This is a genomic window from Enterococcus sp. BWT-B8, assembly GCF_020567625.1.
Taxonomy (GTDB): domain Bacteria; phylum Bacillota; class Bacilli; order Lactobacillales; family Enterococcaceae; genus Enterococcus_L.
Window position 1 is genome coordinate 57,672 of the sequence record NZ_JAJDJV010000005.1, and the last position, 57,671, is coordinate 115,342.

The 57,671-nt window shown below is 36.4% G+C and carries 33 protein-coding genes, 2 pseudogenes and 1 CRISPR repeat array (1 of these 36 only partly in view); of the genes and pseudogenes, 10 read left to right on the forward strand and 25 right to left on the reverse strand.

Annotated elements, in window-relative coordinates:
- The 4 genes from LI951_RS06640 to LI951_RS06655 form a co-directional block, all read right to left on the reverse strand.
- A protein-coding gene (locus LI951_RS06640) for an RNA polymerase sigma factor (protein WP_202067171.1) crosses the window boundary here: on the reverse strand, positions 1–470 show its 5' portion. It extends 31 nt beyond the left edge of the window; the window shows 470 of its 501 coding nt (coding positions 1–470); the start codon lies at positions 468–470; the stop codon falls past the left edge of the window.
- 611 nt (positions 471–1,081) lie between these two features.
- Positions 1,082–1,834 (reverse strand): class I SAM-dependent methyltransferase, encoded by a 753-nt coding sequence (locus tag LI951_RS06645; protein WP_229441646.1) that lies wholly within the window; start codon positions 1,832–1,834, stop codon positions 1,082–1,084.
- 2 nt (positions 1,835–1,836) lie between these two features.
- Positions 1,837–2,181, reverse strand: a complete 345-nt coding sequence (locus LI951_RS06650; RefSeq protein ID WP_229441647.1) for a cupin domain-containing protein — start codon at positions 2,179–2,181, stop codon at positions 1,837–1,839.
- A gap of 17 nt (positions 2,182–2,198) precedes the next feature.
- The gene (locus LI951_RS06655) at positions 2,199–2,513 is read right to left on the reverse strand and encodes a cupin domain-containing protein (RefSeq protein WP_202067174.1); all 315 of its coding nucleotides are present in this window, start codon (positions 2,511–2,513) and stop codon (positions 2,199–2,201) included.
- 136 nt (positions 2,514–2,649) lie between these two features.
- Between LI951_RS06655 and LI951_RS06660 the strand changes: the two genes are divergently transcribed.
- Positions 2,650–3,318 carry a Crp/Fnr family transcriptional regulator gene (locus LI951_RS06660; RefSeq protein ID WP_202067175.1) on the forward strand — a complete coding sequence of 223 codons (669 nt, stop codon included), beginning with the start codon at positions 2,650–2,652 and terminating at the stop codon, positions 3,316–3,318.
- Between the two features lie 93 nt (positions 3,319–3,411).
- Here LI951_RS06660 and LI951_RS06665 read toward each other — a convergent pair whose 3' ends face one another.
- Both LI951_RS06665 and LI951_RS06670 read right to left on the reverse strand, forming a co-directional pair.
- Positions 3,412–4,506 carry a hypothetical protein gene (locus LI951_RS06665; RefSeq protein ID WP_202067176.1) on the reverse strand — a complete coding sequence of 365 codons (1,095 nt, stop codon included), beginning with the start codon at positions 4,504–4,506 and terminating at the stop codon, positions 3,412–3,414.
- A 537-nt stretch (positions 4,507–5,043) separates the two neighbouring features.
- Positions 5,044–6,360 (reverse strand): 6-phospho-beta-glucosidase, encoded by a 1,317-nt coding sequence (locus LI951_RS06670; protein WP_229441648.1) that lies wholly within the window; start codon positions 6,358–6,360, stop codon positions 5,044–5,046.
- A gap of 294 nt (positions 6,361–6,654) precedes the next feature.
- Here LI951_RS06670 and LI951_RS06675 point away from each other — a divergent pair, with 294 nt between their 5' ends.
- From LI951_RS06675 to LI951_RS06685, 3 genes and pseudogenes are all read left to right on the forward strand, one after another.
- Positions 6,655–7,407 (forward strand): MurR/RpiR family transcriptional regulator, encoded by a 753-nt coding sequence (locus LI951_RS06675; RefSeq protein WP_202067178.1) that lies wholly within the window; start codon positions 6,655–6,657, stop codon positions 7,405–7,407.
- 526 nt (positions 7,408–7,933) lie between these two features.
- Positions 7,934–8,089, forward strand: a pseudogene (locus LI951_RS06680) (PTS sugar transporter subunit IIC); the annotation flags it as partial.
- 918 nt (positions 8,090–9,007) lie between these two features.
- Positions 9,008–10,240 (forward strand): annotated as a pseudogene (locus tag LI951_RS06685) (PTS sugar transporter subunit IIC); the annotation flags it as partial.
- A 388-nt stretch (positions 10,241–10,628) separates the two neighbouring features.
- Here the strand turns inward: LI951_RS06685 and LI951_RS06690 are convergent.
- The 9 genes from LI951_RS06690 to LI951_RS06730 form a co-directional block, all read right to left on the reverse strand.
- Entirely contained in the window at positions 10,629–11,768 is a 1,140-nt protein-coding gene (locus LI951_RS06690; protein ID WP_229441649.1) for a peptidoglycan-binding protein, read from the reverse strand.
- Positions 11,769–12,074: 306 nt separating this feature from the next.
- The gene (locus LI951_RS06695) at positions 12,075–13,916 is read right to left on the reverse strand and encodes an ABC transporter ATP-binding protein (protein WP_229441650.1); all 1,842 of its coding nucleotides are present in this window, start codon (positions 13,914–13,916) and stop codon (positions 12,075–12,077) included.
- Positions 13,917–13,931: 15 nt separating this feature from the next.
- A complete protein-coding gene (locus tag LI951_RS06700; protein ID WP_229441651.1) occupies positions 13,932–16,313 on the reverse strand; it encodes an ABC transporter ATP-binding protein in 2,382 nt (793 codons plus the stop codon).
- A 2-nt stretch (positions 16,314–16,315) separates the two neighbouring features.
- Positions 16,316–16,759, reverse strand: a complete 444-nt coding sequence (locus LI951_RS06705; protein ID WP_229441652.1) for a MarR family winged helix-turn-helix transcriptional regulator — start codon at positions 16,757–16,759, stop codon at positions 16,316–16,318.
- 1,159 nt (positions 16,760–17,918) lie between these two features.
- Positions 17,919–18,905, reverse strand: a complete 987-nt coding sequence (locus LI951_RS06710) for an NAD(P)-dependent oxidoreductase (protein ID WP_229441653.1) — start codon at positions 18,903–18,905, stop codon at positions 17,919–17,921.
- A gap of 225 nt (positions 18,906–19,130) precedes the next feature.
- On the reverse strand, positions 19,131–20,510 hold the full coding sequence (locus tag LI951_RS06715; RefSeq protein ID WP_229441654.1) for an alpha/beta hydrolase family protein: 1,380 nt from the start codon (positions 20,508–20,510) through the stop codon (positions 19,131–19,133).
- Between the two features lie 247 nt (positions 20,511–20,757).
- Positions 20,758–21,318 (reverse strand): hypothetical protein, encoded by a 561-nt coding sequence (locus LI951_RS06720; protein WP_202067185.1) that lies wholly within the window; start codon positions 21,316–21,318, stop codon positions 20,758–20,760.
- 783 nt (positions 21,319–22,101) lie between these two features.
- Positions 22,102–22,266, reverse strand: a complete 165-nt coding sequence (locus LI951_RS06725) for a hypothetical protein (RefSeq protein WP_229441655.1) — start codon at positions 22,264–22,266, stop codon at positions 22,102–22,104.
- Positions 22,267–22,450: 184 nt separating this feature from the next.
- Positions 22,451–23,170, reverse strand: coding sequence for a MerR family transcriptional regulator (locus LI951_RS06730; protein WP_229441656.1), 720 nt, complete (start codon positions 23,168–23,170; stop codon positions 22,451–22,453).
- 79 nt (positions 23,171–23,249) lie between these two features.
- On the opposite strand from LI951_RS06730, the gene LI951_RS06735 reads away from it, so the two are divergent.
- Entirely contained in the window at positions 23,250–23,978 is a 729-nt protein-coding gene (locus tag LI951_RS06735; protein WP_229441657.1) for a glucosamine-6-phosphate deaminase, read from the forward strand.
- A gap of 640 nt (positions 23,979–24,618) precedes the next feature.
- Here LI951_RS06735 and LI951_RS06740 read toward each other — a convergent pair.
- From LI951_RS06740 to LI951_RS06755, 4 genes are read right to left on the reverse strand one after another with little or no spacing between them, the layout of a single operon-like run.
- Positions 24,619–25,314: a thioesterase II family protein gene (locus LI951_RS06740; protein ID WP_202067189.1), complete on the reverse strand. Its 696-nt coding sequence runs from the start codon at positions 25,312–25,314 to the stop codon at positions 24,619–24,621.
- Positions 25,311–30,974, reverse strand: a complete 5,664-nt coding sequence (locus LI951_RS06745; RefSeq protein ID WP_229441658.1) for a non-ribosomal peptide synthetase — start codon at positions 30,972–30,974, stop codon at positions 25,311–25,313. Before LI951_RS06745 ends, LI951_RS06740 begins: the two co-directional genes overlap by 4 nt.
- On the reverse strand, positions 30,974–38,575 hold the full coding sequence (locus LI951_RS06750) for a non-ribosomal peptide synthetase (protein ID WP_229441659.1): 7,602 nt from the start codon (positions 38,573–38,575) through the stop codon (positions 30,974–30,976). Before LI951_RS06750 ends, LI951_RS06745 begins: the two co-directional genes overlap by 1 nt.
- Positions 38,568–47,990: a non-ribosomal peptide synthetase gene (locus tag LI951_RS06755; RefSeq protein WP_229441660.1), complete on the reverse strand. Its 9,423-nt coding sequence runs from the start codon at positions 47,988–47,990 to the stop codon at positions 38,568–38,570. The genes LI951_RS06750 and LI951_RS06755 overlap by 8 nt, the downstream gene beginning before the upstream one ends.
- A 265-nt stretch (positions 47,991–48,255) precedes the next feature.
- Between LI951_RS06755 and LI951_RS06760 the strand changes: the two genes are divergently transcribed.
- The gene (locus LI951_RS06760) at positions 48,256–49,002 is read left to right on the forward strand and encodes a 4'-phosphopantetheinyl transferase family protein (protein ID WP_229441661.1); all 747 of its coding nucleotides are present in this window, start codon (positions 48,256–48,258) and stop codon (positions 49,000–49,002) included.
- A gap of 56 nt (positions 49,003–49,058) precedes the next feature.
- On the opposite strand, the gene LI951_RS06765 is transcribed toward LI951_RS06760, so the two are convergent.
- The 5 genes from LI951_RS06765 to LI951_RS06785 form a co-directional block, all read right to left on the reverse strand.
- Positions 49,059–50,297, reverse strand: coding sequence for an MFS transporter (locus LI951_RS06765; protein ID WP_202067194.1), 1,239 nt, complete (start codon positions 50,295–50,297; stop codon positions 49,059–49,061).
- Between the two features lie 460 nt (positions 50,298–50,757).
- Positions 50,758–50,961 carry a hypothetical protein gene (locus LI951_RS06770; protein ID WP_202067195.1) on the reverse strand — a complete coding sequence of 68 codons (204 nt, stop codon included), beginning with the start codon at positions 50,959–50,961 and terminating at the stop codon, positions 50,758–50,760.
- A gap of 25 nt (positions 50,962–50,986) precedes the next feature.
- A complete protein-coding gene (locus LI951_RS06775) occupies positions 50,987–51,214 on the reverse strand; it encodes a hypothetical protein (protein WP_202067196.1) in 228 nt (75 codons plus the stop codon).
- Between the two features lie 25 nt (positions 51,215–51,239).
- A complete protein-coding gene (locus LI951_RS06780) occupies positions 51,240–51,926 on the reverse strand; it encodes an ABC transporter permease (RefSeq protein WP_202067197.1) in 687 nt (228 codons plus the stop codon).
- Positions 51,923–52,657, reverse strand: a complete 735-nt coding sequence (locus tag LI951_RS06785; RefSeq protein ID WP_229441662.1) for an ABC transporter ATP-binding protein — start codon at positions 52,655–52,657, stop codon at positions 51,923–51,925. Before LI951_RS06785 ends, LI951_RS06780 begins: the two co-directional genes overlap by 4 nt.
- 218 nt (positions 52,658–52,875) lie before the next feature.
- On the opposite strand from LI951_RS06785, the gene LI951_RS06790 reads away from it, so the two are divergent.
- A complete protein-coding gene (locus tag LI951_RS06790) occupies positions 52,876–53,463 on the forward strand; it encodes a TetR/AcrR family transcriptional regulator (protein ID WP_202067198.1) in 588 nt (195 codons plus the stop codon).
- Between the two features lie 931 nt (positions 53,464–54,394).
- Here the strand turns inward: LI951_RS06790 and LI951_RS06795 are convergent.
- Positions 54,395–54,889, reverse strand: a complete 495-nt coding sequence (locus LI951_RS06795; RefSeq protein WP_229441663.1) for a hypothetical protein — start codon at positions 54,887–54,889, stop codon at positions 54,395–54,397.
- Between LI951_RS06795 and LI951_RS15385 the strand changes: the two genes are divergently transcribed.
- From LI951_RS15385 to LI951_RS06805, 3 genes are read left to right on the forward strand one after another with little or no spacing between them, the layout of a single operon-like run.
- Positions 54,849–55,097 carry a carbohydrate ABC transporter permease gene (locus LI951_RS15385; protein WP_420705922.1) on the forward strand — a complete coding sequence of 83 codons (249 nt, stop codon included), beginning with the start codon at positions 54,849–54,851 and terminating at the stop codon, positions 55,095–55,097. The two genes, LI951_RS06795 and LI951_RS15385, sit on opposite strands and share 41 nt — an antisense overlap.
- Positions 55,098–55,105: 8 nt before the next feature.
- Complete coding sequence (locus LI951_RS06800) at positions 55,106–55,933, forward strand: carbohydrate ABC transporter permease (protein WP_202067203.1); 828 nt, start codon at positions 55,106–55,108, stop codon at positions 55,931–55,933.
- 52 nt (positions 55,934–55,985) lie between these two features.
- Positions 55,986–56,651, forward strand: coding sequence for an MgtC/SapB family protein (locus tag LI951_RS06805; RefSeq protein ID WP_229441664.1), 666 nt, complete (start codon positions 55,986–55,988; stop codon positions 56,649–56,651).
- Positions 56,652–56,765: 114 nt separating this feature from the next.
- Positions 56,766–57,263: direct repeats of the CRISPR family, unit length 36 nt; unit sequence GTTTTGGAGACATTCAAAACAGCATAGCTCTAAAAC.
- Positions 57,264–57,671: the final 408 nt, after the last annotated feature.

Genomic DNA, 57,671 nt, shown 5'->3' on the forward strand with positions numbered 1-57,671 from the left:
CGCAATGCATCTCTTGCTCGAGATAATCTGGTCTTAACCGCAGATTCCGACAGCTCCAGCAACTGGCTGATTTCTCTGACAGAATAGCCTTCAAAATAAAACAAATGAATCACCGTTCGTTGATCTTCACCTAAAGAAAGACATGCCTCTAAAAGATTCTCAACATTTTCATCCTGAGAAATCGTCTTTTGTTCCAGCAAATACTCATCCATTCCCACTCTTTTTTTACTCCATGAAGTATCAAAATATTTTTTACAACAATTAATGGTGACTCGAATCAGCCAGTGCTTCGCATGCTCTTTACTTTTCAGTGTATGTATATGTTCTACCAGACGCAAAAATACTTCCTGAAATATATCATCGGCATCGCTGGATTGCTTCATTTGAACAAAGGCGATACGATAAACCATATCCGCATATTCATCAAGCAGTTCTTCAGCACCCAACAGCTCTCCTTCTTCCTTTCTCATGTTTCCTCCTTACTATAAATACCCCTTAACCGTAGAAAAGTTACCCGGTTCCAGTATAAATTTATTAAATATTACTCCAAACAATTATTTATTATACCAGACTCAGACTTGCAGTTGTCTGCAATCTTTAAAAAGGAATTTCCAATATTTACTTATTTCAATAGAGTTTTTGAGAAAGCTTGAGGGCAAATAACCCTTGAATGCAAAAGACATTTTCTGCACTCAGGGCTCTATTGTAATATTGTTGTTTCGACATTTTAAGATGATTAATTGAATATATTTTATGAAAATAAAAAAAGAACCCGCCCCTTGGGGGAGGGCGGGAAAGGAGTTAAAAAATGAAAAAGTGTTTATTAGGGTTTGCTTATTTGGTATAACTCTATATTACTGATCAAGTATGAATTTTTTGGAATAAAGTTATTTTTCTATGATGAAATTTATGTGACTATTTTGTGACACATAATAATAGGTGAGTTTGGAACAGAATCAAAGTTCCAAACTCTCTTCATACCTAAACCCGAATAAACGGCGGGACAAAAGCAACTCCTTTTACTACCGATAAACAAAACCATTGCTTCAATTACAGTCACTGTTTGATTTCTATTCTATGCTTATTTTTCTGCACAGTTGGCAATATACTGCATATTTTTCTGTTCCTTTTTAAAATAGCGGAACATTGTCATAAACTGTTCTCTATTCTCTTTTTTCAAGCCGTTTTTGATAAGCATGAACGCTCCGCGAAATCCTTCATCACGAATCATTCCTCTAGGATTCATTAATGACATGGCTCCTGTCTGATACTTGACCTTTCGAAAACCGGCATCCGCATACTGCTTTTGCCAGCTGTCCAATGTTAATGGAGCTACCCGCATGTTTATCGCACGGCTAAGATCATTCACCAACTGCTCATTGGGTTCCGACAAACTAATATCGTGTGTTAACAGCTTTCCTCCCGGCTTTAACACACGGTAGTATTCTTTCAGCGCTTTTGCTTTCGAGCTATTATCCAGCATTGTCAGCATGGCTTCATTAATAACGATATCAAATGTATTATCTTCAAAGGGAAGTTTTAATGCATTTCCGGATTGAACGCTGACTGTATCCAGAAGACCGGCCTTCTGGATGTTCTGTTTTGCCTTTTCGAGCGCTTTCTTATCCAAGTCCACACCGATAATTTCACAATGATATTTCTGCGCAACCTCCACCAATGTTGTTCCCATATTGCAGGCAACTTCAAGAACTTTACTTTCACTGGAAAAATTTCCTTCAGACAATAACCATTGCGTTGCCTCCAATCCACCGGGACGAAGCCGCTTCTTCCCCAGTTTAGCCAAAAATGTATGACCTACCTGTTTTCCAGCCATTCTTACAACTCTCCTTCTGGTTTTACCACAACCAAAAGCATTTGAAAAGCTTCTACTGCGTACAGTGCATGCTTAATATTTGCGGGCATAATAATGGTCTCACCTGCATTAATAACAAATACTTCATCTCCAATAGTTATTCTTGCCTGACCACTCAAGAGATTGACCATTGCATCGCCTTTTGAAGAATGTCCGCCAATCTCCTGATCTTTGTCAAGGGAAAGAATAGTCATTCCCAAGTCTTGACGTTGTACAAGAGTCATGCTTGCAACCTGTTCTTTCTCAACCGGTACCTCTTCTCGTAGATTTAATACTTTACTGTGCGGTATTTTCTGTATATAACTCATCAGTTTCTTCCTTTCTTTTATAATGTTTCAATTTGTAAAAATTTACATTGCTCATCCGCCTTGATTTCATGAAGTACTTTTGGAGTAATGACAATGAGTTCACCTGTCTTCAAATAATGCGGTTCATTTTCTATCGTTACTTCCAGCGATCCATCAATGATTTGAATCAGCTTTGTCAGATTTGTTTGTTCAGCACTGATACTTTCTCCTTTATCCAGCGCATAAATCATTAAAGGCAGCTCAATATTAAATGTTTTGTGCAGATTCCTGCTTCTAATTTGACCATTTTTATAATCAATTAGCTTATTTAGAGATACTACAGTATTATTCATTCCTAATCCCCTCTTTTATAAATGAGCTTTTTTTGATAGAATTGAACTGATACAAATGATAATGAAAATCATTCTCATTTAAAGATAGCACAAAAATAAAATAAATTCGGTTGCATATGCAACATGGAGGAAATTTATGGAAAAATACCTTCCGTTAATTCAGCATTCTGTATTCTTTAACGGCTTTACTCTGGAAGAGACGCAGACAGCATTGAATTGTTTACAGGGACAGACAATTTTATACGCAAAAAAAGACACACTCTTTTATCCTGATACAGTGTTTCATTCAATCGGTATTCTTTTAGAAGGAAGTGTTTATCTGAGCAAAACAAACATCCATGGGGAGCGGCAAATCTTTGCTGAGCTTTCTGCCGGAGAACTTTTCGGGGAAAATTGTCTGTGGGAAAAAAATACGATCAATAAATTTGAAGTCGAAGCTGCCGCTTCGTGTATTGTGTTGTACATTGAAAGAGACAAAATTCTGCATCCCGAAAAAACGACTTGTCCGTTGCGTCAACGTATCATTGAAAATCTGTTCCAGCTACTCTTATCAAATAATCAGTCTCTTTATCAAAAAATAGACTTAGCTTCACAAAAAAATCTCCGTGAACAGCTGCTCTATTATCTACAACTTCAAAGCAGAAAAAACAACAGCAGCCAATTCGATATTTCTTTTTCTCGTCAGGAGCTTGCTGACTATTTAGGTGTTGATCGCAGTGCACTATCCAGAGAACTGGGTAGAATGAAAACAGATGGATTGATTGATTATAAAAAAAACTCATTCACATTGATCTCTCAAAATTAAGCCTCAGCAATAAAAAAATCGGAGTATCCTGTTCTCTATTAACAGGTTCCCCGATTCTTTTTTTCCGTCATTTTTTATTGCGGTCATTTTCTTCTAAAAAAATACACCTTGAGAGTTCTCCATGATTTGTTCCGAAAGCCATTGATTCAGCTGGAGCTCCATTTTCCCATCTCCCGGATTTGGTGCTTTTATCAGCAGCTGTTGTCCATTTTCCAATTGTTTCAATGCTTCATCTTTTTTCTTTTCAATATAATAATAGTAAGCTGCTGTCACACGGCAATTTCCCATTGAAGACTGCTTCAAACTCATTTGAACATCCTTGTCTTCCCATAATTGAGAAATACGCACATCTTTTTCTCCGAAGATACACAGACAAAACAGCAGCTCTTTCTTCAGCTCTATTTGATAAAGGCTGATAATGTCCTCTTTATGCCTCCAAATCTCTTCCAGTTTTGTTTTATAGATTCTCCATTGTCGACAATCCAATGCACGACCTACCTGCAGGAAACTCAGATAGTCATTAAAATACGTACGTTTAGGAATTTCAGGAACATCACTAAAATAACTGTCAGGCAGTTCCCGATAGGTTTTTCCTTTCATCATCTGATCATTTACTTCGAACTGAAGATAAAGTAAGTACTGCTGTTCTTCGCTTGCAGAAGCAAGCATTATACTCATCCCATCATTAAAGCCCATAGGGATACCATTTGTTACGATAATAAATAAACCGACAACAACAAAACAGCTGCCCCACAATGAAACAGGCGCAAAAAAGATGCCTGCAATGACTGTTGCAATTAAATTAACCATAACACCGCCCATAAGATATAGGCGAAATGGATATTTTCCTCTTTGATAGGCTGGGGGAGACATCAGACACTGTCCCAATGTTCCAGGGACTTTCTGACGTCGAAAAATCACCTTGCCATTTTCCTGCCAAATCCATATAAAAGAAAAAATCCGATAGCTGACCAGCTTATAACCGGTTAAAAAACCAAAAAGACCATGTCCCGCTTCATGAATGACAATATGAATAATATAAAAGATAACTGTTAATAAAAGCAGCTGGAAAATTTCCCTTCCAGTCAACTCACCGGAGCCAACTGAATACCCAAGGTACCTCCCTATGACTGCACCAAAAAGAATCATTATCGTAAACATCCCAAACCGCTGCCAAATTTTTTTCATGTCTCTCCCCCATCATCTACTGGATAATTTAAACTATATTCACCTAAAATCCAAAAATCCTTGATTATGAAAAAATTCATACCCTGTGCTTGTTCTCCCCTTTGTAATAAGCTAACTATGAACAAACCAAACACTTTACAATGAGCTGCATTGAGCTGCAATCGTTTTTCTGGCGTGTTTCTTCGCTGCTCTTTGTACCGCCCGAACGCTCAATGATGGAGACCTGTTGTCAAGTGCACTGGTTATTTAATAAGGAAGTTTTTTTATAGGTTCTTTTGAGTTGCCAGCTACTGTTACTATCCAGTTTAACGTAATTAAACAAGAAAAGAAAAAGTTCTTTATTTCATTTCAAGGTTTCCATCAAAAAGCTTGCAAGACAGTTGCATTACTTAAAGTTCCGAAAACATTGCAGCTATTTATTAGAACACAAAAAATGAACCTTTAAACGCCTGCTGCTTCCCATTTGATCGGGAAAAGACAGCGTATCGTTCAAAGATTCATCCATCAAAAGTATCTGTTGGTTTTACACACTTTTATCTATTTAAAAAATTGAGGAAGATAGCTTTTATGTGCTTCCAGCAGTTCTTCCATGACTTCTTTCGCTACATCACCGCTTGTAATCAGCGGATTCATTGTGAAGGCCTGCAATAAAGTTCCTTTATCTCCAGTTACAGCTGCTTCAACTGTTAACAGTTCCATAGATTTCATCAACTGCAGAAGCCCTCTTTCCTGTGGCTTGAAGCTGCCAAAATTATAAGGAATCGGCCCTTTTCCAGTAATCATACAAGTAACCTCCACCGCTGAGTCATCCGGAAGATCAGTAATTGTTCCGTTGTTTCGGGTGCTGACAGTCATTGTTGTCCGTTTGTCATTATGAATTGAATTGATGATTTCGCAAGCTGCATCGCTGTATCTCGCTCCACCGCGCTCTGCCAACTGCTGTGGTTTATAATCCAATTTGGGATCTTTATACAGTTCAAACAGCTCTTCTTCAATAATTTTAACTTTCTCAGCTCTTGTCCCATTATTTTTGAAATCTTCCAATTCTTCTGCAAGCATTTTATCTGTATAATAGTAATAGTTATGGTATGGACATGGCATCATATGAAGATTTTCAACCTGTTCAAAAATCAGATCATTGTCTTTAATATTTGCAACGATTGTTGTTGATTCAGACCCACCATACATTTTTTTAATTAATTCATCGGTACGATCCTGACCATCCTTATCAACCACCGTATGCCAGTGCAAGTGATTGATTCCAGCAAACTGGAAGAATAAATCTTTCGGTTTTTCTCCCAACAGTTCTGACTCTTCAAACACTGCATTGACAGGAATATTACATAATCCTACAACTTTGTTCCAGTTGCCGTATCGCAAGACAGCTTCTGTTACCATTCCTGCCGGATTTGTAAAATTAATTAACCAGGCATTAGGACACAGCTCTTTCATATCCTCCACGATATCCAGGATCACTGGAACTGTGCGCAATGCTTTAAAAATCCCTCCTGCGCCATTTGTTTCCTGTCCAATTAAGCCATGGCTTAATGGAATGCGCTCATCCAAAACCCGTGCATCTAATAAACCGACTCTCAACTGAATCGTTACAAAGTCTGCGTCTTTTAATGCTTCACGGCGATCCAATGTTAGATGTACTTCACAGTCAATCCCAGCAGCTTTCACCATTCTTTCAGCCATTGCACCGACAATTTCCAGCTTATGTTTCCCCTCTTCAATATCAACCAGCCACAATTCACTGACAGGCAGTTCCTTATGACGTTTGATGAATCCTTCCACTAATTCAGGAGTGTAGCTTGAGCCTCCGCCAATTGTTACAATTTTAAGCTTTTTCATTTTTTCATTCTCCTGTCTTCTTTATAGTTAATTTTTTCATATAAATCTGTTTTTATGGCTTAAGTATATAAAGTTCGACACTTTCTGTAAATGGTTTCACCTTTCTTAGAGAAATGTTCACTATTTTGTAAAATGTCACAAAATAAAACATTGTGTTTTTTCTCATTTCCGTAATAAAATCCCCCATAAAACTCTTTATATCAGTAATTCTCTATACTTGACAGATAAAAATCTGTTGCGTAGAATGAGCAGAAGAATAGAATAAAAAAACAAAGCTGTTAAGGGAGCGTTTATATGCTTTTTTTATCTCATCAGGTTGAATTAAAAGATATCGAGGTCAATATCTACAATTACATTACTGCGAACATACACAAAGTCTGCTTTATGAGAATAAGGGATCTGGCAAATGCCACTCATGTCAGCACTACAACAATTTTACGTTTTTGCAAAAAGTTCGGCTGTGAAGGATATTCCGATTTTCGTCTTCGCCTTCAACTCTATACTGAGGAGCTGGATAAAAAAGCGCTGGAAGTATCTTCAATTGATGAAATGCCATTTATTGAATTTCTTAAACGTACAAGTTTCCCAGAGTTTCAAGAAAAAATTAATGCTGCAGCAACTATTTTAAAAGAGACAGATCTAGTTCTTTTTGTTGGAATCGGGACATCCAGTACGATGGCCGGATACGGCGCAATGCTGTATTCCTCTCTGTTTACATTAGCTTTAAATATAGAAGATCCATTGAACACACCTTTATATAATATTTCATCAAATCTGGATAGTAAAATCTGTCTGATTACCATTTCAGTTTCTGGAGAGAATGAAGATCTGATTGACTGTATCAATCAATTAAAAATTCATAAATCACATATTATTTCCATTACAAATAGTGCTAATTCAACTATTTCCCGTCTTTCAGATGTCAATTTACCCTATTACACAAACACAGAAATGTATCGGGAAACAAATATTACCTCTCAGCTGCCGGTTACATACATCCTTGAAATGCTGGCACGAAAAGTACATCAAATAAAAAATGAAAAATAGCATATTGCGTTGCCTGCAACTTAGAATTTTTTCTGCAGACAATGCAGCTTTTCTTTTTTTATCCTACCAAAGAACAATTCCCATAGACAGTACCCACTGATACTGTATGCTCTTATTAAAACCACGCACTGTTCTTTTCAAATGAAAAAATGACTTCCTAAAAAATATTCCCATTTCCTATTCTAATAGTAAATAAGAGTTGTGTTCGTTTACTCAATTACCCAAACTGTGTAAAAATACACACTGTTTTTCTGCACAGTAATTTTAGTGTGTATATCAGAAAATTCAAAAAAGACTGGAACAACCGCATTTATAAACATATAACATTATAATAAATACGGCATAGTTCTTGCTTATTATATTCTTGAGACCAATTTGAAGGGAGGTAAGTTTAATTAAGATGTATCGTTTCAGAAAATAGAAAGGAGTGGTTGGTTTCCAGAAATAATTGAAATGACAGCGTTTTAATTATTTTGAAAGATTTGTTGACTTATAATACAAAATTCAAAGAACTAAGGAGATAATTATGAATGGGATTATGAAATTTATGGAGAAATACATCCTGCCCGTTGCAGCTAAGATCGGATCAGAAAAACATCTGGTTGCTTTGCGGGATGCGTTTATCGGAACGATGCCGGCAACGATGGCCGGTGCTATTGCAGTATTACTAAATGCTTTTATGGTGCGACACGTTTCCAGCTGAAAAGGCTGGGCACTTGAATAGTTAATTTTCAAGGAGAACTGATGATTCGAGAAATGGAATGACAGAGTAACGTCTGGAAATGTTTCCTCTGATACTCCGATTGGCAATTGGCTGAGGTTAGCAGCGAATAGTCAAAAGCTCGGTGAAGTCGGCTGAGAGTTACCGCAGTTGTGTAAACAAGCGAAAGCTGTCCGGAGGCGGATGGTGTAACCTATAGGCCGGGAGTCCAAAAAATACTCATGGTGAGAATGTGCATCAGCACTGACAAACCTGCGAAGGTACAGATCTATAAGCATGGGATACAGAAATGTATCTACTCCTAATTAGGTTATCCCCCTATAAATGAGTGTAAGTTGCGGTTTAGTAAAATTCATAGATATGAACAACCGTGTGGCGTTACAGGCGTCAGATAACTACAGGTCTAGAGCAGGCACCTAAAAGTATCACAAATGGATAGAATCATCGGAACGTGGAAAGCTGGTGACATGGAGGACTAAACCTTCCTGTGAAATGGTTGAGACGAAAAAAATAAGCTCATTTACACCAGTGAGAGTAGCGGCACAGTACCTGTGAAGCAGTGATAACAAGCTGTGGAGGGATAGCCGCAAGTCAAGCATATTACTGATAAATATGTGCTTTACATAGATAGAAAGAAATGTCTTAAGGCATTCAGGATTCAGTGGGTTTATTCAAATTGACTGATTTCTGTTCTGATACAGTAATTTTTACTGTTGCTTTCACTAATGTTTTACAACAAAAACCGTTCAATTTTGTTGTAAAATAGATGTATATTGATATCAGTAAAATTGATGGAACGCCGTATGAGGTGAAAGTCTCACGTACGGTGTGGTCCGGGGGAAAAGTTGGCGATTATTTCAAAGACTTACCTATCGGAATCGTGATTTTCCAAGAGAATACATCGGCAACCCAAATCCAGTTACTGATTTTTTTACACCTGTTATTAGAATAAACGGGTTGGTCTGGACAGGGACTTTAGCAATTATGGCCGTTGTTTTTGCAATGTCCTTAGGTTTTAATCTGGCAAAAGCCTACAAAGTGGACCCGCTTTCCGGAGCAATCGTATCTTTGGTTGCCTTTTTCATTGGTTTGCCGGATTCAGCTTCTACTACACTTTCTTTAGCCGGTGAACTTCCATCTGAAGTGGCTACAATGATTTCAGATGCAGGCGGTACTGTAGTTACAGAAGGCGGTGTTTCAAGTATCGGCGGAAGTGCCTGGGGCTACTTCAGTTTCGGCTCATACATGGGCGGCTCCGGATTATTTACAGCAATGATTTTTGGTTTTATTTCAGTAATCATTTTCTCAATTTTAATGAACAAAAAACTTATTATCAAAATGCCTGACAGTGTTCCTCCTGCTGTATCAAAAGCATTTGCGGCTATTATTCCGGCAATCGTATCATTATATACTGTCGGTCTGATTCATGACGTGTTTAAACAGATTTCAGGACAGAATCTGGTTGACTGGATTTCTTCAGCTATTCAGGCTCCGTTAATGCAATTATCTCAGGGATACTTTGCTGTATTTATCATCGTGATTTTGATACATGTGCTTTGGTTCTTCGGATTGCACGGAACCAACATTATGTCGCCTGTTTTACAAACCTTATATGGTACAGCCATGGTTGAAAATACCAATGCGTATCAAGCCGGCGAGGAAATTCCATTCAAATGGGTTGCAGGTTCATTTGAAGCATTTGTATGGCCTGGCGGTGCTGGTGTAACACTGGTTCTCCTTATCTGTATCTTGGTCTTCTCTAAACGTGATGATTATAAGACTGTAGGTAAATTGGGAATCGGGCCTGGTGCCTTTAATATCAACGAACCGGTAATGTTTGGTTTGCCTGTTGTATTAAACCCAATTTTGATGATTCCATTCGTCTTGGCACCAATTGCAACAGCAACAATCGCTTATTTCGCAACAATGACTGGTCTGGTTAAACCAGTGGTAGTAAATGTTATCTGGGTAATGCCGACGATCCTCAGCGGCTTCTTGGCAACCGGCGGAGACTGGCGTGCCATTGTGCTGACTCTAGTAAATCTGGCAGTGGCGTTTGTAATTTGGACACCATTCATTCTGGCAGCAAACAAGATGAATCCAGATGATTAAGCTGCAACACTAAATTTTAAAGCTGAGAAATTACACTCTGATGAGTGAGTTTCTTAGCTTTTTTCATGACTTCATTAGTGTACGGTTCTAAAAATATAATTTTATTAATAATAGAAACAAGAGAATCAAAACGAGGTTGTGATAGAAGTGTTCTGGCTCAAGAACCAAGTAGGTATCATGCACACCTACTCTGACAAGTCAATCGTAGTGATTTATGACAATAAGTCGGAATATACGAAAATTGTCAAGAAACACTACTCATAAAATGAATAGCTGTGAATTGATACATTATTTTGACCAGAGCAGCTGTAGAAAATGGAACTAAAAAACTTCCAAAACTCAGATTTTACTCTCAGTTTCGGAAGTTCGTATTAATTAATCAAACAAATTATTTTGCTGCATTCATTGCATCAATGATTACTTGCAGGTATCCGGAAGTATCAGAGAAGGTTGCCCCTGTTACTACATCAGCTGGGCTGTCATCCTCTCCTAAACCGTCCAGTTCTTTCACTGTATCTTCCAGCTCTTTCACTGTTTTCCCTAAAGCAAATTCAGTAATTGCCGCCATATTATCTGAATATGCATTGGTTGCTCCGCCTTTATCCGCCATCATTGCTGAATATGCTTCGTTGTTTGCCTGTTTGGAAGATAATACCAGACCACCCTGAACATCTGCACCAAAATCGGTATCAGAGTTTGGAACACCGCCAAAGTCAGCTGGATCAACATATTGGAATTCATCCACAGTAACTGTTGCCAGCTTATCGCCATCCAGTGCTACTGTTGTAACAGAGAAGGACTTATCTCCGTGTGGTGCACCTAGAAGCTGTGCTTCTTTGAAATCTTCTGTAGTAGTTTTCACGCCTTCAGAAATCATCCCTGTATTCGCTGTATCAATAATCGCTTGTAGATAACCAGAAGTATCAGAGAAGGTTGCCCCTGTTACTACATCAGCAGGACTGTCATCTTCTCCTAAAGCATCCAAGTCAGCAACAGCTGCTTCCAGTTCTCCAGCAGTTTTACCTACTGCAAAATCAATAATTGCATCCATGCTGTCAGACCAATTTTGAGTTGCTCCGCCCTTATCTGCCATCATTGCTGAATATGCTTTGTCATTTTCACGTTTGCTTGCTAAAACAGTATCTGTTGGGAAGTTTTCACCAAAAGCACCATCTGCATTCGGTACACCAGTGAAATCATCTGGAGAAACATACTGGAATTCGTCAAACTGAACACCTAGAATTTTGTCTCCATTCATTGTTACGTTCACTACTGCAAAAGATTTCGTACCATGAGGTGCTGTCAGCAGTTGCCTCATATAGACTGTTCCTTCAGCCGGTGCTGAATCTTTTGTACTTCCGTCGGCAATTGTAATATCAGCAGTTGCCGCATTGCTTGAGCTTTCCGCAGCAGCTGTACTGCTTGCCTCAGTTGATGATGAACTTCCTGTATCTTTACTATCTGAAGCACACCCTGTTACTGCCAGCAACGTTAACAATGCAGCAGTAGTTAAAACGATTTTTTTCATTTAAATTAGCCCCCTAAATATAATTGTTTTTCTATTGTTCATTATATCACATTTTAGAAAACAGTCTTTAAAAAAATTCAAAAATCGTACTATTATGTTGATATAATTTATTAATCAGGCTTAATGAACAATTAATTACAGTTTTCGACTTCTATCTAGGGAAATTTATTATTCTATCAACACAAAAAAATAGAAAGATTGTGCTTAACATCACATTCTTTTATATACACTTACGGTCATTCTGAAAATCTATATAAAAGACTGGAAACCATCTGTTGCAGATTTCCAGTCTTTCTCTTTACTATTTTAGTCTTCTAATTCTTCAAATTGCGAATTGTATAGCGACGCATAGTAGCCGCCTTGTTTAAGCAGTTCTTCATGGGTTCCCTGCTCTTTAATGTCACCCTCCTGCATATAAAGAATCTTATCTGCATCCTTTATAGTTGACAGTCGGTGTGCAATAACAAAGGATGTACGACCAGCCATCAGGTTATTCATGGCTTGCTGAATCAGCCCTTCCGTTCGTGTGTCCACAGACGAAGTGGCTTCATCCAAGATTAGAATCGGTTTGTCTGCCAAAATTGCGCGGGCAATTGTCAACAGCTGTTTCTGACCTTGAGAAATATTGGAAGATTCTTCATTCAATTCCATATTATAGCCGCCTGGTAATGTTTGGATAAAATGATGAACATGGGCTGCTTTTGCCGCTTCATATACTTCCTCATCAGTTGCATCTAGTCGACCATAACGAAGATTGTCCATGATTGTTCCTTTAAACAGCCAAGTATCCTGAAGAACCATCCCAATATTTTTACGGAGATCTGCCCGATTAAAGTCTTTAATGTTGTGTCCATCGATTTTAATCACTCCGGAATTCACATCATAAAAGCGCATTAACAGTTTAACCATTGTGGTTTTACCGGCTCCAGTCGGACCAACGATTGCTACAGTCTGTCCCGGATCGACATGGGAACTGAAATCATGGATAACAATTTTATCTGGAGTGTAACCGAACTGTACATGTTCAAAATCTACTATGCCCCTTGCTTGGTCAAGTTTAACCGGATTTTTAGCCTGTTGATCTTCTTCCTCCTCATCAAGAAATTCAAAAACACGTTCTGCAGCTGCAGCCATTGACTGAAGCATATTTGATACTTGAGCAAGTTGAGCAATAGGCTGTGTCAGGTTCCGAACATATTGGATAAACGCCTGTATATCTCCTACAGTGATAGTCCCATTGTATGCCATAATCCCACCGATGATGGCAACTGCCACATAGCCTAAGTTACCGACAAAATTCATGATCGGCTGCATTAAGCCTGAAAGAAACTGGGATTTCCACGCAGATTTAAATAGAACATCATTTTGCTCTTTAAACTCTTTAAGTGAGTTTTCTTCATCATTAAACAACCGAACAATAGTATACCCGCCGATCGTTTCCTCTACCTTACCATTAATAACACCCAGATATTCCTGCTGTGTTTTAAAATATTTTTGTGAGTTTTTTACAACAATCATAATGAGAATAAATGAGATGGGTACAATCAATACTGATATTCCTGTCATCTGCACCGAGATAGACAGCATCATAATAATAACTCCGATAATGGTAAACGTTGAAGTAATCAACTGTGTGATGGACTGGTTCAGCGACTGTCCCAATGTATCGACATCGTTGGTAATCCGTGACAATACTTCACCGGTTGTACGACTTTCAAAATAGTTCATCGGCATACGGTCGATTTTTTCTGAAATTTCTTTTCGCATACGATACGTAATTTTTTGTGAAATTGTCGACATAATCCATCCTTGAATCGTTCCAAAAAGGGCTGCTACAACATATAATCCCAACAGGAAGAACAGAATACCACCGATTTTTTCAAAATCAATACCGCCTGTTCCCTGATATTTTTCTATTAACCCATTAAAAAGCTCAGTGATTGCCTTTGATAAAATTTTAGGTCCCCAAATATTGAAGATTGTTGAGGCAATCGCAAAAATCATTACAAAGAAAACGGGGATTTTATAAGCGCCAAGATATGAAACTAACTTTTTAATTGTTCCTTTGAAGTCTTTGGCTTTTTCCACCGGTGCAATCTGTCCGAAGCCGCCGCCGCGAGGGCGATTTTGTCTTTTCTCTTCTGCCATTCTTCTCGCTCCTCCTTAATCCGCTTCTTCTAAGCCTAATTCAGCATTGCTTAACTGCGATTGAGCAATTTCCTGATAGACTTCCGATGACTGCATTAGTTCCTCATGTGTTCCCTGATCTACGATGCGTCCCTCATTTAGAACAATAATATTGTCAGCATGAATAATTGTAGAGATTTTTTGGGCAACAATGATCTGTGTTGCTTCTTTGATATTTTCAGAAAGAGCTTTACGTAAAGCTACATCTGTCTTATTATCAAGCGCTGAGAACGAATCGTCAAAAATAAGAATTTTAGGATTTTTCGCCAAAGCACGGGCAATCGACAAACGTTGTTTCTGACCGCCGGAAACATTGGTGCCTCCTTGAGAAATTTCACGACTGTAGCCTTTTTCATTTGAATCAATAAATTCTTCTGCTTGAGCTGTTTTAACTGCTTTTCTCATCTGCTCATCTGAAATATCTGCATCACCGAACTTAATATTCGAAGCAATGTCTCCCGAGAAAAGAACTCCTTTTTGTGGTACAAAGCCCATGATCTCATGCAGTTTATGCAAGGTCATATCACGAACATCTACACCGTCAATTGTAATCCGTCCACCTGTTACATCGAAAAGGCGCGGAATTAGATTTACAATGGTTGATTTCCCTGAACCTGTTGAACCGATCAACGCAGTCGTCTGTCCAGGTTTTGCAGTAAAGTTAATATGATGCAGCACATCTTCATCTGCATCTCCATAGCGAAACTGTACACCTTCAAACTTCACTTCACCCTTAAAGTCATGATCATCTTTTGGTTTTTCAGGATCTTTAATTGTCGGTACTGTTTCCAGTACTTCTTCAACACGACCGGCAGCTACATTTGCACGAGGCAGGATAATTGAAACCATTGACAGCATCATGAATGCCATAATAATCTGCATTGTATATGTGATAAAGGCCATCATATCCCCAACCTGCAGCTGCCCATTATTCATGCCGTGTCCGCCAACCCATACAATGAGGATTGAAATACCATTCATCATTAGCATCATGACCGGCATCATAATAGACATGGAGCGATTGACAAACAATTGAGTTTTCATCAAGTTTGTATTTGCAACATCAAAGCGCGCTTCCTCATATTTTTCACGTGAAAAAGCACGGATAACTGGTAATCCTGTGATAATTTCACGGGAAACCAGATTCACTCTGTCAACTAAGTTCTGCAATGCTTTAAATTTAGGCATAGTAAAGAGCAATAGGGTTAATACCAACACCAGAACGGCAACTACAGCAACACCGACAATCCAGCCCATACCTGTTCCTGTTTTGTATACTTTGTAAATTCCGCCGATTCCCAGAATAGGCGCATACAGCACCATCCGCATAATCATAACAATACCCATTTGCATCTGTTGGATATCATTTGTATTACGAGTGATTAAGGAAGCCGGAGAAAATTTTTCCATTTCAGTATTTGAAAATTGAAGCGTTCGTTCATATTGACCAACACGCAAATTGCGTCCAACTGCAGCGGCAACCAGCGAAGCAATCAGTCCAACAATAATTGCAGCAACTGCTGAAATAAGTGTCAACAGAATCATTTGATATCCGGTTTTCATTATATAGTCCGTTTGGATTTGCTGAATATCCATATCCAATGCTTTATATTCTGCCAAAGTCAGTTGAATCCCAACTGTCCGCATTGAATTATCACCCAAATCACCCAGGCTTTCTTTGGTAGCTTTGCGTGCTGCCTCAACTTTAGTCGGCATAGCATCTGTTGCCTCTTTAATGGAATCTGCCAGTTCCTGGGCCTGAGCAGCTTTTGCCTGTGCTTCTGCTGCCAAAGATTCTGCTTCGGCACCTTTTTCAGCAGCTTCAGCCATATCTGCTGCAGCAGCCGCAGCTTCTCCGGCAGCTTTTGCCTGTTCGCCTAAAGAAGCAGCTTCGGCACCAAGTTTCCGGGCTTTTTCTGCATCTTCTGAGATAGCTGTATAGGCATCCAAAACCTTTTTAGCATCACTGGCTCCAGATGAATCTTTTGCCTGTGAAGATGCCAGCATCAGCATTGGCAAATTAAAAATATCTGCCAGTTTTTCTTCCGTCATATTCTTTTGAAGGTTTAACTTATACACTTCAACTTCTTTTCCATCAATGGTCTCTGTTGTCAGCTTATAATTGTCTTCAATCGTCTGCTTCTCAGCTTCAGTCATAAACATTTTAATTCCCTGAAGAGTTGTCTCCCTTATTTTTTCAGGAGTGGAGTATTCAAGCCCTCCCTGTTGAATACCAACATCGACAATATTCGATGTTAAGCTCGGTAAACTCAAATCACTACGTGCCTGCACGACTAAAAGTACAAGAACTGCGATGACTGCATACCAGTATTTCCCTAGATATTTAAATATTTTCACTTTCAGTCACCTTCCTCTTCCATGGAGAATTTTTGGGAGTATCCTATGAACTTGGAAGTCAGCTCAATGAACTTCTTTGTATCTTCCTCACCCATTTGATTAAAAACCCAAATTATTCTCTCACGCATCTCTCTTTTCTCCGCATTTACAGCTTTTTTCCCACAGGCAGTTAAAGTAACATTAATACGGCGACGATCTTTAGGGTCCATGTGACGAATAATTTGTCCTTTTTTCTCTAAACTTCCTAAAACAGCCGCAATCCGTGCACTTGAAAGATTCAATGAATCAGCCAAATATTTAGGACTGATCGGTTCACCCTGAATATCAAGAAACTTGATGACAATGTTTTCACCTCTGTTACTCTTTTCAAACCGGCTAAATGCACCATCACGATTTTGGATCATCAATTGAACGAGCTCTTTTTCAGCTTCTTCCGCGAATGACATAGGAGTCCTCCTTTTTTCAAAATAATTATATTGAATTATCAATAACTAATAGTGTTAGTAATTAATGCTATTTGATATTAACGCAGTTAGTTATAGAAGTCAATAGAATTGAATAAAAAATCTAATGAGTGTATTTCTATTTAACAAGCTTTGACATTAGTTATGACTTTGATGTTCTAGTAGGGAGGATGAAGAACAGTTGGCTTATTTCATTCAAATAAACTATCATCTCTAACAGAACTTTTTTTGTTTTTTGGATAAAATGTATCATCCATAAACAGCTAAGAAACTTAACTTTCGACACTTCAGATTAATTCTGGAATTTGCTAGATAAAGCTTAGGAAGCTCTCATCTTTTGTAATTTCAAATTATAGAAACCACCTTTTTAAATCAGTTTTTCTTTATAGAAAAACTGATATTCCTTCCAACTCTGAATTATTCAATATTCAGATAATAAAAAAAATCCTTAGACATACATAAAGTCCAAGGATTTTTTATCTATTTATTTAATTATGCACTTTACAGGATCGGCCTGAAAACTATTAAGGAAATAAGTCGCCAGTTCTATTAATATCTTGACTGATTTAAAACTGAGCTATACTTCTAATCCAAGAAATGTGCAGTCAGCACAGGAACACCTCGTAAAAAATGCCGATTTGTTCTCCACTATATAATTTGCAGCTTATCTTGCATAACCATAAGACATGTGACGAGCATTCGTAGAAGCAAGCTTTTAATACAGGAATGAATTATTGCTGCTTCATCTGATTGTCATTCGCATATCATTCTGCTGGATCAAGAGGACTGACTCTATTTAAAGTTTGAATGTTTACACATTCAAAGATTGCCAGCTTCATACCATTACACTTTTGCAGCTGCTTGTTCTTATCATTGACGTACATAAGTTATAATTTTCTATTATTGAACATTATCTTTTATTGTAATCTATAATTTGGTCAGAGCAATAATAAAGGAACCTATAGTAGAACGGAGGAGACCCTCATATTCCAAAGAATTTTACTTGCTAATTAGCCTTTAGGAGCTGAATTATAGTATGCGTAGTTTCAATTTTTCACCTTTCGCTGTTCCATTTTTTCTATCAATAAATCTGCTATAATTCCGTTCCCCAAGTCATAGCTTGAAAAGCATGTATAATTTATTAATTCTCACTTACCAGTTTGAACACCTTTTCTTTTTCACCATTCAAATAGTAGACAATATTTTCTGTTGAGATCCTTTGCAGCTCCCGAATAGATGTCGAAGAATAAAAGGCTGCATGAGGACTGATCAGTACATTACTTCGTCCAACCAGCGGATGATTCGCCAAATCAGGTGTTTCATCACTTAGAACATCCAACGCTGCTCCCTTAAGCCATTCATAATTCAACGCTTTGATCAAATCATTCTCTACCACACAAGTCCCGCGACCCATATTGATAAAATAGGGCTGTCGTTTCATTTTTCTGAAAACAGCAGAGTTGAAAAAATGAACATTGGTCTTATTTAGGTTCATATGATTAGTAATAACTTCTGCGTGATCAAAAATTTCCTCTCTATCAACCAGTTCAATCCCCAACTCTTTCCCGATGTTTTGATCAATAAATGGATCACAGGCAATGACTTTCATCCCCAATGCTTTCGCTCGTTTGCCAACCTGTCTGCCGATTTTTCCAAAGCCAAAAATACCCAATGTCATTTCTTCCAATCGTCGATTAGGTACACCCGAGTCATACCTCCATTGATGATGAAGATCAACAGCCTGACTGTAAACTTTCAGATTTTTAACCAAAGCCATCATCATTGAAATTGTAAATTCTGCGACATCAACTGTGCAGTATTCACCAACCGGACATACACCGATCTTTCGCTTATTTGCTTCCAGCAAATCTACATTATCGTAGCCTGTTGCATTTATGGCTATGACTTTTAAATGGGGCGCATGATCCATCGCTTCAGCATCTATTCTAATAAATGCGGTCAAGAGAGCGTCCGCATCCTTAATTACATCAAAAAATTCTGCCCTTTGCTCGTCACTGTATTCATAAACAACAACTTCACAATCTTTTAACCCATGTTTCAAAATCTCCCGTTCATATTCATGTGCGGGCATCATCGAATCAGAATAATCTGCAATTACTATTTTCATTAGCAGCTCCTTTTATGTTTTCATTAAATTAACCAAGATGGGAAAATCTGTAATTTTCCATCGAATTTCATTATTTATAAATAATCTTAAAGGAGTTACAATGGCAAAGTCAATTTAAATGGTTAAAACAAGAGCCATCACTTTCCTTATATTACGAGGAAAGGATGGCATTAAACTACTATTTCATCGTATAGCCAATTAAAAGATATAATTCCTTATAAAAAATTATTTTAACGTAATTGACTCAATCACCTGCTCAAAGATAATGCTTGCATCTTCCCAAAATTCTTCCGGTGTATCAAACCAAAACTCATAAAATTTACCATTTTTTTGAATACCAATAACTTTACTATAAAACGAAATGCCGCTGCTGTAGGTCAGACATTCTGCAGAAAAAGCTTTCTGCCCATTTATATCAATCTCACTTCCCTCATATTGATCACCTTCAGAATTTAAGTATTGAATGAATTCGCTAAAGGCAACAGCAGATTCAGCTTCATACACGTAACTGAACAATAAAGACGCTTCCCAGAAATTATCTCCTTCATACGCCGAAGCAAACATGATGTCCGCTTCATCTTCTGATTCGTCAAAAACTTCCCAGATAGCCGGGATTTCCATTCCAAAGCCAAACATTTCATTTCTGTACGTTTTCATCAGAGGATATATTTTCTCAGGTACCTGTTTCATCGCTGTCTGTAATTCCTTTTCAGTCAAAGAAATATCTGGTTCCACTCCTGTATCTTTAATAACTTTCTGTGCAAATAGTCTGGTAACCGGTGCAAGTACAGAAAAATGATCCGCATCCTCAACAATAAAGCATTGCAAATTTTCATTTTTAGATTGGCGTTCAATTTCCTTGAGATTACTGGCATTTCCAGCTGATCCTTCAATTACAAATGTAGGTGATTTGATATCAGACAACCAGTGAATCGGCGAACGTAATCTATACTCTTCTTTATTCTCTGTGTCAAAGGTAAATTCAGAAGCATTATGGTAACTGACATCATCTACCGGCCCAAACGAAAATACCGCACGAAACTGATCCGTATACTCAGAAGCAAGCAGTGCTCGAGTACCGCCTGTACTGTGTCCGCCAAGATAAATACGATCTGGATCAACATAAGGCAATGAAGCAGCATATTCATAGGCTGAAACAATATCGTTTACTTCGCCAAAAAGTGTTTCATAGTTTCCCGGATTGCCGCTGCCTCCTCGAAAAGAGGGATACATCATCAATATCCCGGCTTCTCTAAATGCAGATGCAGTCTGATCATTTTCCCAATCCGGATAAGACCAGGCAATTTCATCGAGTCCATTTCCCCAGCCGCCGGTCACCCAAATCATCATTGGACGCTTTTCATTCTCTCTCGGATCACTTGAAACATAGGCTGCAAGTTTTCCAACTTCAGAATCATAGTAAACTAAGTCAAAAACACCTGCGGGAGGCTCCGGTACAGGATTTTGATCACTTTCCTCCCTAATCAGTTTTGTTTCAAATGCATCATGTGCTTCCTTAAAAGACCGACCCTTTCCTGACTCAGATGAACAGGCTGTAATCAATAGCAACGAAAACAAGACTGCCATACAACTAAACTTTTTCATTTTTCAACTCCCTAAGCTTTTGTTCCGCAATGGTGAAATTAAACTAACACTAAATACTTTATCTTTAAAATTATAACGTATCACGAATAACATACACAATCACTTTTATTCACTTTTGTAAATCCGATTTCACAGTTTGCTAATGCGAAATATATATTAATAAAATGTCCATAAAATAAAAACAGGAGCTGCTTTTCGTTAAAACAACTCTCTGCTAAATAAATATTCTTGTGCTTTCCAATAATTTTCAGGTTAACAATCTACTCTTTCGTTTCTCCTGCTTTTTCAAATGCAGATAGCCGATTGCCACAACAATCAATGTTCCCAGTAAATTCACCATGATATCCTTCATTGTATCTCCCAGCGCCTCATGTCCTGCAAGAATCTTTCCATCTGCTGTCATAAATTTCTGCATATTAGTTTGTAGAAAATGGTCTGCCAGATACTCATAAACCTCCCACAATACTCCACAGGTTGTCGCAAAACAAAAGGCAAAGAGACTGACAAAGAAGGGACTCAAATAAACCTCTGTTCTCTCACTTCTGCTGATGAAATCAACGATCAAAAATCCTAAAGCACTAAGCATTCCCGCGCTAAATCCATGGAGAATCATATCCCAGAAAGGAATTTTATAATAAAAATTTTGTACTTCTCCCAAGTATATTGCACAAAACAGAAAAATAAAATAAAGGATTTCCATTAAATCCGGAATATCAATCCCGTACATTTTTTCTACTCTGTATGGAATAAAAATAACAATCATTCCAACAAGACACTGCAATACCATCAGTACATAATCACTTTTCACAAGTTTATATTCCTTATTGGAAATTCCGGAAGGTGCACTCTGCATCATGATGAACGCATACACAACTGAAACAGCTAACAAGCAGAAGACAATAATAAAAATCAGATTTTTTCGTTTATCCAGCTTTGTTTTTCTTTTATCAATAAGTCAGTCCTCCACTCCCTATTCTTCATTTCTTTAATGACACCATAATCAAAACACTTCTGAAAACTCCGGTAAAGCTCACGCCTCATCATTTTTAGTAGAAAATCAATTTTCGTTCTCAATCTGATCTGCGTACCTGTGTAACGATTACCAATAAGTCTAAAAATTTTTCTACAGCCCTCTTAATATAAAAATTTTGATCTATTAATATTTTTCTCATTGACTCATTTATCTCATAAAAACAGCCATTCTTTACAATAATAAGACATCGTTCACACAGCGAAGGCAGCTTTAATCAATTGGTTTATCTCCTCCATCGACTAAGGTGTATCTGAAAAGTTAGTGGCATTCGAATTTTTCAGTGATTTTTGTTGAAATCAAGGAAGAAAACACAGCTTATGTGGTTCATAAGCGAGTATTTATGACAAGGAGTTTGATAAAAATCATCAAACTATTCGCCGCTTGAGTTTTCAGATACACCCTAATGTAACCTTTCAGTCGATACAGCAAAATTTTAACAGGAAAAACCTCATCAATTCAGTACCTGTCAGTTCTGCTGTATCGAGGAAATAATTCGTTTTCTGTACACAGGATTCCTTCACCATATCGTTTGTCTTAAGTGTATTATCAACAGTACTCTTATTCTTTATCCTTCTTTTTCTTTTTGTTTCTGGTTGCAAAAGCACCGCTGGCTCCTAATGCAACCCCTATGCATAAACCAATTGCCAGATTATCCATCAGCAAGCCGAATATCAGCCCCAGCGAAATTCCAATTGCCAGTGAATTGCCATCATCTTTTTTCATATTCTTATTCCCCCGTTCTACTTAATTAGACTTCTTTTTGTTATCGGCAGCATTTTTTAAATGGCCTCATCAGTAAATTAACTGCTCAGCTTCTTAACGTTATCCTGCTGCCAATAAAATGGCTTGCATCATTTTTTCTTTTTCAACAACACACTAAATAGTTCAACCTCTTACCAATTTATTTCTACTGCTTTAGCTGCAGCACTCTATAATTGCTTTTACTTACCGACTCCGGCAACCTCAAAATATAAACTGTTTGACTGGAATGTAAAAGCTTGGAAGGACTCTCTGCTTGAGAAAAGAATAGATCATAATCTTCATATCTTTCTTCGTTCAATGCGTCAGAAAACACCCCTGGCAGTTCCATATAATAAAAATATTTTTTTCTATCATCAACTTGCTGGAATTTAACACCGCAAAAAAACAAATAGCTTAAAGAAAGATTTCGTTTAAGCAGCTCTTTCCTAAAAAATTTGGCTGCCGCCATCCATTCATCACCATAGTCAAAAACAGTTGTTTCATCCTGACATTCAAATTCAAGTGTAGAAAAAAACTCCGGGAGCTTTGTTGAATCCTTTTTTTCAAATAGAATGCTTGTAATCAGTTGAATCCGAGTCAGTTTTTCTTCCTCTCTTCGAATATACTCAGCTATTTTTTCTGCTGTATGATCGGTGGACTGCTGATCTGAAATAAATCCTGAAATATCCTTCAAATCCAATCCTAAGTATTGAAGCGTTTGAATCAAAAAGATCGTCTGCTTTTGATTTATACCATAATAACGATAATTATTTTCCTGATTCACATATATCGGCTCTACTAATCCTATATTGCTGTAATAACGCAGTCTTTGAATGGAGATACCGCATAATTCAGCCATCTCCCCGATCGAAAGAAATTTTTTCAAAATCTCACTCCATCCTCTTGACTCTATAGTGGCTATAGACATTATTATATAATAAAAAGAGTTGAAAGGGGCACAATAAATGAAAATTATTGTAACGAAAAACTATGAGGAAATGAGCAGTCGTATTTCAGAAAGATTAATCAGTGCCATCTATGAAGAAGGGTTCAAAAATATTTCCGTTACTGCAGGAAGCAGCCCGATCCGAGCTTATGAAATAGCTTCAGAGTATATTCAAAAAAATAAACCAATACCAGACACAACTTTCTACAACTTTGATGAAATTCCTTTTCATCAAAGCGGCGGAGATGGTGTTACTATAACTAATCTAAAAAAGAGCTTTTTCGATAAAGCTGGTATTGAAGATGCACAGCTTCATAAACTAACAATGGACAATTATCAAACACATGATGACTACCTTGAACAAGTTGGCGGACTGGATATTGTCTTTCTAGGGATTGGTGCAGACGGACATTTTTGCGGAAATCTGCCTTATACAACAAAATTTTGTGATCAGACAACCTTCGTGTCTATTGATTCCAGACCAGATATGAAAGATATTTTATTAGGAGAAGTTAATGGTAATCCGGAAGAACTTCCTGACGGTTATGTGACGATGGGACCAAGAAGTATTATGAACATTCCAAGAATTATCATGATGGCCTCTGGAAGGAGTAAAGCAAACATCATAAAAAAAGCTTTCTTCGGCGAGGTTACTGAAAGTGTTCCCTCCTCTGTCTTTCAGCTTCATCCAAACTTTACACTCATTCTGGATGAAGAAGCGGCGCAGGAAATTACTGAATATATTTAACTTTGAGACTATTAGTTGTATATTAATTAGAAAACAAGGAAACAAAAAGAGTCAGAGACATTAAATAAAAAAGAAGGAATTCTCTTCCTGAAAGTCTGTAATCAGGAGAATTTCTTCTTTTTTCATTTTTTTATTCAAACAATCAATTATAAATTTCAAGTTAGCCGCTTATTAAAATTCGCTCGTTATTTAGTTTTCAGCCTCTCTAGTACAGGTTTGACAACGAGCTGGGGTATATACCTGTAACTGGCAGAGTTGGGTAAAAACTTTGGGAGCAGCCTTGAAAAGTTCTCAACCAGCACCATACACAAGAAGGCTCGTTGTCACGCATGTACGAGGCTTAAGCTGTCTATGTCAGTTTTGACATTTCTTCTAACAAATATTCCCAAGGAGCCGCATTTTTCAAGTCCAGCTCTTCATCCAATCCTGGACTCATCAAATTATTGACAGCGACACAGCTGACAGGCGAGTCTCCTTGGGAATATGATAAACTTACTTAAATAGTTGAAGGTTACAACACTATCAAAGTTTTTAAGTCTTTTCAATTAAATCACATTTGCTTGTATCCGTTCATATACAAAAAAGACCACGATCACTACTTATTTAACCCCATATACTTTATTTTTTGCAAACAAACTCTTTAGCTTGTTTCATCAATTTTTTTCTTAATTACTGTCAGAATTTCCTGAACATTGTTTCTGATGAAAAAATGATCGCCTTCAAAAATTGTCTGTTCACATTTTGGACCAAGCAGATCGACCCAGTCTCTCAGTTCACTTCTATCTTCATTCACACCATTAAAAATCAATACTGGACATGTCACTGTCGATTTTTTCCAGCGAAATGTAAATTGATTTAATAGCTTTAGGTCTTCTCTTAAATAATCTGTTACTAGCTCTAAAAGCTCAACTTCTTGAATAACTTCTGCAGGAATTCCCCCCATCTTAAAGAAAAACTGATTAAATTTCTTTACAGGTGCAGACAAAATAGACTCATAGCTTTTTGCGCGAAATGCTTCAGTTCCTGAAAATATCAAGCATCTGGGCTGCTGCACTGACATCTCCGTCAGCTTATTATAAATATCTGCAGCTACTCTAGCTCCCATACTGTGTCCGAATAAAATGTATTCCTTCGTAAAATCAACATGTTCCATCACCTGTCCCAATGTGTTTTCGATCAGTTTACGCCAAGTGACAGGTCTGCTATAAGCACTTCTCTTGCCTCTCCCATCATATTCAATCTGTATGATCTTAAACTGCTGATCCTCTAACGATAACCACTCTTTATAAGGATTTACGATACTTCCGGCGTACGGAAACATCACTAACTGAATCATCTGCCTCCTCCTAATTTATGCTCTAATTGTTCACAGCCTTGTTGCAGCAGAGACTCAAGCTGATCTGCGTACGCTATATTTTCTGGATATATCAGTACAAGCTGATCTGCATATCTATTGATAACAATTTCGAACCCATCAACCTTAGTCATCGTTTCTATTTGTTTTTTTGCAGCAGCCAATGTTTCTGCAGTCAATTCAAAGGCAGTTTGGTTGTTGATTGAATAGATCTCTTTTGCCATGTAACTATTATCGATTTTGCTAAATTCATCAATCAAGCTAACTTGTGTATCTATTTTTAACTGCTGAAACTGATTCATCTGTTCTTCTACTTCAACTACATGCTCTGTATTCGATCGCTCAAGTAAAATAGGCCATAAGTCAAGATACGAACCGATTGCCTTTGAGAATAGATCAGGCATATATTTTCTATTATCCTGCACGACATACACAGGGATTGCTTGAAAATCATCTATTTGATGGTTTTTTCGAATAATAATCTGTATCAAATACATGATGAATGACCAGTAATGATTTTCGGAGTAGTTTAATACCTTTGCTCCCAAGTTTAATGTCGATAATCGAATAGCATATTCTTGATTTGCTTGATAACTGGATTTTGTCCGGTCTTTCATTTCTTTAAATCGCAACAGGTGATTTTGAAGTCCCTCCAGCTTTTCAATATCTGTAATTTCAGGCAAAAATTGTGTGTACGTATTTTCAGTAATTCGATGATTAGAGATATCTGCAAGTTGATTTTTTAACTGTTCACAAAAAATCGCATCACTATATTTATCCCAAATACTATGAGAGATCAATAAGTGCAGTACAAATTTATCTTCATTGATTTTCGTCAACAGCATATGATGAAGAGCTGTTGACTTCTTATCGAAGAACCCTGTTGTCATGTTTTCTTTTACTTTTTGCAGGAATGTCCAGCGTTCTTCTTCTGTCTTCAAGCTTAAATCAACTATAGGAATTGTGAAGGCTTCATCGAATGTATGCTCATATAAATTATAATCTTCTCCTACTAATTTATAGCTTGTTCGTAACAATGGCTGTTCTTGAATCAATATATTAACAGCCCGAATAATTTTGTCAGGATCAGATGTCTGCAGCTCAAATGGTGCATAAACCAATGTTTTCCGCAAGTTCTTTAAAAATGACTTCTGCATAGCCGAAGGACGAATGGTTTGTTTAATTGATGATTCATCCCATCCCGCAGGAACAAAAAGAACCGCTTCATCCTCTATAAGCTTAGGTTTTTGTTCCAAGAATTGAATCACATTTTCAATTTCTTTCAGAAAATTTCGTTCCAGATCATTAGCGAAACTTTCCGACAGTACCCCTTTATCATACACAATATTACAATTCAAATTTTTATCAACAACAACTAAGTTCACTGCAATCGGCGTTCCAAAATGATTTTGGGAACTGATTTCATTGCCCTGCGGTGCAGGACTTAGTGTAAATATCTGATCTGTTTGTTGAGATTCCTCAAACTCTCCCGAATAATTGAAGGTTATCATTGGTTCTGACTTGTCCAGCTTAGGTACCAGCGTCTTAACAAGACCAAAGCCGATCCCATTATTTGGAATAGCTTTTAATGACTTACTGACTTCAGCGATATCATCCTCCACAATTGAATTCCCAATAGAAAATCCGACTGGATAGGTAATCGTAAACCAGCCGACAGTTCGGTCAATTTCAATTTCCGACGTTAATTGTTCCCTTCCATGACCTTCAAGCAATATAGAAACCTCTTGATTTCTAGTCATGCCGGCAAGAGTTCTTGCTAGAGCAGTAATCAGCATTTCTTTGACATAAACATTAGGAATGCGATTTTGCTGATCGAATAACCTAGCTGTCATTTCTGTACCAAGCTTAGCAGATAAGATGGATAACTGCTTTTCCCCTTTCGTATTCGATTCTATAGGTAATTGACTTTTTTCAACAATATCGGCTGTTTCCTGCCAAAAAGCACATTCCTTCGCTAAACTGTCACTTTTAGCATAATCAGTTAATGCCTGACTCCATTTTTGATAAGACATTGTTTTTAAAGGCAGCTTTATCTGCTGATCATTTAATAGATTTTTATAGGCTGTTTCAAGGTCTTCTATAATAATTTTCCACGAAATCGTATCAACTACCAAATGATGTGCAATCAGTAATAAGAGTGCGTGATCTGCAAATTGAAAAACAACCGCCTTAAATACTTTTCCCTCTTTCAAAGAAAGACCAGCTTGAGCTGTATTGCTTTTTTCTTTTATCATTTGATAGATTTCTGTTGTCTGATCAAGCCAGTCAACCTCCTGACATTCTTGATCAAAAACATGATGCTCTAACTTAAAAGAATCCACAGCTTCAATTGGCTGTACAGATTGCGTCTCTCTATAAATGGCCCGCAGCATATCGTGGTGACTTAGTATTGCCTGTAATGCTTTTTCCAGTTTCCCTTGATTCAAAAGTTCCGTTGGAAACTCAAGCATAATCGATTGATTGAAATGACTCGGAACAGCTAATTCACTTGCAGCAAATTTCAACTGGATCGGTGTAAAAGGAACAATTCCTGTTACAGGACCTTGATCAATCAATATAGTTTTATTACTTTTAAGATTATTACTAAGTTCCTTAATCGTGCGGTAGTGAAGAATATCATTAATCGTTAATGAGTATCCCTGTTCCTTTAATTTTGATACAATACGAATTGCTTTGATCGAGTCACCGCCCAGATCATAAAAGTCTTCATTTATCCCGATTTCTTCAAGATTAAGGATTTCTTTAAAGATCATCAGCACTTTTGTTTGCTGAGGTGTTTCCGGTCGTTCTTTTATTTCATGTAGTTGGTCGATTGACTGTGCTGGTAATTGATTGACTGCTAATTTTCCATTTTTCGTTTTTGGCAGAGAATCTAGCAGGATGATTGCTTTTGGTATCATATATTCAGGCAGTACAACTCTCAGCTGTTCTTTTATTTGTTTGGGTGAACGCTCATTTGTCATGCTTACATATGCAATCAGTTGTTTATCAGCTGAAGATTCGCCTGCACTTGCAATAACTGCGGCTTCGCTGATTTCAGAGATGTCCAGCAGATGCGCTTCGATTTCTTTCAGTTCGATCCGAAATCCGCGTATCTTCACTTGCTGGTCAATCCTTCCTAAGAATTCAATTTGCCCATCTTCATTCCATCGAACCAGATCCCCTGTTTTATATAACTTTTTTCCAGCTGCAAGAGGATGTTCTATAAATTTTTCATTTGTCAGTGCTTCATTACCCAAATAACCTCGTGCAAGTCCTTCACCGCCTAAATACAGTTCTCCGGGCATTCCGATGCCGCAAAGTGAATCATTAGAAAAAACCAGCGCTTTCGTATAATTAATAGGACTGCCGATTGGGATCATATCCACTGTGGAGTTTGCAGCATTCGGTATTTCATAGGTTAAGGCGAATGTAGTACATTCAGTAGGTCCATACCCATTAATCAAATGCGTTTGCTGATTGACTTCTTTAAACTTCCTTACATGGTATGCTGACAGCTTTTCTCCACCAATAAGTAAATAATTTAGTGAGGAGAAAACCTGTGCATTTAATGAAACAAGTTGGTTAAATAAAGACGTTGTCAGCCACATTACATCAATGCTGCAATGTTCAATTTTTTCCTGCAGCTTATCAGGATCAACTAAATTCTCAACATCAGATACGTACAGGGTTCCGCCATTTAGCAGAGCCCCCCATATTTCAAATGTACTTGCATCAAAAGTCAAAGAACCGGTTTGAAGGATATTTGGCTGGTCTAAGAAAACATAATTTGGATCTTTAACTAAACGAATAATACTTTTATGCTCGATCATCGTCCCTTTTGGTTCCCCTGTCGTTCCTGATGTGTATATGACATACGCTAAGGAATGTTTCGATAAAGCAGCAGGAGCATCCTCTTTGATTATTTGCGACTCTTTCAAATCGGCAGAAGTTAGCTGCGTGATTGAAAAATCAGGATCGTGTTCTTCTACGCTAAAATTGATCAATAACGCTGATTTGCTTTTTTCAATTATCTCTTTGTTTCTCTGCTTAGGATTTTTAGGATCAAGCGGTAAATACGCAGCTCCTGCTTTTAAAATCCCCAAATAGGCCGTAACCGTTTGAATATCTCTAGCAGCAATAACTGCAACAAGGGCTGAGCCGACATTTTTCTCTTTAATTAATGAAGCAATCTTAGAGGATTCAGCATCCAATTCTACGTAGGTGAGAGATTGATCTACTCCAGCTAGTGCAACCTTTTGAGGAAACTTCTCAACTTGTGCAGTGAAATGTTTAATGATATTCAATCCTTCAGGGACCTCATCATCCGGCTCATTAAATTGAGTCAGAATTTTTTCAATTTCATTATGTGCTAAACAAGAATAGGCTCCAAGTGTTTTTGTGGGATCTGCTAAAATATCTCCCAGTAATGTAACAAAATGTTTCTGCATTCGCTCAATAGTTGATTTCTCAAATAGACTGACATCATATTCCCAGACTAGTTCTATTTGATTTTTCTCACTGCCTAAATTAAAGGTCAAATCAAATTTTGCGACTTGAGAATCTCTGGGAACTTCAGTCAACACACTATTTCCCAAGGTTGTATTCATTTCTCCATTGCTTTGATAATTAAACAGAATATCGAAAATTGGATTTTTATTCTCGCAAATAGGGGCTTTTACATCCTCAATGATCTCTTCCAGCGGATAATCCTGATGGTCAAATATGCCCAGTAATTTATGCTTGATCCGTTCTAAATATGTGCTAAACCTTTCATCCGGTTGGAGTGTATCATTGATCGGCAAAGTATTGACAAACATCCCTAATAAATTTTGAATGTCAGGATGATTTCGTCCTGACACCGTTGTTCCGATGACAACATCCTTGCTTCCGGAGTATTTAGACAAGAAAATCATAAAACAAGCAATAAAAATCATATAATTCGTTGTACTTGCTTTTTCAGCCAACGCATTCAGTTGACTCACTTGTTCAGAGGATAAACTGGTACTGACCGTGTCTCCTAGATATTCACGCTCTTTGGGGCGCATATGATCATAAAATAATTCAAACTCCGGCAGTCCATCAGAAAACTGCTCCAGCCAAAATTCTCGACTTAAATGTTTGTCCTTTTTTCTATGCCAGGCACTGTAATCCTTATATTGCAGCTTGATCGGCAGAAGTTTTTCACCATTGTACACACGCTTCAATTCTTCCAAAAAGATTCCCATTGAACCACCATCCATAATAATATGGTGAGCATCAAAAAGTAAATAGCGTTCGCCTGTTGCAAGTGTGCAGTAGCACACTCGCAACAAAGGCAGCCTATCGATTTCAAAGGGGCGGATGAATTCCTCGATGATGGTAGATAAAGGTGTAACTGAATCTTCTATTCTTTCAACCGTCAGCCAGTATTTTTCTTCAACAATTTGTCCGAATTTCCCATCAATCATTTGAAAATAGGTTCTTAACACCTGATGCCGTGCAATCAGTTTATTAAGCGAGTCCGTCAGCTTATCTAAATCCAATGGACTGGATAACTGAAATGCGATGGGGATATTGTATGTGGTACTTTTTCCCTGAACCTGTTCAATTGTATAGATTCTTTTTTGAGCCGAGCTCATTAAATATTTTTTACTCACCATTATAACTCCTCATCATCTACTATCTCAATACTCTCAAGTATCAAAGAATCTGTCACTGCTAATTTTTTGACCTTTTCTGCTAAATGTCGGACATTTTTTTCCTGAAGAATATCACTTAATGGTACTTTTACAGCAGATGCTTTTGAGATACCGTTTGCTAATTGAACAGCTTTTAAAGAATGTCCGCCCAGCTCAAAGAAATCATCATTGATCCCTACTCGATCGACTTCTAATATTTCTTCAAACAAACTGCAAATCATCATCTCCATTTCATTTCTTGGTGCTTCGTAGGTGCTGTTTTGCTCTTGTTTAGGTTCAGGTAAAGCTCGTTTGTCAATTTTTCCTGCTTTTGTCACGGGAAGTTTCTCCATTATCGTGATAAAAGACGGAACCATATAATCAGGCAATGTTTGTTTTAATTGCTCTTTCACTTCAGGCACCGTAATATTTCCATTTGTTACAATATAGGCACAAATCACTAACTCATTGTTAATCTTCCTGGTAATCACACAAGTATCCCAAATAGAAGGGATCAGACCTAAGTGATTTTCAATCTCACCTAATTCGATTCTAAATCCGCGAATCTTCACCTGTTCATCTATTCTTCCAACATACTGAAGCTCTCCATTTTCCTGCCAACGTACCAAGTCTCCTGTTCGATACATTTTTTCTGTCGGCATCACTGGATTTTCAACAAATTTTTCTGAAGTTATCTGCTCATTATTTAAATAATTTAAAGCTAAATTATCACCACTGACACATAGTTCCCCCAGCATACCAATTCCACACAGCTTTTCCTGATGAAAAACAAATAGTTGGGAATTCGCAACAGCTTTACCGATTGGAACTGTTTTATAGTGCTGATTGTTCACCTGATAAGCAGATGCACAGACCGTTGTTTCTGTTGGACCGTATAAATTATAGAGAGTCGTTTGTCCGTCCGTCATAACTTGATAGAATTTTTCTACTAATGCCATTGTTGTTGCCTCGCCAGCAAGCCCTACTTTACTTAACTGACTGATTTCATCCTGACGATTATTTTCTTCTGCAAATTCCAGCAGCATTTTGAAAAGAGACGGCACGGTAATTAAGATTTTTTGATCTAATTTTTGCAGGAAACGATCTGGATCATTTTTAACTTCATCGGATATGATCTCAAGTGTTCCGCCTGTTAAGCAACCAGCAAACAATTCAAACACTGAACCGTCGAAAATCAAAGAAAATTGCTGAAGGATTGTCTGATTTGAATCCAGTTCAAAATACTCTTTTTGCCAATTCACTAAATTCATCAAAGAAGCGTGTCCGACAGTCACTCCTTTAGGCTGACCAGTGGTTCCTGAAGTATAAATCACATAGGCTTTATCATCCGGCTCCACTTTAGGTAAAGCAACAGTCAACATGGAGTCATTTTCCAGCTCATCAACAGTATACGCAACTGAATGAACTGCTGGAAAACGTGATGGCTGCCCTGTCTTACTTGCATCAGCAACAATTTCGATACCGCTATCTGCTAAGATATAAGCTATTCTCTCCTCCGGCAAAGTTGGCGCCAAAGGAATATATGCTGCTCCTGTTTTCATTATTCCATAAATTCCAATAACCATTTCCGGCGTTCGGTCACAATACAATCCGATATAGGCTGCATCTTTTGCGCCAGCTTCAAGAAGGCGTTGCGCCAAACAGGTTGACTTAACTTCTAATTGTTTGTAGGTTAGCTGTGTTTCTTCAAATACAACAGCAATCTTATCCGGCTGCATATCAGCCTGTGCCTTTAATGCTGCTAAAATCGTCGGGTAGCTTTGATTATTGCATTTTTCCGGATTGAATCCCCAAATTACTTTATCTTGCTCAGCCTTACTCACTAATGAAAAATCACCACATGTCAACAGGTTATTCTGTGCCAGTTCTTTTAGTCCGCACACAACTCTGGATAAAATATATTCAGCTTCAATTGTTGTAAACAGTCGTTCATCAAACATCAATTTAAAACTCAGCTGCTCTGAAGAGCCGACACTTAGCGAAATCGGATAGCTTGTCTGTTCACGATAATCTTCCATTTCTCCCAGAAAATCAATAAAATTATCTGCTTCTTGAACGGCATAATTTTCAAAAACAACAATTGTTTGGATTAATTCTTTCCCTAACAGACTTCTGTTTTGAATTTCTGATAGTGAGCAGTACGTATGAGCATCACTTTCAAGCGATTGTTTTTGAAGCTCTTGAACAATCGTCACAAATGGATCAGTTTCCTTATTTTTAACTCTGACTGGTATTGCGTTGATAAAAAGCCCTACTGCCTGCTCGATCCCATTTAAGGGCATGTTTCTGCCGGAAACCATCTTTCCAAAAACAACATCACCAGTGTGATTGTACCGTTGTAAAACCAATCCCCACATAGCTTCTATGATCGTATTCATTGTTACACTGTTTTGGTTGGCAAATTTTTTGAGGATACTGGTTTCTTCACTTGAGAGGGTCTCAAAAATTGCTCTAACTTCAGCATTATGGTCGTTTTTAGGATACATTCCTGTGAATCCTGCTTGTGTTTCATATTCCTCCAGCAAAGTTTCCCAATATGCCAGACTGGCTTCTTTATCTAGTGCAGTTACTGTCCGAGCGTACTCCTCATAAATTGTATCCGCTTCAGTTGGTGCTAAACGAACATATTGATTCCCATTTTCCAGAGAAGCATAGAGCTTCATCCAGTCATTCAGTACGATCGACAAACACCAGCCGTCCATAATAATATGATGGAACGTAAAGATCAGGCGTTGACATTCTGGCATTTCTACTAAAGTTACTCTAAATAACGCTTCTTTTTCCAGATCGAATCCTCTATTGACATCAGCAGTCTTGAATCGAAGGTATTCGGCCTCAGCATCTTCTTCTTTTGAAAGATCATAATAATTACTTTCTAAAAAACGACCGGAGTAAATTACCTGACGTGGTTCTTTGATATCTTTGTATAGGATATTGGTTTTTAATGCAGGATGTTTTTCTCCAAGCTGTATTAGACTTTGTGCTAAAATCGTTTGATTTATTTCAGCATTCACATCGTATGAACATTGAATGACATAGCTGGTCGAAGTCTCATCTAATAGTTTGTGATAAAGTAATCCTTCCTGCATCGATGTTAACGGGATGATTCGCTGAATGCCTCCATTACCAATCTCAACGGCACGTTCCTGTGCCGTATCGAACTCTGCCTGACTCCATGAAAGTTCTCCCAGATCAGAGGCCGTCTTTTGTGTTTCACCTCTGGTTACACAATAGCTAATAACTGTTGAAAGTTCCTTTTGATACATCTCGCTAATAACAGATACTTCGTCAGTTGATAAAAACGGCTCTGCATAAACCAAATCCGTCACTAGTTGATCGTTTTGAAGATAGCAGTTAATAGATAAGGGGCTGCCGATTGAATTCTCTGAAGCACTATCATTTATATTCGCAATCTCACTGATTGAAAATATTTGTTCATCCTCTTGGATTGCTCCCAGCTCTCCCAGATAATTAAACGTCACATCTGTTTTCTCGTTTACGATTTTGTCAGTGTAATTAGTTAAAAGTCCATAGGTTATCCCTTTGTTAGGAATTTTTCTGATCGTTTCTTTCACCAGCTTGATTGATTCCGGTAAGGTATCTTCAATCATGAGAACTAACGGATACATTGAAGTAAACCAACCGATCGTCCGATCGACAGAACCGATTGAATCAGATAGTTCACGACCATGCCCTTCCAATGTAAAGGAAACAGTCGAACGTTTAAAGAAGTGCCCTAACGTAGTTGTCCAGGCGGTCAATAACAAATCACTTAGCTCAGTGGAAAAGGCTTTGTTTGCAGAAAAGCGCAGCTGTTCCGTTTCAGCTTTCCCTACTGTAAAGGTAAAGGTGTGCGTTTGTGTTTGTATAGAGGCGCTCATTTGATCAAAAACAGTTGACTCTGTTACTTTTTGATTTATTTCTTGCCAGTAAGTTAAATCTTTGCTGATTTCATAACTTTTAACAGCTTCCTTTAATCCTTCACTCCAAGAAAGATAAGAAATGGTTTTAGACGGAAGCTGAAGCTCGTGCCCCTTGAGCAACTGGTTGTAGCTGCTATTTAAATCTTCAATAAAAATTTGCCAAGATACTGCATCTACGATCAGATGATGCATCTGAACCCAAACATAAGCAGCTGTTTTTGACTGAAACACTAATATTCTAAGCAGCGGCGACTGATTAAACCTAAATTTTGCTTGAAAATCAGCACCGATCGTTTGAATTTCTTCAGATACATCCGTATGCTCTTCGCTTAATTGAAAGAAATGGATAGTGTAGTTCTTCCCTTTTTCCCAAGGCAGGATCTTCTGTTCACTTTGATCCACACACATTCTCAACAAGTCATGGTGATAAACAAGCCCATCTAATGCTTCTTGTAAATAGTCTGTATTCAATACTTGATTCGTTTGTAAAATCATTGACTGATTAAAATGTTCCGGCTTGTTTAAATGACTTGAATAGAAAAACGATTGAACAGGTGTAGGGCTGACAGTGCCTGTGACCATTTCCTGTGTTAGCTGCTGCGTGTGCTTCTTCATTTTTTGAGCAATTTCTCTAATTGTTTTAGCCTGCATGATTTCCTTAACAGTTAGTTGATAATCCAGCTCACGGGCTTTTGAAACAATGCGGATCGCCTTGATCGAATCCCCGCCCAACTCATAAAAACTATCTAAAAGATTAACCTGCTCCAGCTGTAAAACCTCTTTGAATAGTCTAACTGCCAGCTCTTCTTTTTCAGTTTCCGGCTTCAAAACATTTTTTTCATGCATAAATACTGGTTCCGGTAATTGCTTTTCATTCAATTTACCATTTGCCGTTATCGGCAATTGTTCTAAAAATATAAAATAATTCGGCACCATGTAGTCTGGTAATTTTTGCTTCAAATGCTCCTTTAACACATTTTCAGATGTTATTTCTGCTACTACATATGCACATAGATGCGTCGTACCATTTAACTTCTTTGTTACAACAGCTGCTGATTTCACATTCTCTGCCTGTAATAGTGCTTGCTTTATTTCAGCCAGCTCTACCCGAAATCCACGGATTTTCACCTGATTATCCAGCCGTCCCAGATAATCTATCGAACCGTCTGCACGATATTTCCCTAAGTCTCCTGTTTTGTAGATTACCTCTCCATCAAGTGTTACAAATTGTTTTGCTGTCAACTCAGGTTGGTTCAAGTAGCCTCTTGCAACGCCTTCGCCACCAATACATAATTCTCCCGGCAGATCAATTCCACAGAAGGTTTGTCCATTCATCACATAGATTTTTGATCCTTTAATCGGCTTACCGATCAATGTATCCTGATTATCCAGCTGCTCTGAATAGCGATAATACGTTGCACACACCGTTCCCTCTGTCGGACCATATAAGTTGCGGATTATTGATCGGTCTTTGCCTGTGATCTCGACAAACTTGCGAAGCAGATGATTGGTTACTTTTTCTGCACCTATATACACTGCTTGAATTGTTGCAAAAGCTGCAGCACGGCTATTTTCTTTTGTGTAATCCAATAAAGCCTCTAAAAACGTTGGAACTAATAGAAAATGCGTCACATGATTTTTTTCAAAGATATTCAGCAGCAGACCAAAATCATCCTGCTCTTCAACCGATAAAAGCTGTAATGATGATCCTGAAAGCAACGCTAAGAAAATTTCCCAAACCGAAGCATCAAAAGTATAAATGGCTTTTTGCAAAATAATACTAGTTTCATTTATCTCTGCTTCTTTTTCCTGCCATTTAATCAAATTCACTAAGGAATGGTTTTCGATCATTACTCCTTTAGGTGTTCCCGTACTTCCTGATGTATAGATGATATAGCTGAGATCTGTTGCTTCAGCTTGCTTACGAGTAATAGAAGCTTTGGAACTATTTTTAAAATCAAAAATTGTCGGTTTACAATCAAGTTTGTCAGTAACAGTCCGCTCAATTGTTGACGAGCACAAGACGGCTTTCGCCTGACTATTATTTATCATATAGTTTATCCGTTCAATTGGTGTTGTCGGTGTAATAGGCAGGTATGCTGCTCCTGTCTTCAAAATCCCCAATAGCCCAACAATCAATTCCGGAGAATGAGCAACGATCAACGCCGCAACATCATTTTTTCCAATCCCAGTTTGTTTTAGCTGATTGGCTACAGCATTTGCCCGCTCGTTCAACTGACTGTAAGTAATTTGTTCTTCTAAATAATACAAAGCAGTCTTATCTGGATTTTTCAGTACCTGGTTTTCAAATTGATCAATAGGCGAAACAAAATCAGAGGGACTTATCAACTCTTGGGACCGATTGAACGCTTCTTTGATCTGAAGAAGCTGTTCTTTTTTTAGATACTGAAGTGTAGACACAGGTTCTGCTGGGTGAGTCAAAAGATTTTCCAGCAGTACATTAAAATGTTCTGCTAACTGCTGGATCGTCTCTTCCTTAAACAGCCCTGAATGATACTCCCAGTTAATTGTATAGTCTTCAGCATGTTCAATTAAGGTAATCGTTAAATCAAATTTGGAGACTGCTAATTGAATTTGTTCAATTTTTGCATACTGTCCGCCCATCTGGATCATTTCATCATAACCAACTTCATAAGAAAACATCACATCAAAAATCGGATTTTTAGAAGAATATTCTGCAATTTTTTCATATGGAACATCCTGATTTTCAAAGACATCCAAACTCTTATTTTTGACAGCTTCCAGAATCTCTAAAAAATTTTTTTGATGATCCACTGTTTCAATGATTGGTAAAGTATTTACAAACATTCCAATCATATCTTCTGCTGAAGGATGACTCCTACCTTCAGCAACAGTTCCAACTACAACTCGGTCTTGACGATTCAATTTGGAAAGAAAAATCATCAGTGTTGTTAAAAACAACGTAAATCCGGTTGAGCGAGTCTCTTTATTCAGCTCGTCGATCCTCTTTTTGATAGAGCTGTTGATTTTTCGTTCTACATGATGTCCTGCAAACGCTTGATGTTGATGTTTAAAATCAATCGGCAGTTCTGTTTCCGGCAATGGCTCAAGGAATTCTTCCTGCCAAAACTCTTCTTGCTCTTCAATATCCAAATTATTTTGCCAAGCAGAAAAATCTTTGTAATGAAGCTCTACCGGCTCCAAGGCATCTCCATCATATAATGCACTAAACTCTTTTAGTAAAATCCCTGTGGAAGCACCATCAGAAATAATATGATGCGCATCAATCATCAAAAGTGTAAGCCCGTTTTGGTCTTTTCCCAGCCCCATTCGAATCAATGAGTCTTTTTCCAAATCAAATGGACGTACAAATTTTTTGATGACCTCCGCACTCGTTTTCCCATCAATCATTTCAACTTGTTGTTTTTTTAAAGGATAGATACACTGTATGAACTTATCCTTTTCAAGCAAAAAGTTTGTTCGAAGTGATTCATGACGTTCACATAAGTGATTGAACGCTTCATTTAAACGAGAATAATCTAACGCTTTTTCAAATGTTAAAACAAGCGGCATATTATAGGTAAGACTTGATTCCCGAGATTGTTCAAGTGTAAATATTCGTTTTTGGTTGGAACTCATTAAATACTTTTTACTCATCTAAGCACTCCTCAGCGGCTTTTAGCAGTGGTTTAAAGACCTTTTTATTTTTTTTCTTGATAATTTTGGCAATATTTTCCACATTTTGTTCTTTCATAATATCTTTTAACGACACTCGTAAACTAAATTCTTGCTCAATTCTTCGTGATAATTCCACAGCTTTAAGCGAATAACCGCCAAGCTCAAAGAAATTATCAGTCACTCCAATATCCTCAATGTTCAGCACCTCTTTGAACAATGGCAACAGTTTAGCTTCGTCCTTCGTTTTAGGCGGAACGATCGCTGTATTGTATTCAATCGGTATAGCTTGTAAGGCTTTCTCATCCAGCTTTCCATTATGATTTGCTGGTAGCTCTTCAATTTGTTTCATAAAAGTCGGAATCATATAATCTGGAAAGACATCCTTCAATGCAGCAGAAATCTTAGAAATATCTATCTGTGTATCACTTATTAAATAGGCACAGATTTGCGGACTGCCCAGACTTTCATTGACAATCACAGCTGCATTTGAAATAGTTGGCAGTTTTAGAAGCTCTTTTTCGATTTCTTCAATTTCGATTCTAAATCCACGAATTTTAATCTGTTTGTCGATCCGACCAAGATAATGGATTCGCCCATATTGATCTACTTTACCTAAATCACCTGTTCGATATAATAATTGACCTTCATTGATCGTACTTTGGAGCATCCTTTCCTCAGTTAAACGCTCTGATCCTGAATATTGCTTAAAGACACCCATTCCGCCAACACAAATTTCTCCTGCTACATCTATTCCGCACAGCCTGCCTTCATTCATAATATAAACCTGTGTATTTCTGACAGGTTTCCCAATCGCAATACGATCAGCTAAATCCTCCTGACTTACTTCATGGAAAGTTGCACAAACAGTTGTCTCTGTTGGTCCATATAAGTTTGTAATCTTAGTTAAGTTTTGTTTGCCGTTCGTTACTTCTGCATATTTCTCTAATAGCTTCACTGTCAAAGCCTCTGCACCTAAATAGATTTTTTCCAAACCATCAAATGCATCAGTTAAATTTTCTGCTTTCATATAATCCAAAATAGAATCAAAAACGGTCGGTACCATCAATGTATGTGTAACCTGTTTTTCTTGAATGATTTGGAGTAATTTTGCATAATCCTGATTCTCTTCTTCTGAAATCATTTGAAGTTTTACTCCTGAAAGTGTTGCTAGGAAGATTTCCCAAACAGAGGCATCAAAAGAACAAGTAGCTTTTTGTAACACAACACTATGGTCAGTAATATTCCCCTGCTCTTTTTGCCATTCAATTAAATTAATCAAACTACTGTGCTTGATTTCAACACCTTTAGGATGTCCTGTACTGCCTGATGTATAGATGATATACGCACAATCTTCAGCCGTACCGTCCAGAGGTAAATTCTCTTCTATTCTATCTTCAGCTGAAACAAGAATTGTTTTTAGATTTGATCGCTGGACTTCTTCATTCGTCAAGATTACTTTTGTATGACTGTTTTCTAAAATATATTCAATTCGTTTATTCGGTAATTCGACATCTATTGGCAGATAAGCTGCGCCAACTTTTAAAACACCATAAATTGATGCAACAAATTCGATTGAACGATGAAACAGCAATCCAACTACATCTTGTCTGCGGACCCCTGATTCTTTTAATTTTTTAGCAACGCCATTCGCCATTTGATTCAATTCCGCATAAGTGACCTCTTTGTCCCCAATGCCGACTGCAATGCGGTCAGGGTATTTCTTTACATTTTCCTCGAACCAGGAACCAGCTGTTTCGTGTTGTAACAGCGTCAATGATTGTGTATTAAATGTATGACACAATTTTTTTTCTTCGACTGGATTAATCATTGAAAGCTCACTTAATGAACGATTCGACTCTTCAAGTACATGGGTAAGCAGCATCACAAAGTGTTCTAATGCTTTTTTCATAGTCTCTTCTTTATACAACTTGAAGTCATAGTCAAAATTTAGCAGAACCTTTTCAGGATGCTCTTTGACCGTCAATGTCAAATCAAATTTTGCTGTAGTATTGGGCAGTTCATAATGCCGCAGCACTGCATTGTCTAATAAATATTCCTGATCCTCCAATTTTTCATAAGAAAACATAATATCAAAAATTGGGTTGCGTGTTTGACTTGATTGAATTCCAAGTTTTTCGACTAATTTTTCAAATGGATAATCTTGATTTTTAAATACGTCAAAGAAATTGGCTTGTACGTCTTTAACAAACGCAGCAAATGAACGTTCCGAATCAATTTCTTGTTTCAAAACAACTGTATTTACAAACATACCCAGCATATTCTCTAGATCGGGATGATTTCTTCCTGAAATAGCTGTTCCTATAATAATCTCTTCTTTTCTCGTATACTTTGAAAGTAGTAAGTCAAAAATAGCTGTATAAAAAATATAGTTTGTGATGCCGTGCTTCTTTCCAAAATCTTGAATTTGTTCTTTTACACTCGCCGGAAGAGTAATAGATACACTATTTCCGATAAAGTTTGCATCAGAGCCTCTAACAAAATCAGTTGGAAATTCCGTATTGAGTTCCGCATCTGCCAATTTGTTCAGCCAAAAATTCTCTTGTTGCTGGAGATCTAACTGGTTTTTCCAAGAGCTATAGTCTTTGTACTGAATTTTTATATCCCTTCCTTGTTCACCGTTATACAACGCAGTAAGTTCATTAACAAAGATCGGAATTGATTCACCATCAAAAATAGTATGGTGAAAATCAACTACCAAAGCATGCTCATTGGGTGAGAAAGTAAAAACATGTCCTCTGAGTAATGGTCCTTCAGCTAAATCAAATGGCTGAATAAAATCAAAAACTGCTTGATTTAATGTATCTTTTTTAATCGTTGAAACGGATATTGGAATCGCAGCTTCATCAGCAATCGTCTGGAAATAGTTCCCGTCTTTAAAGATGAATGAGGTTCTCAGTACTTCATATTTTTCACTTAGCAGCTTCATTGAATGTTTCAAAGTGTCGAGTGAATACGATCCTTCAATCATTAACACAACTGGAATGTTATAAGTTGTGCTGTTTGTTACTGCTTCTTCTACCAATAAAATACGATTTTGTGCTGAACTTGCCACTAAACTGTTCCCTTTTTCAATCGGCTGGTAAGCTTCTCCCAGTTGTAATTTTTGGGCAATTTTCTCAACAGTTCGTGCTGTCATAATTTCTTCTAAAGATAGTTTAATTCCTGTTACAGCTGCAAGTTTAGTCGACAACTGCATAACTTTTAATGAGTGACCGCCCAGCGCAAAGAAATCATCTTTCACCCCAACTTTATCAAAAGCTAAAATATCAGAAAATGTATCACAGACAATACGCTCTGTTTCATTACGTGCCGCTGCAAATCCAGGCTCCTCTATTTTTTCCGGAGCAGGCAACACTGATTTATCGATCTTTCCATTTTTATTAAGCTTAAATTTCTCCATGTTCATGATTACTTTCGGAACCATATAATGCGGCAGTTTTACTATCAAATCATGACGAACTAATTCAATATCTGCTGCACCTTCAAATTGAACGTACGAGCAAATCTCTTTTTGACCATTTTCCTCAAAAATAATCGTTATTGCATTACTTACATAAGGGAATTGTTTGATTACAGTAGTGATTCCCTCCAGCTCTATTCTAAAGCCTCTAATTTTCACTTGATCGTCAATACGTCCAAGATAGTCAATCGAACCATTCTCAAGCCAACGCACAAGATCACCTGTTTTATACAATCGTTCATTAGATTCTGAAATAACAAATTTTTCATCTGTGCTCTCTTTTAAATTCAAGTATCCTGCTGCTACTCCAGCACCGCCAAGGTAAAGTTCGCCTGGAATCCCTATTCCACACAACCGACCGTCTTTCATTACATAGGCAGTGGTATTTGAAATTGGTTTCCCTATAGGTACAATCGTTTCTATTTCATAATCAAGTTCTTCAAATAAAGAGAATGTCGTATTCTCAGTCGGTCCATAAATATTGCAGATGCTTACACTTGGATTAAATTTCTTAAATCGCTTGATTGGTGCAGAAACAATTTTCTCTCCGCCGACAAGAATTCGTTTAAGTGTGCTGAATGCTTTCGGATAAAGCTCAACAATATTTACAAATAATGCTGTAGTAATAAATAATGTGTTGATTTTGTTCATTTGGATCACTTCTTCAAGCCGTTCGGGATCAAGTAAAACATTTGTCGTCGTCATGAACAGCTCGCCGCCATTTAATAACGCACCCCAAATTTCAAAAGTGCAGGCATCAAATGTCAGTGAGCCGGTTTGTAAAATACGGCTATCATTAAATTCAACATAGTTTGTATTTTTAACCAATCTCAAAATATTTTTGTGTGTAATCATAACCCCTTTTGGAACACCTGTTGTACCTGAGGTATAGATAACATAGGCTAAATCTTCTGCATCAATTTGAGGCAGTTCTCCTTTGGTTGTCCCTTCATCAAATGCATCTGGTGTGATTACTTTATAGTTTTCCACTAATTGCTGATCATTTATTTGCTGACTCGGATCACAAATCACTTTACATTTGGCAGCATCAAGAATGAACGCGGTTCTTTCTAACGGATTATTAACATCAATCGGCAAATAAGCTGCACCTGCTTTTAAAATACCTAAAAAGAAGATGATCGTTTCTACTTTACGATCAGCCACCACTGCAACTAAATCGCCTTTAATGATACCAACAGCTTTTAAGTTATACGCTAAATTTGTCGAAAGCCGGTCAAGCTGTTCATAGCTTACCGTAATTCCTTCTGAGGACATTGCTGCTTGTTTTTGATGCATCGGCAAGATACTATTAAATAGATCGATAACTGATTTCTTATCAGGAAAATCCTCTTTCGTTTGGTTGAATCCTTTTTCAATCTGAATACGCTGTTCAGCGGTAAGAAAGTCACAGGTTGAAATCTGCTGCTGCGGTGCAGCTGCAACCGATTTAAGCATTTGACAAAAATGAGTCAAAATATGCATTGCCCCTTGCTCTGAATATTTTTTACTATCAAACAGTAAACTAATTGCAAAGGTCTCACCTTCTTGAATAGATAATGTAAGGTCGTAATTCGTCTCTTCTCTAATTCTTTCTAGCGTAAATAAGGGTGCTTGTATTCCAGCTTGAGAAGCATCCTCATAATTTTCAAAGGCAACAATTGTCTGAATCAATTTATTTCCTAATTTATTCTCATTTTGAATTTCACTCAGTGGATATAAATCATAGTTTCCGCTTTGATTCAGTTGTTCTTGTAAATTAGCAGCAATCGTTGCAAATGTCTCATCCTTTGCATTTTTTACACGAACAGGAATAGTATTGATAAATAATCCGACTTTATCCTCAATATTGCTGATTGGACTATTTCTTCCTGAGACAACTTGTCCAAAAACAACATCCTCAGTGTTCGTATAGTTTTGCAATAAAATACCCCAAGCAGATTCAAAAACAGTATTGACTGTCACATTTAATTCTTTTGCTAAAGAACGAATCTGTTGTGTTACGTGCAGATCAAGTATTTGACCCACTTTATTTTCTTTTGCCTCAACAGTGGTGACCGTTGTCGGTGAAATGTCGGCAATGGTTGTATAGTCCTCTAATAAAGTCTTCCAGTATTCTTTAGATGCACGAATATCCATATTTTCCAAATAATGAACATGCTCAGCGTGAGTATAGTCTGGTTCAAATTCTGCCTTGATATTTTTATCACTTTCACCTGCGAGTAACCGATCATAAAAAGATTTTATGTCCGACAATAAAATCGAATTACACCAGCCATCCATAATAATGTGATGGAAAGTCATAATCATCTTAACGCTGCTTTGGCTGATCTTGACCAACTTTACACGAAATAGTGCATCATTTTCAAAATCAAAACCACCTTGAACGTCCTCTTGTTCAAGCCTTTTCAGCTCTTGCTCCTTAGCTGTCGCCTCTGATAAATCAATCATTTCGCAGTCACAAACAGCAAACTGGCGAATCACTTGCCTAGGTATACAAACATCCTTATAAATAACGTCCGTTCTTAAAGCACTATGCTTTTGTACAAGCAAATCAAGTGCTCGTTTAAATAATGATAAATCAATCATGCCTAATTCATAGGTCGACTGAACAATATATGCACTGGCTGATGCTGCCTTTTGCTCATGGAACAACAGCCCCTCTTGAAGAGGCGTCAGTGGATAGATTTTTTCAATATATGCATTCCGTGTTGTGAATGCTGCTTCTACTTTTCTAAATTCTTCTTCATCCCATGCTGTCTCGCCAAAATCAGAGGCTGTTTTTTCAGCGCCTACTTTATTTAGACAATGATTGACAATAGTTGTTAATTCCTTTTCGAACACTGTCTTAAGTTCCTTGATTAAGGACTCGCTGCATTGAGATTTATCATAAATAAAAACAAACGAAATGATTCCATTATTCAACGAACCATCAATAGAAATAGGTGTTCCAAAATGATTATTTTCAGAAATTTGAGCACCATACTCTACTGTATTTATTTGTATATTATAGTCAGAAGCTTCTTTTTCAAAATCACCAAGATAATTAAATGTTATTTCTGTCTGGACACCGGCAAAGGTCTCATCGTAGCAATTTAGAACACTATAGCCCAATCCATGATTGGGAATACGGCGTAGATTTTCCTTCACCTTTTTGATATCTTCTTGTAATTTTCTGCCAATTTCTGTACAAACAACAGGATAAATCGTTGTAAACCAACCAATCGTTCTGTCAATATGAATTGGCGTATGAATCGGCTCACGTCCGTGCCCTTCCATTCGAATACCGATAGTATCAGCATTTGTCAAGTTTCTTACGGTTCTAAAAAGTGCCGTTACAAGCAAATCATTGATTTCTGTATTGTATGATTGGTTTGAATGAAAAATAAGATTTTTCGTCAATTCTTCAGATAATGATATCTCGTCATATCCAGTTCCCTGCTGATCTTGCGGCGTACACAAAATCGCATCAGATTGGTTAACTTGTTTACTGATACTATCCCAGTACAAACGCTCTCTTTCCAGCATCTCTGATTTGCTGAATTCTTCCAATGTTCGACACCATCTAGAAAATGATGCTGTTTTCAATGGCAGCTGAATTACTTTTTTCTCCAGTAATTGTCTGTAAGCTGTGTTAATATCCTCAACTAAAATACGCCAAGAAATACCATCCACCATTAAGTGATGAACAATCAAAGAAATATAATCCTTTTGGCCTGTCCTGAAAAGGACTGCCTTAATTAATGGTCCCTCTGCTAAATTTAATGTTGATTGAACCTGATCACTTATGCTTTTCATCTGTTCAAAAACAAATGACTCTTCACTATCAGCTAAATCAAACATTAGCAGTTCAAAAATAGTTGGATTATCTGGTTCTTTAATGATCTGTTCTCCATTTTTATATACAGCTCTCAATAAATCATGGTGATTACAAACTGCCGCTAGTGCTGCTTCAAAATCTGCTGCTCTCAGTTCTTCACATTCCAACAAAAATGTTTGGTTAAAATAGGCCGGCTCTGGAAGATTACTGTCAAAAAAGTATTTTTGAATAGGAGACAATGGACTGACACCAACGATCGTCGGCTCCAATATTTCAGACTGAATCGATTTGATATGCGGAGCTATACTGCTGATATTTTTCTCAGCCATAATTGTCGGAACACTCAATTCATAACCTGACTCCCGCAATCTTGAAACAATTCTAATTGCTTTGATAGAATCACCGCCGACTTCAAAGAAATTATGATTGCAGCCAATATTATCGTTATTTAATACACTAGAAAATGCAGAAATAAGTACACGTTCTTTTTCCGTTTTAGGTTGAATAATTACTCTAGAATCAATCATTAATTCTTCTTCAACAGCAGGAAGCTGACTTTTATCTAATTTCCCATTATTATTTACTGGCAGCACTTCGATGCGTACAAACCTTTTGGGCACCATATATAGCGGCAGTTTCTTCTCTAAATACTTTTGCAGTTGTGTTTCTTGATAATTTTCTTTGGAAACAAAATAAGCAATCAATTGATTTTTTTCAGAAACAATTACCGCAGCATCATCGATCTTTGGATAGTCAGCTAAAATATTTTTTATTTCACTTAATTCAATTCTTAACCCATTAATTTTTACTTGCTCGTCAATTCGTCCTAAGTATTCTAAATTCCCATTTTCCTGCCATTTTGCCAAATCACCTGTTCTATATATTTTTCCAGGTAGACCAAAATAATTGTCAACAAATTTTTCTTTTGTCAGATCCGGTCGATTCAAGTACCCTCTTGCTACACCCAATCCACCGATACATAGTTCTCCTGATTCATTTACTCCACAAATTTTATTTCCATTCATGATATAAATTATCGCATTATCGATACCTTTACCAATTGATACACTAGACTGGTCTCCCAATTCTGCTAAATGAAAATATGTCGATCCAATTGAAGCTTCTGTTGGACCATAAAGATTGTAAATGTTCTCTTTTTCTAAAGAGGTCAATCGGCAAATTTTTCTAACTAAAGGCTCTTCCAATTTTTCTCCAGCAATGTAGAGTATCTTTAAACAGGATAAGTAGGCTTGTTTTTCTACCTCAGCTGCATAATCTAAAAGGACTGAAAGTACTGTTGGGATCATAACCATATGGGTTACCTGATTCTTTTGAATAATATCTAATAGCAGACTAAAATTATTATTCTCCTGATCAGTTAATAATTGTAATTTCACTCCACCCAGAAGTCCCAAAAAAATTTCTCCAACTGCTGCATCAAAAGAACAAGTCGCTTTTTGAAGCATAACACTATCTTCATCAAATTTTGCTGTTTTTAACTTCCATCTTATAAAATTCACCAATCCTTTGTGCTCAACCATAACACCTTTAGGATTGCCGGTTGTTCCCGATGTATATATCACATACGCCAGTTGATTCGGTGAGTAGGATATGGTTAATTTCTGACCACTTTCCCTCGAAAAATCAGGACAAATAATTTTTTTATTTACGATTTTTTTGTATTTTTCTCCCAAAAATATATCAGTAATTATTTGTTTTACATTGCTATCTTGAATGATATAACTGATTCTTTCTTCCGGATTCTCTGGGTCTATTGGCAAGAAAGCAGCTCCTGACTTTAGGATACCTAAAATCGTAATGATTTGTTCAATCGATCGATCCATGATAACACCGATTAGGTCTTCTTTTTCAACACCAGATTCTGCAAGGACTTTTGCAACATAATTTGCTTTTCGGTCTAGTTGTTCATAGGTTATTGTATCATTACTAATACCAATCGCTTTTCTTTGTGGATATTTCCTGACTATCTGTTCAAACCACATTACTAAGTCAATTTCTTCGTGTTCAACATGCCAATTCGGATTAAAGTCATAAATAACTTTATCATAATCCTTCTTTTGTAAATCGTTAATCAACGTAGTTTCCAACTCCCATCATCTATTTTTCAAAAATAAAAAATATTACAAACACCCAATCATTTCTACTCTATCAGAAAACATGTGAATAAAAACGCATGAATATTCATGTATTTCAATTCAAATTCTATTAAAATTTCATCAAAATGTCAAACTATTTTTCTATCGATTTAATCTTAAAAATATCATTACTTTTATTAAAAAAATCATTATTTTTCATATTTATACTATTTACAAATTGAAATAGTAGTTGACATCTATAAAAATGTTAAATATACTTATCTATATTTCATTACTTTTAAATTCGAGGTACTTAATGTTAATTACAAATTATTTAAAAATTGATTGCTCACTAGATTCAAATACTTGGTCTGATTGGTATTCTTTAATTGATATACAGAGACAAAATCAGATCAAAAAATTTAAATTCTCAGATGATAAATTACGCTCACTTGCTGCCGGCATTTTATTGCGCTGCATGCTATTTAATCATTGTCACCTGTCACTAGATCACTTAACTTTTTCAAGATCAAACTATGGAAAACCATTTTTAGCTTCGCATCCTGATATTTTTTTTAACCTAACTCATTCCAGCGGCTTTATTGCCTGCTCAATCAGCAGTTTACCTGTGGGTATAGATATTGAACGTATGGAAAAAATTGATCTTAAAAGTATCTCTTCTTTTTTTTCAACTAAGGAGCAACAATTCATTCATTCCAGAGAAAACCAGCTGGAAGAAATTGAAGCATTTTATTCAATTTGGACTTTAAAAGAAGCATTTACGAAAAAAATCGGGGCAGGATTATCCATTCCGTTAGATGCCTATTCATTTGATTTGAATGAAAAGACAATTTCACTCTCAAAACCATTAGCAAATGATGCTCAATTTTACTCCTGCACTATTGAAAATCATTATAAATTCGCCCTGTGTTCTTCGCTCCTTGATGAGCATGTTGAAAACTATTTATCCTTAACAGAGTTAATAAAAAAAATGTCAGAACATAAATTGTAATGTTATGCTCTGACATTTAGGACTATTCATAATATTGTACTTTTTTGGCTATTTTATTACGTTAAATTTTTAAACACGCTTTTAGAAAAATAACTGACCAGCAACATGATTAACCCTGTGATTATAAATAAAATATAAACGGAATTCGCAAAAATATCGAAGAGAATACCATATACTGCCTGTGAAAGCGGCTGAGCACATAAGCTTAGTGTTGTCACATAAGACATGACTTTTCCTACCAATTGAACTGGCGTACTTGCTTGAATATTGGAAACAATAAAAATTGAAAATAATGTAAATAAAGCTTGTAGCAACATAATTACAAAGGTAAAAAGACCAAAGGTTGCTGTTGCGGGCATGTCAATCATAAAAATAAGCCCTATAAGGATAACCAGCAAGCTTGACAAGCTAACAATCAAATAGCTATTTTTCATGTTTAATTTTGTTGATAATACCCCCACCATTACAGCACCCATAATTCCGGCCAAAGAAATCAATCCTTGATTGATCCCTAAATACTGACTGTCAAGTCCTAAGATAATGTGGATGATGTAAGGTATACCAACAAACAGCAGCCCTGAAATAAAAAAACTAATTGATCCTAATACTAAAATGATTTTCACAATCGCTGGTTCTTCTTTTCTGATAAATAACCAACTTTCCTTCAAATCCTTGATAACCGTTGCGATCGCTCCATTTTCAAATTTGACTGCTAGAATTGGTATTTTAATAAATAACTCAATAAACGCTGCACCCAAAAATAAAAATAAACAAATGATAAAAATCCATTCGATCTTTATTAGACTATATAAAAAACCTGCAAGAATCGGTCCAACAAAGTTTGCAAACAACTGAATCTGATTAACAACTGAATTCGCTTTTAATAAATTTTCCTGTTTGAACAGCAAAGGCATGCTTGATTGGACAATCGGCGTTTCAAAGGCCGATACAACAGACATCAGTAATAAACACACAGCAATAATTGTAATATTTGCTCCTGAAGCAACCGCAAAATAGATCAAAGCTGCAATACTTGCATACAATCCATCCATAAGAACCATCATATTTTTTTTATTAAAATTATCAGCTAAGACACCGCCGATTGGAGAAAAAATAATGGTAGGGATAATTGACACAGCCAGCAAAGTACCATATAAAGCCGCAGATTTTGTTAAATCCAAGATATACAACGATAGTGCAAATTTCATCACAGAGTTTGCCAAAACTGAAAGAGTTTGCCCTGTAATAATATATGCAAAATTTTTACTCCAGACTGCATGTTGTTCAATTTCCATAATTTTCCTTGTATATTTAAATCAATCAGATAAATATACTTTCCTTTCTTGAATATTGTTTTATACTGACAGTAAACACTGTAGGGTAATTTATTTTCCAACAGCTCCAGTTTCATGAAGCCCTAACCACACCACAGCTCCTTGCCAAAGTATTAATAAGTTTGCTAGCGTACCGCTTGACTCTTCGCAAGGTTGCATTGGCTTGGGGAACCTGGAACATAACGCATACTTTATGTTGGAATTGAAGTTGCCAAGTATAAGCACGCTATCGCAGTGATTGACAGTGACGAAAAAATTTTGTTTGTCGCCTGCAAATTGTTACTCCCCCGCCCTGCAACTACTTCTTAAAGGCAGATTGTCGCCTGCTAAATAAAAAGCCTAATGAGTTAGTACAAAAATCAGCTATTTTATGTTTATTTCAAACTAAAAACTGCCAACCCATAAAGCAAAAATTATTTTTTTAATACTCTCTATTTACTAACAATAAGTTCCCTCCTGCTAAAATAGCTGGTATCAAAAAGATCATTGAGAATTTCAAACAGGCTAAACTGACGATGATAACGACTAAACTGATCATAAAATATTGATTCGTTACTTTCGGCAATTTAATCTTAATTCCTAAGCTTTGTCCGATATTCTCAAAAAAACGAGTCACTTGATCCATTCCTGCTCATTCCCTTCTCTTTTATTTACAATAAACTTGTCAGTAATTGTGCCCCCTGGGCAAGAACAATGACTATACCGCTCCAAATCAATACTTTGGAAACAGTTTTATTTTTCGTTTTATTTCTTTTACCTAAAATCAACCCAATAACAAGTAAGATAACCCCCAAAATAATGGTTCCAATCCATACATAGATTAAAACAGATTGATCAGGAATTTTGATGAAAGAATTGTCAAATAGTTCAGTTGGCATAATAATAATCTCCTTTATTTTGAATTTAAACTTCTTTTCTCAGCATGGAACGATAGGTAATACTCAGCAAAGCAACACTCACCGTACCTAAAAACAGTGACACTGCAGGAACTCCCAGCAATCCAGCAGGTGATGCTTGAGAGTTAGAACCAATAACCACAATGACTAAAGATGAAATGATTGTAGCAATAATCGAAACATTCCTCATTCCAATAAATAGAGGTAAAAAACCTAGGAAAAGATTGGAAATAAGTACGATTATCAATGACCACAGACTCTCAGAAGAAAATGTAACTAAAGAAAAATTATGACTCAGCATAAAAAGACTCAGTGACTGAAACATGATTGAAAAAATAGAAAATGCAGCAGTTAATAGAAAAATAAGCCCCAATTTAGCTAGAATCAATTCTCTCTTACTGAATGGATATGTAAATAGCACTGTAATCGTTTTTGATTTATATTCTTCTATAATAATTTGAACAATAAAAATCGCCTGCCATACAATCAAAACAGCTCGTATAATCAACATCGATAGCTCTGAAGTTGTCAAAAGCATTGTTGCAGCTGCCGGGGCTCCTTCATTCGCAGGATCAGCAAGTAATACTGATGTGAATATTGAAAGCAGCAGTACGATCATATTCATCAAGAGAAGTGAAAAAACCTGTTTTTTTAAGTTGATTTTCTTTAATTCGATTTTTAATAGGTGTGTCATACATGCTCCCCTGCCTTAACTAGTGATAGATAATACTCTTCAATATCCAACTCCATTTCTTCCAGAGCTTTTTTACTAACTTCTTTTATCAGCTTTCCTTGTGAAACAATTCCAATCGTATCAGCTATTTTGAAAACCTCGGCCAAAATATGACTGGAGATTAAGACTGTTGTTCCATAAGTTTGATTGATTTTCAAAATCAAGTTTCTAAAATCAATAATACCTTCAGGATCTAATCCATTTATCGGCTCATCCAGAATCAATAATTCCGGCTCATTCAAAAGAGCTCTGCCTAACCCTAAACGCTGTTTCATACCTAAAGACAACTGATCAATCATTTTTTTCTTTACATCGAATAAGCCGACTTCTGTTAAGACTTTGTCTATATTATTTTTGAATTGTTCACCCATATAGTCGCAATGAAGAAGTAGATTCTCTTCCACAGTCATATTTTCATAAAATACTGGTGTTTCAATGATACTGCCAATCTTTTTATATTGATCGACCGATTGCGGCACTGCTTCATTAAATAAATATATCTCTCCTTCGTCCGGTGTTATGAGATTAAAAATTGATTTTATAATCGTTGTTTTTCCCGCACCATTTGCGCCTAATAAGCCATAAATCATCCCTTTCTGTAAAGAAAATGTGATACTTTCCAACACAATCTGACTATCAAATGATTTTTTCAGCTTTTTGATTTCCATTACATTGTCCAACTCAGCATTCACTCATTCCTCGTTCTGAATATCTTTTTATGAATATTCATTATTTTATATTCACATAATAATGCCTATCATTTATTTTGTCAAGTCATCATAACATCTTTCCTCAAATTCAATTATTTTAGAAGATAAACTATATAGCAAAAGCTTGACAAATTCTCAATTTAATTTAAAATTATGAATATAAATATTAAATAGTTCACGGTTTAGAAAGTAGGCTGCCAATGAAAACAAGTACGAAAGGATTTTCAGAAGAAAAAAGAGTAGAGCTAAGAAGTACTTTATGTATGGAATGTGAAAAAAGCTGGGGAATTAATGGCTATAAAAAAACCAATATCGCTGAACTGACTTCTAAAGCGTCCATTTCTACTGGCGCTTTTTATCTATTATATGGAACAAAAGAAGACTTATTTGTTGATACATTGAAAAGGGTACAAGATCGACTAAAGACAAACTGGCGTAATATACTATATGCCGTTCCATCAAAAGAAGGTTTCATCAAGGCAATGAAGTTTCTATTCAAAGAGTATAAGAATTCTCCTTTTCTTTATGATTTCTCAAATCCCGATTTTATTGCCTTCATTAGTAAACTTCCACCGGATTTGATTGCTGAACTTGAAACGGATAACTGGAAATTTTTTGAAGAAGCATTGGACATTGCAAACTTAAAACTTAAAGTAAGTGAAAAAAAAGCATTTGAAATTATCAATACTTTATTAAGCATCATCATTATTCGCGATCGAGTAACAGAAGATTTTGAATCGATTTTTGAATTTATTTTAAACGCTACGATTGACAACGTAATTAAATAACTATATAACAGACTAGATACTTTTATAACAAAATACACCCACTATAATGAAAAATTCAAATAATCTCTTGTTACCCTTTATCACTCTGACAAAAATCAAACAGAATTTTGCAAAAAATACAATAGTCTAAGCAAATAAATTAACTAATATGCTGAGGTTAAAATTAGAAAATGATTGCATCTTAACCGCTTAAATTGAAGCGCTTCGAAAAAAGAAATGTACAATTTGAAAAGGAAGCTCTCATCTAAAAAAATGCATCTTTAATGTTATATTTTGATCAAAAACACAGTACACTTCTAAGGAAGTTAGACAAGTATTAGATAATAATCATATTTACTCCCCTTTTTCTAAATCAGGTTATCCGAATGATAACTCTGTGACTGAATCTTTTTTTTATATCTGAAACAGAACTTTATTAATCGGAAAAAAATTGCCTCTTTATCAACTAGGGATGATGAGTGCTTTTAAGAAGCTAATGGATGGAGAGCTTGTCTCACATTCATTAGCTTCTTTATTGTTATTTTATCTTGATTAAACCTAATGTTAAAAAAATACACCTCTTCATATCTGCTGATATCTTTATTCTTCCAGAAATTAAAAAAATTTTTTAGAATATGACGTGCATAGCAATATCAAATTAATCATCAACTTTATAGAAAAATATACATCTTCTGAATTTACTTTCCTTTCAGAAATAAAAAATAGGTTGTTTAAAAATTACTGACCTTTTATCTATTGGAATACTTGAATAGCAATTTTCAGATACTTCCAATAGATTCTCTATAGTGTCATATTCCTCTATCATTCTCTGCATATTAGATTTATTATTCTACAATACCCACTACCTATTATGATTTAGCTATAAAGATCACGCATCTCTTATGTTAAATGAGTCGAAAATACATAATTATCATAAAAACAGGATAATAAATTAAGTAAAAGTATTTTTTAATAAGCTTCGATTAATTTCCTGTATTACTTCTTTAGGATGGTTTCTCCATTTTTCTTTCAAAATTGAAAAAATATCTTTTTGTAATCTTGAAACGGAAGAACAAAAAATATTTGCACTGTTAAATAGACCACAATTGACAAGACCATCCACAATAAATTTTTCAAAAGGATTAAAAGATTCATTCAAAATAATAGCAATTTTATTTTTATCAATATTTTCAAAATAGATCTTCATATCTTCTAATGCTTGTTCAAAATTAAAACCGAAAAATTTTATTGCCTTTTGAGGTTTTCTTACCACAAAGGTTACAGCAGAAATAGATGTCGTTGGTTCGAATCCAGCTACCCCAGTTTGTTTTCTTACCACAAAGGTTACAGCAGAAATAGATGGTGCTACCAAAATACAACAATTTATTAATGTAACCCTCCCACTGATTAAACCTACAATGATGGTCACCATTCTATTTAGAATCATATCTTCTTTGAGAGTATATGATCTAATTGTAGCTATGACTAATGGTGGACCTGGCGGGAGTACAGAAACTGTTTCTATGTATGCAATTAAAACTTACTTCAACTATGGTAATATCGGATATGGTTCAGCACTATCAATTATAATGCTTATTGTTGCGATTATGATTAGCATGATCTTTTCTGGTAGTTTAAAAACAAGATTGGAGTGATGAATATTATGAAATCTGATGCAAAAAAAATTATTGGAAGCTTTATGTTAATCGTTTATCTATTTATAATGGTTTTCCCTATGATTTATTTAATTTCTACTTCTTTTATGACAGATAGTGAATTATCAAGTTTGATTCCCACACTTATACCATCATCTTTTCAATTAGATAACTATTTACAAGCTATTTCTAGACAACCTTTATTCACCTATATGGCTAACAGCTTAATTGTTTCTTTATTATCAGTAGCTATTGCAATGTTTATTGGTGTGTTAGCTGCCTATGGCTTAGTTAGGTATGAGATAAAATTAAAAAAAGTTTTTTTACTTTTTATTTTAGCAATTTCTCTTTTACCAACCATAACACTTATAAATCCACTTTTTAAAATGTATAGCCAAATCGGTCTTTTGAATTCAAGAATCGGCTTATCATTAATCATAGCTGTTTTAGATTTACCTATGATCATTTGGTTTATGACTGCAGCAATAAAAGAAATCCCTATTTCAATTGAAGAAAGCGCTGAGCTTGATGGAGCTACCCTATTTCAAACACTTTTTAGAATTATCTTTCCGCTTCTTAAATCCAGTTTCTTTTCTTTAAGTATCCTGGTATTTATTGGCGCATGGAATAATTATTTACTATCACAAGTTCTAAATCAATTTGAATCGGCAAGAACAGTGGTCGTTGGTATGACTCTCTACCAAACTGACAATACAATTCCTTTTGGTATTGTTTCAGCTGCCGCATTAGTCACAGTTATGCCGCTTTTAATAATGGTTACTTTCTTCCAAAAAAATATCCTAGGTGGAATTATGCAAGGCGGGGTTAAAGAATAGATAAAGTAGGTGAATTAACCTGAATGATACAGATATCTTATTAAGGCTTGTTATGGCATTAATTTTTGGCGGCATAATTGGATCAGAAAGAGGAAGAAAAAATAAACCTGCTGGGATTCGAACCCATGTTTTAGTTTGTGTGGGGGCAACTATAATCAGTTTAATACAATTAAAAATTTGTTACGATGCAATAGACTTAATTCGATTAGATAGTTCATTAATAAGTGTTATAAAATTTGATCAATCTAGATTAATTGCCCAAATTGTTAGCGGAGTTGGTTTTCTTGGTGCAGGAACAATAATTGTAACCAAAAAAAATGTTGTCGGATTGACAACTGCTGCAACTATGTGGGCAGTATCAGCACTAGGTATTGCGATAGGTATGGGGTATTATAAAATCGCTGCATTAAGTTTTATATTAATTCTTTTTTCACTCATATTCATTTCAAAATTTATAAAAGTGCCCACTAGAAAAAACTTAGAAGTACAATATGTGCATCGACAGCAAACTAAAGAATTCCTTATACAATATTTTGATGAAAATAATATTGAAATAAATCAAGTTACTTTTAACGTCGAAATATATGAAGACTATAAAATATACCAAAATGTGTATGGAATATCCATCCCTAATAACAAAACATATGCTGAGATTATTGAAGATTTGTCATTCTTTAAAAATATTACCAAAATACGTTTAGTTGATGTTTTAAATTAAATTTCATTTTTGGTTTCAAAATCCCACGTCCCTCTTATTTAGTTGTAGGAGGGACTTTTATGCTAAATAAGTAAGAAGAAAAATTATCCATTTGCAAATTCGTCTATAGTATTAATTTGGGAGACATTCAAAACAGCATAGCTCTAAAACAACGCGAATGTATCACGTCCCATCAGTTGAGTTTTGGAGACATTCAAAACAGCATAGCTCTAAAACATTTGATTACTACCGTTCCCATATATAATTGTTTTGGAGACATTCAAAACAGCATAGCTCTAAAACAAATTTTAGAAAAGTTTCTCGAATCTGATTGTTTTGGAGACATTCAAAACAGCATAGCTCTAAAACCTACCTCCAAAATCTCATTTAGTTCGCACAGTTTTGGAGACATTCAAAACAGCATAGCTCTAAAACTGAAAAATTAGTGGATGAAATATTTAAAAAGTTTTGGAGACATTCAAAACAGCATAGCTCTAAAACTTTTGAATACGTGCCGTAAGTGTTCCCCAGGTTTTGGAGACATTCAAAACAGCATAGCTCTAAAACTTACTGTAACAGAAGGCGGGGGAGCTGGTAGTTTTGGAGACATTCAAAACAGCATAGCTCTAAAACCTCGTAGAAAAAATTTTTTCCACTTAATTTCGTAATCGCACTACTCATCCTAGCAAGATTCTTGCTTTGAATGCCTCAAAATTATTTACTTAATTATTCAATTCTCAAGGACCACATACCCTCACCTACTATTATACCTTATCATCATGGCAAAGAAAATAATCTTCATCATAAAAAATGCTCCGATTAAAAAGGGACGTTCAAATAAAAAACAAGTAATTATATGGGCTTTCAAGTAAGGCTTTTTAGTTTTGAAAAATAGCCTCATGTAGCATTTAAACGCCAGGTTTTGTCAGGTTCTGGCTCCTAGCCGGATGACCTCCCCAACCCCTCCCTTCTTTTCTCATATTCATTTACCATATCCACAGTTTTATAGATTTATTCAATAATTTCATAACTTGGAATCCC

Coding starts and splice junctions, on each gene's coding strand:
- LI951_RS06740 (WP_202067189.1), bottom strand. CDS start 25,314: ATGATTCAGTTAGTGATGTTTCCGTACGCCGGAAGTATCGTAAATCCT.
- LI951_RS06765 (WP_202067194.1), bottom strand. CDS start 50,297: ATGGAAATTGAACAACATGCAGTCTGGAGTAAAAATTTTGCATATATT.
- LI951_RS06695 (WP_229441650.1), bottom strand. CDS start 13,916: ATGGCAGAAGAGAAAAGACAAAATCGCCCTCGCGGCGGCGGCTTCGGA.
- LI951_RS06725 (WP_229441655.1), bottom strand. CDS start 22,266: ATGAAAAAAGATGATGGCAATTCACTGGCAATTGGAATTTCGCTGGGG.
- LI951_RS06745 (WP_229441658.1), bottom strand. CDS start 30,974: ATGGTGAGTAAAAAATATTTAATGAGCTCGGCTCAAAAAAGAATCTAT.
- LI951_RS06805 (WP_229441664.1), top strand. CDS start 55,986: ATGGCATTAATTTTTGGCGGCATAATTGGATCAGAAAGAGGAAGAAAA.
- LI951_RS06690 (WP_229441649.1), bottom strand. CDS start 11,768: ATGAAAAAAATCGTTTTAACTACTGCTGCATTGTTAACGTTGCTGGCA.
- LI951_RS06735 (WP_229441657.1), top strand. CDS start 23,250: ATGAAAATTATTGTAACGAAAAACTATGAGGAAATGAGCAGTCGTATT.
- LI951_RS06760 (WP_229441661.1), top strand. CDS start 48,256: ATGTTAAATATACTTATCTATATTTCATTACTTTTAAATTCGAGGTAC.
- LI951_RS06715 (WP_229441654.1), bottom strand. CDS start 20,510: ATGAAAAAGTTTAGTTGTATGGCAGTCTTGTTTTCGTTGCTATTGATT.
- LI951_RS06665 (WP_202067176.1), bottom strand. CDS start 4,506: ATGAAAAAAATTTGGCAGCGGTTTGGGATGTTTACGATAATGATTCTT.
- LI951_RS06775 (WP_202067196.1), bottom strand. CDS start 51,214: ATGCCAACTGAACTATTTGACAATTCTTTCATCAAAATTCCTGATCAA.
- LI951_RS06790 (WP_202067198.1), top strand. CDS start 52,876: ATGAAAACAAGTACGAAAGGATTTTCAGAAGAAAAAAGAGTAGAGCTA.
- LI951_RS06670 (WP_229441648.1), bottom strand. CDS start 6,360: ATGAAAAAGCTTAAAATTGTAACAATTGGCGGAGGCTCAAGCTACACT.
- LI951_RS06750 (WP_229441659.1), bottom strand. CDS start 38,575: ATGAGTAAAAAGTATTTAATGAGTTCCAACCAAAAACGAATATTTACA.
- LI951_RS06650 (WP_229441647.1), bottom strand. CDS start 2,181: ATGAGTTATATACAGAAAATACCGCACAGTAAAGTATTAAATCTACGA.
- LI951_RS06770 (WP_202067195.1), bottom strand. CDS start 50,961: ATGGATCAAGTGACTCGTTTTTTTGAGAATATCGGACAAAGCTTAGGA.
- LI951_RS06800 (WP_202067203.1), top strand. CDS start 55,106: ATGAAATCTGATGCAAAAAAAATTATTGGAAGCTTTATGTTAATCGTT.
- LI951_RS06705 (WP_229441652.1), bottom strand. CDS start 16,759: ATGTCATTCGCGGAAGAAGCTGAAAAAGAGCTCGTTCAATTGATGATC.
- LI951_RS06710 (WP_229441653.1), bottom strand. CDS start 18,905: ATGAAAATAGTAATTGCAGATTATTCTGATTCGATGATGCCCGCACAT.
- LI951_RS06795 (WP_229441663.1), bottom strand. CDS start 54,889: ATGATTCTAAATAGAATGGTGACCATCATTGTAGGTTTAATCAGTGGG.
- LI951_RS06645 (WP_229441646.1), bottom strand. CDS start 1,834: ATGGCTGGAAAACAGGTAGGTCATACATTTTTGGCTAAACTGGGGAAG.
- LI951_RS06780 (WP_202067197.1), bottom strand. CDS start 51,926: ATGACACACCTATTAAAAATCGAATTAAAGAAAATCAACTTAAAAAAA.
- LI951_RS06655 (WP_202067174.1), bottom strand. CDS start 2,513: ATGAATAATACTGTAGTATCTCTAAATAAGCTAATTGATTATAAAAAT.
- LI951_RS06660 (WP_202067175.1), top strand. CDS start 2,650: ATGGAAAAATACCTTCCGTTAATTCAGCATTCTGTATTCTTTAACGGC.
- LI951_RS06675 (WP_202067178.1), top strand. CDS start 6,655: ATGCTTTTTTTATCTCATCAGGTTGAATTAAAAGATATCGAGGTCAAT.